Annotated in this window: 72 protein-coding genes and 3 pseudogenes (1 of these 75 only partly in view); 8 read left to right on the top strand and 67 right to left on the bottom strand. The window is 26.9% G+C overall.

What is annotated here, in order from left to right; all coding sequences use genetic code 11:
- Positions 1-33: 33 nt before the first annotated feature.
- Genes ACQPUY_RS07755 through ACQPUY_RS07735 form a run of 5 tightly spaced genes read right to left on the bottom strand, consistent with a single transcriptional unit; the run spans position 34 to position 2,616 of the window.
- Positions 34-480: a hypothetical protein gene (locus ACQPUY_RS07755; RefSeq protein WP_430840570.1), complete on the bottom strand. Its 447-nt coding sequence runs from the start codon at positions 478-480 to the stop codon at positions 34-36.
- A gap of 17 nt (positions 481-497) precedes the next feature.
- Positions 498-1,316, bottom strand: coding sequence for an ORF6N domain-containing protein (locus ACQPUY_RS07750; protein WP_430840569.1), 819 nt, complete (start codon positions 1,314-1,316; stop codon positions 498-500).
- A gap of 30 nt (positions 1,317-1,346) precedes the next feature.
- A complete protein-coding gene (locus tag ACQPUY_RS07745) occupies positions 1,347-1,634 on the bottom strand; it encodes a transcription factor (protein ID WP_430840568.1) in 288 nt (95 codons plus the stop codon).
- 15 nt (positions 1,635-1,649) lie between these two features.
- Positions 1,650-2,381 carry a Rha family transcriptional regulator gene (locus ACQPUY_RS07740; protein WP_430840567.1) on the bottom strand — a complete coding sequence of 244 codons (732 nt, stop codon included), beginning with the start codon at positions 2,379-2,381 and terminating at the stop codon, positions 1,650-1,652.
- Between the two features lie 19 nt (positions 2,382-2,400).
- Positions 2,401-2,616, bottom strand: coding sequence for a helix-turn-helix domain-containing protein (locus ACQPUY_RS07735; protein WP_430840566.1), 216 nt, complete (start codon positions 2,614-2,616; stop codon positions 2,401-2,403).
- Positions 2,617-2,779: 163 nt separating this feature from the next.
- On the opposite strand from ACQPUY_RS07735, the gene ACQPUY_RS07730 reads away from it, so the two are divergent.
- The 3 genes from ACQPUY_RS07730 to ACQPUY_RS07720 all read left to right on the top strand — a co-directional run bounded on the left by ACQPUY_RS07730 (position 2,780) and on the right by ACQPUY_RS07720 (position 5,040).
- Positions 2,780-3,373: a helix-turn-helix domain-containing protein gene (locus ACQPUY_RS07730; protein WP_430840565.1), complete on the top strand. Its 594-nt coding sequence runs from the start codon at positions 2,780-2,782 to the stop codon at positions 3,371-3,373.
- 25 nt (positions 3,374-3,398) lie between these two features.
- Entirely contained in the window at positions 3,399-3,884 is a 486-nt protein-coding gene (locus tag ACQPUY_RS07725) for an ImmA/IrrE family metallo-endopeptidase (RefSeq protein WP_430840564.1), read from the top strand.
- Positions 3,885-3,960: 76 nt separating this feature from the next.
- A complete protein-coding gene (locus ACQPUY_RS07720; RefSeq protein ID WP_430840563.1) occupies positions 3,961-5,040 on the top strand; it encodes a tyrosine-type recombinase/integrase in 1,080 nt (359 codons plus the stop codon).
- 44 nt (positions 5,041-5,084) lie between these two features.
- Here ACQPUY_RS07720 and ACQPUY_RS07715 read toward each other — a convergent pair whose 3' ends face one another.
- The 4 genes from ACQPUY_RS07715 to ACQPUY_RS07700 form a co-directional block, all read right to left on the bottom strand.
- On the bottom strand, positions 5,085-5,738 hold the full coding sequence (locus ACQPUY_RS07715; RefSeq protein ID WP_430840562.1) for a TIGR00266 family protein: 654 nt from the start codon (positions 5,736-5,738) through the stop codon (positions 5,085-5,087).
- A 69-nt stretch (positions 5,739-5,807) separates the two neighbouring features.
- Entirely contained in the window at positions 5,808-6,371 is a 564-nt protein-coding gene (locus ACQPUY_RS07710) for a histidine phosphatase family protein (RefSeq protein WP_430840561.1), read from the bottom strand.
- A gap of 29 nt (positions 6,372-6,400) precedes the next feature.
- Positions 6,401-6,754 carry a DUF4440 domain-containing protein gene (locus tag ACQPUY_RS07705; protein ID WP_430840560.1) on the bottom strand — a complete coding sequence of 118 codons (354 nt, stop codon included), beginning with the start codon at positions 6,752-6,754 and terminating at the stop codon, positions 6,401-6,403.
- 87 nt (positions 6,755-6,841) lie between these two features.
- The gene (locus ACQPUY_RS07700; protein WP_430840559.1) at positions 6,842-7,261 is read right to left on the bottom strand and encodes a MerR family transcriptional regulator; all 420 of its coding nucleotides are present in this window, start codon (positions 7,259-7,261) and stop codon (positions 6,842-6,844) included.
- 122 nt (positions 7,262-7,383) lie between these two features.
- Between ACQPUY_RS07700 and ACQPUY_RS07695 the strand changes: the two genes are divergently transcribed.
- A complete protein-coding gene (locus ACQPUY_RS07695; RefSeq protein WP_430840558.1) occupies positions 7,384-8,235 on the top strand; it encodes an aldo/keto reductase in 852 nt (283 codons plus the stop codon).
- A 138-nt stretch (positions 8,236-8,373) separates the two neighbouring features.
- Here the strand turns inward: ACQPUY_RS07695 and ACQPUY_RS07690 are convergent, their stop codons facing one another.
- Positions 8,374-8,805: a hypothetical protein gene (locus ACQPUY_RS07690; RefSeq protein WP_430840557.1), complete on the bottom strand. Its 432-nt coding sequence runs from the start codon at positions 8,803-8,805 to the stop codon at positions 8,374-8,376.
- A gap of 329 nt (positions 8,806-9,134) precedes the next feature.
- On the opposite strand from ACQPUY_RS07690, the gene ACQPUY_RS07685 reads away from it, so the two are divergent.
- Both ACQPUY_RS07685 and ACQPUY_RS07680 read left to right on the top strand, forming a co-directional pair.
- A complete protein-coding gene (locus ACQPUY_RS07685) occupies positions 9,135-9,311 on the top strand; it encodes a hypothetical protein (protein ID WP_430840556.1) in 177 nt (58 codons plus the stop codon).
- 231 nt (positions 9,312-9,542) lie between these two features.
- Positions 9,543-10,268, top strand: a complete 726-nt coding sequence (locus ACQPUY_RS07680) for a GNAT family N-acetyltransferase (protein ID WP_430840555.1) — start codon at positions 9,543-9,545, stop codon at positions 10,266-10,268.
- Positions 10,269-10,425: 157 nt separating this feature from the next.
- On the opposite strand, the gene ACQPUY_RS07675 is transcribed toward ACQPUY_RS07680, so the two are convergent.
- The 56 genes and pseudogenes from ACQPUY_RS07675 to ACQPUY_RS07400 all read right to left on the bottom strand — a co-directional run bounded on the left by ACQPUY_RS07675 (position 10,426) and on the right by ACQPUY_RS07400 (position 50,151).
- Positions 10,426-10,929, bottom strand: coding sequence for an HIT family protein (locus ACQPUY_RS07675; protein WP_430840554.1), 504 nt, complete (start codon positions 10,927-10,929; stop codon positions 10,426-10,428).
- A gap of 217 nt (positions 10,930-11,146) precedes the next feature.
- Entirely contained in the window at positions 11,147-12,004 is an 858-nt protein-coding gene (locus ACQPUY_RS07670) for a hypothetical protein (RefSeq protein WP_430840553.1), read from the bottom strand.
- A gap of 28 nt (positions 12,005-12,032) precedes the next feature.
- Complete coding sequence (locus tag ACQPUY_RS07665) at positions 12,033-12,290, bottom strand: hypothetical protein (protein ID WP_430840552.1); 258 nt, start codon at positions 12,288-12,290, stop codon at positions 12,033-12,035.
- Between the two features lie 53 nt (positions 12,291-12,343).
- The gene (locus ACQPUY_RS07660) at positions 12,344-12,868 is read right to left on the bottom strand and encodes a GNAT family N-acetyltransferase (RefSeq protein ID WP_430840551.1); all 525 of its coding nucleotides are present in this window, start codon (positions 12,866-12,868) and stop codon (positions 12,344-12,346) included.
- A 138-nt stretch (positions 12,869-13,006) separates the two neighbouring features.
- The gene (locus ACQPUY_RS07655) at positions 13,007-13,177 is read right to left on the bottom strand and encodes a hypothetical protein (protein ID WP_430840550.1); all 171 of its coding nucleotides are present in this window, start codon (positions 13,175-13,177) and stop codon (positions 13,007-13,009) included.
- Positions 13,178-13,313: 136 nt separating this feature from the next.
- A complete protein-coding gene (locus ACQPUY_RS07650; RefSeq protein ID WP_430840549.1) occupies positions 13,314-13,988 on the bottom strand; it encodes an HD domain-containing protein in 675 nt (224 codons plus the stop codon).
- Positions 13,989-14,238: 250 nt separating this feature from the next.
- Positions 14,239-14,700 (bottom strand): hypothetical protein, encoded by a 462-nt coding sequence (locus tag ACQPUY_RS07645; RefSeq protein ID WP_430840576.1) that lies wholly within the window; start codon positions 14,698-14,700, stop codon positions 14,239-14,241.
- Between the two features lie 128 nt (positions 14,701-14,828).
- Positions 14,829-15,431, bottom strand: a complete 603-nt coding sequence (locus tag ACQPUY_RS07640) for a DJ-1/PfpI family protein (protein WP_430840548.1) — start codon at positions 15,429-15,431, stop codon at positions 14,829-14,831.
- Positions 15,432-15,690: 259 nt separating this feature from the next.
- Complete coding sequence (locus ACQPUY_RS07635; protein ID WP_430840547.1) at positions 15,691-16,482, bottom strand: CPBP family intramembrane glutamic endopeptidase; 792 nt, start codon at positions 16,480-16,482, stop codon at positions 15,691-15,693.
- Between the two features lie 16 nt (positions 16,483-16,498).
- On the bottom strand, positions 16,499-17,173 hold the full coding sequence (locus ACQPUY_RS07630) for a Type 1 glutamine amidotransferase-like domain-containing protein (protein ID WP_430840546.1): 675 nt from the start codon (positions 17,171-17,173) through the stop codon (positions 16,499-16,501).
- Positions 17,174-17,251: 78 nt separating this feature from the next.
- Positions 17,252-17,977, bottom strand: coding sequence for a 5'-methylthioadenosine/adenosylhomocysteine nucleosidase (locus tag ACQPUY_RS07625; RefSeq protein ID WP_430840545.1), 726 nt, complete (start codon positions 17,975-17,977; stop codon positions 17,252-17,254).
- Between the two features lie 209 nt (positions 17,978-18,186).
- Positions 18,187-18,582, bottom strand: coding sequence for a GNAT family N-acetyltransferase (locus ACQPUY_RS07620; RefSeq protein ID WP_430840544.1), 396 nt, complete (start codon positions 18,580-18,582; stop codon positions 18,187-18,189).
- 96 nt (positions 18,583-18,678) lie between these two features.
- Positions 18,679-19,239, bottom strand: coding sequence for a GNAT family N-acetyltransferase (locus tag ACQPUY_RS07615; protein ID WP_430840543.1), 561 nt, complete (start codon positions 19,237-19,239; stop codon positions 18,679-18,681).
- A 34-nt stretch (positions 19,240-19,273) separates the two neighbouring features.
- Positions 19,274-19,816 carry a class I SAM-dependent methyltransferase gene (locus ACQPUY_RS07610; protein ID WP_430840542.1) on the bottom strand — a complete coding sequence of 181 codons (543 nt, stop codon included), beginning with the start codon at positions 19,814-19,816 and terminating at the stop codon, positions 19,274-19,276.
- 109 nt (positions 19,817-19,925) lie between these two features.
- Entirely contained in the window at positions 19,926-20,441 is a 516-nt protein-coding gene (locus tag ACQPUY_RS07605) for a 2'-5' RNA ligase family protein (protein ID WP_430840541.1), read from the bottom strand.
- Between the two features lie 105 nt (positions 20,442-20,546).
- Complete coding sequence (locus ACQPUY_RS07600; RefSeq protein WP_430840540.1) at positions 20,547-20,807, bottom strand: hypothetical protein; 261 nt, start codon at positions 20,805-20,807, stop codon at positions 20,547-20,549.
- Between the two features lie 190 nt (positions 20,808-20,997).
- A complete protein-coding gene (locus tag ACQPUY_RS07595) occupies positions 20,998-21,516 on the bottom strand; it encodes a ClbS/DfsB family four-helix bundle protein (protein ID WP_430840539.1) in 519 nt (172 codons plus the stop codon).
- A 78-nt stretch (positions 21,517-21,594) separates the two neighbouring features.
- A complete protein-coding gene (locus ACQPUY_RS07590) occupies positions 21,595-22,137 on the bottom strand; it encodes a GNAT family N-acetyltransferase (protein WP_430840538.1) in 543 nt (180 codons plus the stop codon).
- A 48-nt stretch (positions 22,138-22,185) separates the two neighbouring features.
- On the bottom strand, positions 22,186-23,136 hold the full coding sequence (locus ACQPUY_RS07585) for a phosphotransferase (RefSeq protein ID WP_430840537.1): 951 nt from the start codon (positions 23,134-23,136) through the stop codon (positions 22,186-22,188).
- 32 nt (positions 23,137-23,168) lie between these two features.
- Positions 23,169-23,684 (bottom strand): GNAT family N-acetyltransferase, encoded by a 516-nt coding sequence (locus ACQPUY_RS07580; protein ID WP_430840536.1) that lies wholly within the window; start codon positions 23,682-23,684, stop codon positions 23,169-23,171.
- A 104-nt stretch (positions 23,685-23,788) separates the two neighbouring features.
- On the bottom strand, positions 23,789-24,394 hold the full coding sequence (locus ACQPUY_RS07575) for a hypothetical protein (RefSeq protein WP_430840535.1): 606 nt from the start codon (positions 24,392-24,394) through the stop codon (positions 23,789-23,791).
- 35 nt (positions 24,395-24,429) lie between these two features.
- Positions 24,430-24,936 carry a GNAT family N-acetyltransferase gene (locus ACQPUY_RS07570; RefSeq protein WP_430840534.1) on the bottom strand — a complete coding sequence of 169 codons (507 nt, stop codon included), beginning with the start codon at positions 24,934-24,936 and terminating at the stop codon, positions 24,430-24,432.
- A 352-nt stretch (positions 24,937-25,288) separates the two neighbouring features.
- Positions 25,289-26,056 carry an ABC transporter ATP-binding protein gene (locus ACQPUY_RS07565; RefSeq protein ID WP_430840533.1) on the bottom strand — a complete coding sequence of 256 codons (768 nt, stop codon included), beginning with the start codon at positions 26,054-26,056 and terminating at the stop codon, positions 25,289-25,291.
- Positions 26,053-27,015, bottom strand: a complete 963-nt coding sequence (locus tag ACQPUY_RS07560; RefSeq protein ID WP_430840532.1) for an ABC transporter ATP-binding protein — start codon at positions 27,013-27,015, stop codon at positions 26,053-26,055. Before ACQPUY_RS07560 ends, ACQPUY_RS07565 begins: the two co-directional genes overlap by 4 nt.
- An 8-nt stretch (positions 27,016-27,023) precedes the next feature.
- Positions 27,024-28,565 (bottom strand): ABC transporter substrate-binding protein, encoded by a 1,542-nt coding sequence (locus tag ACQPUY_RS07555; RefSeq protein WP_430840531.1) that lies wholly within the window; start codon positions 28,563-28,565, stop codon positions 27,024-27,026.
- A gap of 14 nt (positions 28,566-28,579) precedes the next feature.
- Positions 28,580-29,431 (bottom strand): nickel transporter permease, encoded by an 852-nt coding sequence (gene nikC / locus ACQPUY_RS07550; RefSeq protein ID WP_430840530.1) that lies wholly within the window; start codon positions 29,429-29,431, stop codon positions 28,580-28,582.
- A gap of 11 nt (positions 29,432-29,442) precedes the next feature.
- A complete protein-coding gene (nikB, locus tag ACQPUY_RS07545; RefSeq protein WP_430840529.1) occupies positions 29,443-30,381 on the bottom strand; it encodes a nickel ABC transporter permease in 939 nt (312 codons plus the stop codon).
- A 47-nt stretch (positions 30,382-30,428) separates the two neighbouring features.
- Positions 30,429-31,388, bottom strand: coding sequence for a M14 family metallopeptidase (locus tag ACQPUY_RS07540; protein ID WP_430840528.1), 960 nt, complete (start codon positions 31,386-31,388; stop codon positions 30,429-30,431).
- Positions 31,389-31,612: 224 nt separating this feature from the next.
- A complete protein-coding gene (locus ACQPUY_RS07535) occupies positions 31,613-32,179 on the bottom strand; it encodes a GNAT family N-acetyltransferase (protein WP_430840527.1) in 567 nt (188 codons plus the stop codon).
- A gap of 607 nt (positions 32,180-32,786) precedes the next feature.
- Positions 32,787-33,464: pseudogene (locus ACQPUY_RS07530) on the bottom strand (DUF4179 domain-containing protein); the annotation flags it as partial.
- A gap of 91 nt (positions 33,465-33,555) precedes the next feature.
- Complete coding sequence (locus ACQPUY_RS07525) at positions 33,556-33,837, bottom strand: sigma-70 family RNA polymerase sigma factor (protein ID WP_430840526.1); 282 nt, start codon at positions 33,835-33,837, stop codon at positions 33,556-33,558.
- A gap of 29 nt (positions 33,838-33,866) precedes the next feature.
- Positions 33,867-34,121, bottom strand: a complete 255-nt coding sequence (locus ACQPUY_RS07520; protein WP_430840525.1) for a hypothetical protein — start codon at positions 34,119-34,121, stop codon at positions 33,867-33,869.
- A gap of 308 nt (positions 34,122-34,429) precedes the next feature.
- Positions 34,430-34,612, bottom strand: coding sequence for a hypothetical protein (locus ACQPUY_RS07515; RefSeq protein ID WP_430840524.1), 183 nt, complete (start codon positions 34,610-34,612; stop codon positions 34,430-34,432).
- A gap of 349 nt (positions 34,613-34,961) precedes the next feature.
- Complete coding sequence (locus tag ACQPUY_RS07510) at positions 34,962-35,141, bottom strand: hypothetical protein (protein ID WP_430840523.1); 180 nt, start codon at positions 35,139-35,141, stop codon at positions 34,962-34,964.
- Positions 35,142-35,158: 17 nt separating this feature from the next.
- Positions 35,159-35,410 (bottom strand): hypothetical protein, encoded by a 252-nt coding sequence (locus tag ACQPUY_RS07505; protein WP_430840522.1) that lies wholly within the window; start codon positions 35,408-35,410, stop codon positions 35,159-35,161.
- A 15-nt stretch (positions 35,411-35,425) separates the two neighbouring features.
- Positions 35,426-35,738: pseudogene (locus tag ACQPUY_RS07500) on the bottom strand (PadR family transcriptional regulator).
- 203 nt (positions 35,739-35,941) lie between these two features.
- Positions 35,942-36,103, bottom strand: coding sequence for a hypothetical protein (locus ACQPUY_RS07495; RefSeq protein WP_430840521.1), 162 nt, complete (start codon positions 36,101-36,103; stop codon positions 35,942-35,944).
- 8 nt (positions 36,104-36,111) lie between these two features.
- Positions 36,112-37,173, bottom strand: a pseudogene (locus tag ACQPUY_RS07490) (iron-containing alcohol dehydrogenase).
- A 377-nt stretch (positions 37,174-37,550) separates the two neighbouring features.
- Positions 37,551-38,381: an SDR family oxidoreductase gene (locus ACQPUY_RS07485; protein ID WP_430840520.1), complete on the bottom strand. Its 831-nt coding sequence runs from the start codon at positions 38,379-38,381 to the stop codon at positions 37,551-37,553.
- Between the two features lie 128 nt (positions 38,382-38,509).
- Complete coding sequence (locus tag ACQPUY_RS07480; RefSeq protein ID WP_430840519.1) at positions 38,510-39,271, bottom strand: carboxymuconolactone decarboxylase family protein; 762 nt, start codon at positions 39,269-39,271, stop codon at positions 38,510-38,512.
- Positions 39,272-39,921: 650 nt separating this feature from the next.
- The gene (locus tag ACQPUY_RS07475) at positions 39,922-40,602 is read right to left on the bottom strand and encodes a nucleotidyltransferase domain-containing protein (protein WP_430840518.1); all 681 of its coding nucleotides are present in this window, start codon (positions 40,600-40,602) and stop codon (positions 39,922-39,924) included.
- A gap of 33 nt (positions 40,603-40,635) precedes the next feature.
- Positions 40,636-40,962 carry a hypothetical protein gene (locus ACQPUY_RS07470; protein WP_430840517.1) on the bottom strand — a complete coding sequence of 109 codons (327 nt, stop codon included), beginning with the start codon at positions 40,960-40,962 and terminating at the stop codon, positions 40,636-40,638.
- A 28-nt stretch (positions 40,963-40,990) separates the two neighbouring features.
- Positions 40,991-41,554: an N-acetyltransferase gene (locus ACQPUY_RS07465; RefSeq protein ID WP_430840516.1), complete on the bottom strand. Its 564-nt coding sequence runs from the start codon at positions 41,552-41,554 to the stop codon at positions 40,991-40,993.
- 244 nt (positions 41,555-41,798) lie between these two features.
- Positions 41,799-42,269, bottom strand: a complete 471-nt coding sequence (locus tag ACQPUY_RS07460; protein ID WP_430840515.1) for a pyridoxamine 5'-phosphate oxidase family protein — start codon at positions 42,267-42,269, stop codon at positions 41,799-41,801.
- A 57-nt stretch (positions 42,270-42,326) separates the two neighbouring features.
- Entirely contained in the window at positions 42,327-42,821 is a 495-nt protein-coding gene (locus tag ACQPUY_RS07455) for a GNAT family N-acetyltransferase (protein WP_430840514.1), read from the bottom strand.
- A gap of 63 nt (positions 42,822-42,884) precedes the next feature.
- Positions 42,885-43,367, bottom strand: a complete 483-nt coding sequence (locus tag ACQPUY_RS07450; RefSeq protein WP_430840513.1) for a GNAT family N-acetyltransferase — start codon at positions 43,365-43,367, stop codon at positions 42,885-42,887.
- A gap of 35 nt (positions 43,368-43,402) precedes the next feature.
- A complete protein-coding gene (locus tag ACQPUY_RS07445; RefSeq protein ID WP_430840512.1) occupies positions 43,403-43,645 on the bottom strand; it encodes a GNAT family N-acetyltransferase in 243 nt (80 codons plus the stop codon).
- A gap of 324 nt (positions 43,646-43,969) precedes the next feature.
- Entirely contained in the window at positions 43,970-44,254 is a 285-nt protein-coding gene (locus tag ACQPUY_RS07440; protein ID WP_430840511.1) for an HAD-IA family hydrolase, read from the bottom strand.
- Between the two features lie 24 nt (positions 44,255-44,278).
- Positions 44,279-45,193: a hypothetical protein gene (locus ACQPUY_RS07435; protein WP_430840510.1), complete on the bottom strand. Its 915-nt coding sequence runs from the start codon at positions 45,191-45,193 to the stop codon at positions 44,279-44,281.
- A 26-nt stretch (positions 45,194-45,219) separates the two neighbouring features.
- On the bottom strand, positions 45,220-45,660 hold the full coding sequence (locus tag ACQPUY_RS07430) for an ASCH domain-containing protein (RefSeq protein ID WP_430840509.1): 441 nt from the start codon (positions 45,658-45,660) through the stop codon (positions 45,220-45,222).
- Positions 45,661-46,159: 499 nt separating this feature from the next.
- Positions 46,160-46,639 carry a tetratricopeptide repeat protein gene (locus tag ACQPUY_RS07425; protein ID WP_430840508.1) on the bottom strand — a complete coding sequence of 160 codons (480 nt, stop codon included), beginning with the start codon at positions 46,637-46,639 and terminating at the stop codon, positions 46,160-46,162.
- A gap of 189 nt (positions 46,640-46,828) precedes the next feature.
- Positions 46,829-48,085 carry a sensor histidine kinase gene (locus tag ACQPUY_RS07420; protein WP_430840507.1) on the bottom strand — a complete coding sequence of 419 codons (1,257 nt, stop codon included), beginning with the start codon at positions 48,083-48,085 and terminating at the stop codon, positions 46,829-46,831.
- A gap of 15 nt (positions 48,086-48,100) precedes the next feature.
- A complete protein-coding gene (locus tag ACQPUY_RS07415) occupies positions 48,101-48,229 on the bottom strand; it encodes a hypothetical protein (RefSeq protein ID WP_430840506.1) in 129 nt (42 codons plus the stop codon).
- Positions 48,230-48,793, bottom strand: a complete 564-nt coding sequence (locus tag ACQPUY_RS07410) for an accessory gene regulator B family protein (RefSeq protein WP_430840505.1) — start codon at positions 48,791-48,793, stop codon at positions 48,230-48,232.
- Between the two features lie 292 nt (positions 48,794-49,085).
- Entirely contained in the window at positions 49,086-49,469 is a 384-nt protein-coding gene (locus ACQPUY_RS07405; RefSeq protein WP_430840504.1) for a hypothetical protein, read from the bottom strand.
- Positions 49,470-49,899: 430 nt separating this feature from the next.
- On the bottom strand, positions 49,900-50,151 hold the full coding sequence (locus ACQPUY_RS07400; protein ID WP_430840503.1) for a kinase to dihydroxyacetone kinase: 252 nt from the start codon (positions 50,149-50,151) through the stop codon (positions 49,900-49,902).
- 230 nt (positions 50,152-50,381) lie between these two features.
- Between ACQPUY_RS07400 and ACQPUY_RS07395 the strand changes: the two genes are divergently transcribed.
- Entirely contained in the window at positions 50,382-51,236 is an 855-nt protein-coding gene (locus ACQPUY_RS07395) for a Cof-type HAD-IIB family hydrolase (RefSeq protein WP_430840575.1), read from the top strand.
- Between the two features lie 37 nt (positions 51,237-51,273).
- On the opposite strand, the gene ACQPUY_RS07390 is transcribed toward ACQPUY_RS07395, so the two are convergent.
- Positions 51,274-52,122, bottom strand: coding sequence for a MurR/RpiR family transcriptional regulator (locus tag ACQPUY_RS07390; protein ID WP_430840502.1), 849 nt, complete (start codon positions 52,120-52,122; stop codon positions 51,274-51,276).
- A gap of 179 nt (positions 52,123-52,301) precedes the next feature.
- On the opposite strand from ACQPUY_RS07390, the gene ACQPUY_RS07385 reads away from it, so the two are divergent.
- Positions 52,302-53,243 carry the 5' portion of an MFS transporter gene (locus tag ACQPUY_RS07385; protein ID WP_430840501.1) on the top strand. 234 nt of this gene lie beyond the right edge of the window, so 942 of the gene's 1,176 nt are visible here — the first part of the coding sequence; the start codon lies at positions 52,302-52,304; its stop codon lies off the right edge, out of view.

Raw genomic sequence — 53,243 nt, 5'->3', positions numbered from 1 at the left:
ATATTAGATGCAGGTATCAACCTTGCAATTAAATTAAATAACTGATAGTGTTTTTAATAATTTCAATATCTCGTAAGCTGTGTATTTTGGTGTGCAAAAATCAAGTATTGCTATTTCTTCATATTGCTTTTGAGATAAATTGATATTTAATTCATTATTAAGAACTTCTAATGTTACTAACTGCTCTTGAACTGGTACTTCTTGAGCAGTTCTTTCTAATTCCTCACTAGCTATTATCTCTACATTGTTAAAATACCAATTTAAGCAATATCTTATTAACTCTTCATGCTCTACAATTACGGGCATATTTTCTTCATCTATCTGTGTTACGAACTCTTTAGATTCACCACCTACTAAATAAACATCTATCCAAGGGAATCTTTCGTCTAACTCAAAACTTAATGTTCCTATTTCTACTACTAATATTTTTGTAGTATCTACCTTTACATCTGTATCTGTTGTTTTTATCATCTTTGACATATTAAATTACCTCCTAATTATTTAATTCCATACTTAACTGCTAATCTACCAACTATATTTATATAGCCATTTATTAACTTCTTATCTTCTGCTATAACATCTAAGTAATTAACTTTATCTATTTTAGATTTACTACAACCTTCAAGAGCCATATTCTTCTTCTTATTAAGTAACCTTCTGTTTATATCTACTCCATAAGTATTATTTAATAATGAATAAGCTTCATCTCTAATAGGTTTTATATGCTCAAATCCACCTAGCTTATTTGCTATCTTATTAATTAATGTTGCAGTATCTTTTCTCCATTGGTTAGGCTCTAATGTTACTGCTTCTCTAATTCCTTGTATCTCTTCTTTTAATTCTCCCGTTTCTTCTTCTACCTCTTTTAACTTTTTATTTAATCTCTTTTGCTCTAACTCATTATTAGCTAATGCTTGAAACATCTTATTAAACATTTGAAGTTCTGGAGATAATTCAGAAGTATTAAGTGCTTGTCCTTTATTAGGATTAAAATAACTTTCTTCTAATTCTTCATAAACTTCCCACGCTTCATCTGTATCTAAAATCTTAGCGTGTCTTGCTGCTCCTCTGTCTGTCCATAAGATAAGTTTTGGTGCAAATTTTAAAGGTTCCCCAATTTCATTGGGTAAGCTATTTTTAAAATCTTTTAATGCTTGTCCTTTTAATTCTATAAAGTGTTTTCCTTCTTTAAATCTACTTTGATTATTGCTAAAGTTCATTTGTATATTCTTTTCCTCTGTTCCAAATTCTTCTGCTAAAACCTTAGTTGTCATTATTCTTTGATTTTTAAATTCCATTGGTATTAATTTACTCATGCTTATCCTCCTTAATTTTTATTCTTTTTTTTAGAATCCTAATGCTATCCTTCCATTATTTAATCTTTCTTTCATAGCTTGATTTTCCATCTCTAATTCAGCTATTCTTTTCTCTAGTCTTTTACGCTCTAATGGAGATAAAGGATTAACTTTCCCTAAACTTTCTATTCTTAATATTTCTTCCATATAATACTTAGGAGCTTTAAAATTAGGATTTCTAGTTATTATCCCTTCATTTTCATACTTTATTAAAGAATTGGGATTATCAAAATCCCATCTTTCAGCTAATTTTTGTCTACTTATTAATGTTTGCTCCATTGCAATTTCTCCTTTTTAACTTGCTTTTTCGCTTGATAATATTTCAGCTAATATTGGAATTACATTGTCATAATATCTAAATGTTTCTACTTCTTTGTTTGAATACTTTGACTTATCGTGAAATAACTTTCCATATTCATCTGTTTTAAGATTATGTTTATTAGCAAGACTTCCAACCTTATTAGCACTTATCCCTAATTCTTCTCCTATTTCTGTAGCTGAATAAGTTTTTCTTTCAACTACTGGTAAAGGTAATATTGCTTGACCTGTTATTATCTCTGTAGCTTTAGATTGTAGGACTTGTACATATTCTTTAGGTAAATTAGGATTATTACATATCTTTAAAAGAATGTTAGCTTCTCTTGCTCTAGCATTTTTCAATCTTGCTTCAATTTCTTTTTCTTTAAGTGAATTATCTACTTTTACTGTTTTTACTTTTCCAGTTGAAATAACTTCTTTCATTTGTTCGAATCTATCCATATATCTATCTGTAAATAAATTTCCTTTAGTTCCAGTAGTCTTATGAGCTAAGAATTCACAACCTCTTTTAGTGATTAGGAATTCCCTATTTGATTTACCATTTGATTGTTTATAGCTACTTTCTACCCAATATTTTGAACAAGGGATTTTTTCCTTCTTCAAATCTTCATTGATTTTATCAACTTTCTTTAATAAATCTCCATGTGCAACTTCCATCATTATTGCAACTTCCCTACTTGATAATTTTTGTTCAATTTGTTTATTCATTTCACCCTCCGTTTTTGCTCTACGCAATTTTTGAACTAAAAAAATATTCTCCCAATTGCATTGTATTTATTTTTAATAAATCTGCTAATAAATCTGCTTCTTTCAAATACATAGGTCGTATATTATTTATTTTCTGACTTACTGTTGATGGAGCAATATTTAAAGCTTTTGCAACATCTTTCTGGTTTAGTCCTAATTCAATCATTCTAGCTTTTAATTTTAAAGTATTAACCATTTAAAAACACCTCCTTTTGCATTACGCAATTTTATACTAGCACCATATTTTTTAATGTCAATAGCATTATGCAATTTTTTTTATTATTTTTTTGATAAGTTATTGCAGAGTGCAAACTTTTGTTATATAATGTATTTATAATATAGAAACAAGGAGATTTATTATGGATAATAAACAAATTGGAGATAGGATTAAAAATAGAAGAAAGGAACTAAAATTCACTTTACAAGAAATAGCTGATAGGGTTGGTGTTGCTAGTTCTACTATCCAAAGATATGAAAGTGGAAGAATATCTCAACTTAAATTGCCTGTACTTGAATCGATAGCAAAAGCTATAAATGTTAATCCTGTATGGCTAATGAAAGAAGATGCTCCAATGGGAACTGGAATTAGTGATTCTGATTTTCTAAAAAATTATCATTTAGAAATTGAAAAGCGTACTATTCATACTACAATTAATTTAAAAGACTTTAAAATAACTCCAACTAAAGAAAATGAATTATTAGATAATTTCAATAAATTAAACAATGTTGGAAAAGACGAGGCTATTAAAAGAATTAAAGAACTTACTTTTATTAATGACTATACAATAGATGATAATAAAGTTATCGAACTTCCTAAGAAAGAAAAACAAATATGGGAAGAAGAAGGAAAAGAGCATTTAATGCCTATAGCTTGTCATGATGATAATCTTACTGATGAAGAAAAAAATAGAATGAATGACATAATTAATAATTATATAAAGAATAAACAATAGCATATACTTAAGGGTGATTCTAATAATGAGAGATTATAATAATTTACTAAGAAAAACTAGTGAAGAAGGAGTTTCAGTTGTAGAAATAAATTTAGGTACTGATACTCCTTGTGGTAAATGTATTGGAGATACAATTTTTATTAATGATAGAGCCACTACAAATGAAAAAAGATGTGTCCTAGCTGAAGAGTTAGGACACTACCATCTTACAATTGGTGATATTACAGATTTAAAAGATATTAATAACAGAAAACAAGAATTAAAAGCTAGAAGATATGGTTACAAATTATTAATAGAACCTGATGATATAGTCCATGCAATGAAGCAAGGTTGTAATAATAGATATGACCTAGCCGATTTCCTTAATATAAGTGAAGAGTTCTTTGAAGAACTTATTGAAGATTTCAAAAGACAATATGGCGTGGGTATCTTTGTTGGTAACTATTATCTGCAATTTGAACCTTGCTTAGGCTTAATAAGAGATTTAGGTGGACTATTTAAATATAAATAATAAATACTTAGCTACTTTTGTAGCTATTTATTTTATAAATTGTTAATAATATATATTCTAAAAGGAGATGATATTTATGGAATATAACATTACTTACAGACAGAAAGATAAAGGCTGGCAATATATAATTAGCTATAAAGTGAATGGTAAATGGAAACAAAAATCTAAACAAGGTTTTTCTACTAAAAAAGAAGCTAAACCATTTGCTGAAAAAGCCTTAAAGGAATTAAAAACCTCTCGTGAAAATGAGAAAAATATAATAAATGAAAACTATGATTCAATAACATTTAAAGAGTTAACTTCTCAGTATATCGAACATTCTAAATTATATAAAGAATATAATACTATTCGTTCTTATAGCAACTATGCTAAAGCTTTTGAATCTTTAAATGATATTAAGGTTATTAATATAAATAAAGTTTCAATCCAAAAAGTTGTAGATTCTTTAGTAACTACTAAATTAAGTAGTTCAACAATTAAAGAATACCTTAAACGTTCAACTTTATTTTTTAAATACTATATAGAAAATTATAACCCTAATTATACTAATCCGATTAACAACATTACCCTACCTAAAATAGAGAAAAAAATAAATAAAAAAGCTCTAACTAAAAAAGAGTTAGATTTACTACTAAAAAACTTAAAGAATATAGATTCTGATTATTATATTATTTCTTTACTAGCTGGAAGTTGTGGTTTAAGAGCTGGTGAAATATTAGGATTAACATGGAATGATATTGATGAAATAAATTCTACTCTTAATATTAACAAACAATGGAAGCGCCTTGATAAAAAAGTTTATGGCTTTGGTAGTCTTAAATCTAATAACTCTGTTAGAGTTGTTCCTATTCCTAAAAATACTTTAAAAGAATTAAAAGAGTACCATTTAATCTCAATTACAGATATACACAATAGAATATTACCATTCAATGAAACTAAAATTTATAATCTTAATCACAAATTAAGAAAAATTTCAAATATTTCTATTCATGAATTGAGACACACTTATGCTACTCTTTTAATAAGTAATGGTGTTGATTTTAAAACTGCTGCCGAAATATTAGGTCATGAAGTTAATCAACTAATTAAAACTTATAGTCATGTTACTAATGATATGATGAATAAAGCTACTAATACTATAGCTAAAATTTTTTAAATAATATTTTTGACGAATTTTTGACGAATTACTTCAAAACCCCTTTATTTCGAGGTTTGAAGTAGCATTGCAGGATTTCTAGTTTGAATCCATAATTCTCCTGGTCCTTGGAATTTACATACTAAACCTTCACCACCAGCAATTGAACTAAATACTCCAGACATAAATTCTGTGCTATACTTCATTCTACTATCCCAAAGTACCATATGATTACTATCTACTATATATGTTTCACCTGGCTGAAGTTCCTTTTTAATAATTGCACCATAAGAGCTAATAACTAAAGTTCCTACTCCAGAAGCTTGCATTTGAATTAATCCCTCGCCTGAAAACATACCACTTATCCCACCAGATTTAGTAGTTACATCTATTCCTGAAGTAGATGCTAAAAAGGTTGAACGACCAAGTCTATAAGAAATGCTACCATCCATTTCTACTAATTTAATATCTCCTAAAAATTGAGGAGCTAATATTAATTCTCCATCTTCTTTAGCTCTAAATCTTTGAATAAAGAATCCTTCACCAGAAAACATTCTCCCTAATGTTTTACCTAAACCTCCAGTTTTAGCTTTAACCTCAAATACCGGACTCATAGAAACCATAGCCCCTGATTCAATTACATATTCTTCTCCTCTAGTTGCATTGATTTTTAATGCCTTATTACTATCACTACATAAAAGTTCAAATTTATTTTCCATTATTATCCCTCCCATATTAAATATATTTATATATTTTGCTTGTCCTCTTTCTTTAATAAATTTTTTAAATTAAATTTCTAAAATGTAATTTATATTTCTCAATTTAATATCTTCAAATTCAAATACTACAATTAAAGGCATTACATCTTTAATTTTATTAAAGGAAGAGTGATTAAAATTACTATCATAATAATTAATTATTGTACTTAATGCAGTTCCATGTGTACCTATCACAATATTTTCTTCCTCATTTTCATTAAGAATTTTTTGTAATTCTTTTATGTTTCTATCTTGTACTTCTTTTAAAGATTCCCCATCATTAAGGTTGTAATTAAAGTCCCTCCATTGTTTTTCACAAAATCCATTAAATTCTTCTATCCATTCACTACTTATTTTTCTTTCCCTAAAATCTTCAACTACTTTAATATCCATATTTAAATTAGCCGCAAAATCCCCTATAGTATCAATTGCTCTTTTATAGGGACTTGAATATATTTTAGTTATATTCTTATCTTTTAAATATTCAGTTACTTTTTTACTATCATTAATTCCTTCTTCGCTTAAAGGTCTTAATAGATCATCTTTTACTGAAAAATCAGGTTTAGCATGTCTCACAAAATAAATTCTATTCATATATACCCTCCATTATTCTAACTAAAAATCTATTTAACCATTGTTCCTTGATGGAATATCATTTTCCATTTGTTATCATACAACTTCCAAATAGAACTTCTAAGTGAACTTTTTACAGTATTGTCATTATGATAGATTTTATTTATCTTATATGTTGCTAAAATACAATCATTTGATAATTTTCTTGAATTAAAATCTATTATTTTAAATTCTACATTCTCCTCATAAAAAGTGTCGTCAATATTATAATTATAAATAACTCCTGAACTACAATATTCTATAAAATCCTCTGATAGCAATTCTCTTAATTTTTCAGTTGATTTTCTAATCTCTGGTTTTAATAATTCATTTTCTAGATTTAATATTAGTTCTTCGTATTTCAATAAATTCTATCCCCAATCTATATTATTAATATTTACTACATTCTAAATAAATCTTACACTTCTTATCTTTATTAACTTATTATAAATTTATGATATTTTAGATGTAAAATTTTTATCCCATTGACCTGGATTAGTATCGTCAGGAATTTTATTATTCACAATGTCAGAATAATGTTTAATTTTTTGTTTCATATACTTAACACGCTTTTCTGCTTCCTCTAATTGAGTCTCTGCTATTTCTTTTTGCTTTAAAATAATTTCATACCGCTCTGGAACAGTAGAATCCCCCTTAAGACATAAATCAACATACTCTTTTATAGATTCAATAGACATTCCAGTTGCTTTTAAATATTTTACACCCGTTAACCAATTAAGCGACTCTTCATCAAATAATCGATTATTATTTTTATCACGTTTAACCGATGGTATAAGACCTTTATCAGTGTAATAGCGAATAGTATGTTCTGTTAAATCCATTAATTTAGCTACTTCTTTTACTGTATACATAAAATCTCTCACTTTCTAAAAAAAACTCTTGACTTCGAGTTACTCTAATCTATTAAAGTAATTATATCACGAGATATTTATCCTCGTAAATCCAATACTAGAAAAAACTAGGAGTGATTATAATGAAAAATGTAACTTTAAATAATGGTATTGAAATGCCTATTTTAGGATTTGGTGTTTATCAAATTGAAGATCCTGTACAATGCGAACAAGCAGTTTACGATGCATTAATGACTGGTTATCGTTTAATTGATACTGCTGCAGCATATATGAATGAAGAAGCAGTTGGACGTGCCATAAAAAAAAGTGGTATTCCACGTGAAGAATTATTTATTACTACTAAACTTTGGATTCAAGATGCAAACTATGAAAGTACAAAGAAAGCATTTCAAAAATCTCTTAATCGTTTAGGATTAGATTATTTAGATTTATACCTAATTCATCAACCTTTTAATGATTATTATGGAGCATGGCGTGCTATGGAGGAACTTTATAAAGAAGGAAAGATTCGTGCAATTGGTGTATGTAACTTCTATCCAGATAGACTAATAGATTTAATTGATCATAATGACGTTGTTCCTGCTGTAAATCAAATAGAAACTCATGCCTTCTTCCAAAGAATAGAGGATCAGAAGATTATGGAAGAAAGAGGTGTGCAAATAGAATCTTGGGGACCTTTTGCTGAAGGTAAAAATAACATATTTCAAAATGAAATACTTAAGAGTATTGGTGAAAAATATAATAAATCAGTAGCTCAAGTTATTTTACGCTGGCTTGTTCAACGTAATGTTGTATGTATTCCAAAGTCAGTTCATAAAGAACGTATAGAAGAAAACTTTAATGTTTTTGATTTTGAGTTAAGTCTTGAGGATATGGAGAATATCTATCAACTAGACACAAAGGAAAGTCTATTCCTCTCTCATACTGATCCACAAACTGTAAGTTGGCTTGGTAATGCAAAATTTGATATATAAATTATATATCAAAAGAGTGTATCTATAAAATGATACACTCTTTTTTATAAATATTTTTGAATTAATCTTTCATATTTCTATCAACTTTTCTTCTAGCTTAAGAATATTAATTTTAAATCCTACTAGCTATTATATTATTTACTGTATTATTTCAAGTATTCTTTCTATAGAATTTGTATCTTCAATATTATTTGCTATATTTAACATTAATTCTCTCATATCTCTATCATCAGTTATCTTTGCAATCTTTTCTCCATTATTTATCATAATACCTTTAATTTCTATAAATAATCTAGATAAACTAATATCATAACCTTTTGATGGTACATCCCTACCTTCTTTTAAAGCAATATATGCACTTTGTGCCGCAACAATATTCCCATATTTTTGAGAATAAGCAAGCTCATCATTTAAATTTACTGGACTTGATGCAAACATTTCAATATGATATTTAATTGTATTTTTCAAAATACTTCTAAGAGTATTAATTTTATTATACTGATAAACACTAAATGAAATTAAGCAAATTGCTATAATTGATATTCCAAAACATATAGCTCTTTTCTTCAAAACTCTTACCCTCCTTACCACACTTTTAAATTATTATGGTAAAAGTGAACCCTTAACTCTATGTTTAATCTTCCATTTTATTTAGTTATTTTAATTATAACATAAATCAAGTAATATTATGTTATTTAAAGATAATTTTTCCATAATTTAATGATTTATATCAATACAAATTCCACTTTTCAGCATATATTAAAAATTTTATGGGTATAATCACTATAATTATATACTATAGTGTGGTTTTTAAGAAAATTGAATAGCACTATTTGGTAAAATATGTTATATTTAGTGTGTTATGTTTTTATTTTTAAAATTAAAGTTAGGGGGATTTTATGAGAAAATTATTTAACAAACCTAAAAAATATAAGTTCATAATATTAGAATCATTCATTTGTTTTATTCTACTTTATATAATTAATTTTTACATGAATCATAGTCCATTAAAACTAACATTATGGATATTAGTTATAGTAGCTGAATACTTGTTAATACAATATCATAAAAATTAAATAGAAAAATCATGGGAATACTATTAAAGAAAAATAATATATAATTGAGTCATAGTTGAAATTAGTAGTATTTTAAGTAATTGAATTTTAGGGGGCTTGGATATGAAAATAAAGATATACGATACAGTACAAGGTTTTTTAAAAGAAAATGAAGAATCACTTTTAGAAAAATAGTCTGTAACTCAATTAATTCTTCATAATGCTTTTGTAAGCAAAGAAAAAGATACTAATATGGATTTGATATTTGGAAGAATAGATGATGAACAAGAGAATACAAAGCTTATATTTGCTAATGTCAAACCTTATAATCTTTTAATTTATAATTTAGATAATGATACGTTGGATGCTATTAAATCCTTAGCTGATTACATTATAAAAGATGGAATAGATTTAAAAGGCATTAATGCCAATAAAAAAATCTGTGACGAGTTTATAGATTATTATGGATATAAAACAAAATGTGCTTTTAAAGAATATTTAGCTATGGATGTTATGGCGATAACTGAACTTAATAATGATGTTATTTTACCTAAAGGAAATTTTAGAGTAGCTACCTGGGAAGATAAGAAATTATTAATAGATTGGCACATAAAATTTGCAAAGGAAGCCTTAAAGAAAGAAATATCCTATGAGGAGTTTAAAGACAAATTAAATGCACGAATTGAAAATAATAGTATTTATATTTTCGAGGATGAGAAACATAGACCAATGGCGATGATAGCATCTACAAGACAGCTTGTTAATGGTGTATCAGTAAGCTTAGTTTATTCAAGTAAAGAAGCTAGAGGAAAAGGTTATGGATTAGCTATAGTATATAACTTAAGCAAGGAATATCTAGGTAGAGGTAATAAATTCTGCAGTCTTTTCGTGGACAAGAAAAATCCAATATCTAATGGAGTTTATAAGAAAATAGGATATAATATTTTAGAGGATAACTATGACTATCGAATTATTTAAATTAGGATAATATTTCTAGAATTACCTCTAAAATTATTATAAATCTATGGTTTAATAACAATTATAATATTATCATATATCTTCTTAACTCTTTCTCATTTGTAAGATTTAGTGGAGCAAAATATTTATATAAGTTTAGTATCTATATTTTATATAATTATAATAACTTCTTTATTTTTTCTTTATATATTTCAACAATTTCATGATAATCCATTAAAATACCATCTTCTTTGACAAAGTTTTTGAAACCAATTGTCTCACCTTTTAATCGTGGAAATAAAGAAAAATGTAAGTGATTTCTTTTACCATCACACAATGTACACATGTATACTTTTTCTGCCCCTATAATTTCTTTATGCAACTTTATAATTGCATTTGATATTTTTAATATATGAGTCCCTAATTCTAGTGGCATTTCAGAAATATCCTCATAATGATCTTTTGCTACTATAGTTGTCTGACCAGTTGCCCGTGGAAATTTTTCAAATTGACACCTTACTTTATCATCTTCATAAATGATTAATCCTTCTCCTGGAAATATATCTTGTGTTTCAAAATTATAACACCCAAAGCATATCCCTTGCTCTTGTAACTCTTTTATTTTATTAGATCTTTGTTTTAACTGTATTTTTTCACTTTCTGATAATGCTTTAATATACAAACTCTCTCCCCCATTACTCTTCATTAATTTTTTTATCCAATTTATCTTCAAAATCTAAATAAGATACTTCTTATTTTAAAGTTTCTTTTAAAAATAATATCATAAGTCCTAATAAATACTTGATGTCAACTTTCTTATAAAGGAAACTCACTACTCACATTCCTTCGTAGGAGTAACTTCGACTGACTAAATCAAAGATTTAGAGTCTCAGTTAAATTTATAATCTTACCTGATAGCAACGATAACTACTAAAATAGTTAAATCCAATTTTTCCCACCATATCTAATTCTTCATCTTCAATATCATCAATAAAGAAAATAGTTTGTTTTATAGAAGGATTCTCGCTAAATAATTTATATACCCCTTGTGATAATAATGCCTCTTCAATCCTCTTTCCTTTATACTTATCTGAAACTGCAAGTCCAAAAACCTCTATTGTGTTTTCATCACATTCTGTAATAAAAACACTACCTTCTATAATACCTTTCTTCCTATAAACAAAAATATGCCAATCATCTAATGCTTCTCTTAACCGGTTGCTTGTCCAGTAAATCCCTTGAAAATGCTTATCATGAAAAGGCTTATAAGAATCAAAGTCAGATTTACAGATTTTAAAAATATTATCATTGCATTTTCTTCCTTTAAAGTCAGCTGTGCTCAATCTCATATCTAAACAAGAATCTATACATTCATAGCTATTTTCAATAAAATAATTATTAGCTTTTATATTTTCTTTGGGAAAACCAAACAAAGCTCTATAATTAGGATACTTACTTTTTAACATAACCATTAAATCATCTATAACTTCATTATATTTTGAAGAAATATAAACCCCAGTAGTCTGAAGATATTTTTCAGTCTCAATAAAAAAGAAGTTAATTACTGCAATAAGTTCATTATTTTCATAGTATCCAAGCAATATATTATTATCTTTTAACAAGCTCCTTTGGAAATTTTCTTCAAGCTTTCTTTTCTCCTTATACAAAGGATAACTTGATGTTTCTGGCATTTTACTTAACTCCCAAGCAAAATCGACTGCACTAGATATGTCATTTTTACTAATTTCCTTTAACATATAGCTTCCCCCTTAAAGCATCCTAAAGTTATTTTTTTAATAACTCATAGACATTATCATAATCATTCTTATGAACATATATATAATATGTTTTTGAATAATTAATATTTTCACCAAAGGTACCAGTTCTTGCTCGTCTAGATGATCCAAAAAAGCTTGGACTAGTATTGTCAACTACTCTATATTTATAATTAATTCCATTTGCAGAAAGTATATCACGTACTTCATTAAACCTTTGTAAATCAGAACTAACCAAAACCTCTTTTTGATTCCAAAACATTATCATATATCTTTCTCCCTTTTAAATTATTTTCTTCCATCTTCCCAAATAATATAAATTTATATTTTTAGTAATAAGTCTATTCGTACTTCCCTATTTTCAATATCATTATTTGTATACTCATTAATATCTATCCTTGAAAGTTTAAACCCATGTTTCTTATATAGTTGTATAGCTGGATAATTACAAGTTTGAGTTTCAAGAATAATGCCTCGACAGTTATTTAATATTTTGGCATATTCAATCATTTTTTCTATTAATCTATCTGCCATTCCTCTTCTTCTAAAATTCTCACTGACAAAAATATTACTGATTCTAAAAAGTTTGTGCCATTCTTCTGTACTACCTTCAATAAAAGCAACAAGAATATCATTTTCAATAATTCCAAATACAATTGGATCCTCTAACCACTCAGAAAACAATTCATCTTTAAACTGCTTTTTAGTTTTACTATTTTCAAACATTTTTAATTCAAGGTTAAAGCCACTCTCAGAACATATAACATCATAATATTTATCAGTTACATATTTAGCTGTAAATTTATATCCCTTATATTTATTTTTATCAATCGAAATTATTTCCATAAAATCACCCCACTAAACGCCTCTTTATATAGCTAATGATATTTTAATTAATCTAGATGAATTTTATAAATTGAAATTCTTAACTTTCCTTATGTTTATGCTATGCATTAGCATCTATAATTTATTTATAAATCATTTTTATTTAATTGTATTTACAGCATTATTTTTCTTTTTAATTGATACATATAAACAACCTAAGTAAATCAAAGCTATATTGCCAAAATATATAATTCCAGATTCCATTTCACCAGTTAAAAGTGCAACTATTCCACTAAATGTAACTATTGATAATGTCAATTTTTTATTCATTATATATAAACCTCCTTTCAAAATAAATATATCTATATTAATTATAGCCCAAAAATTAACAAATAAATTACTTTTCCTTATAATCGATTAATAAATCTAAATATCGATTATATATTTTAAATCAGCATTTAAACTTCTATCTTTCCAACATCTCTCTAAATAATTCCCATTCACTATTGTTAAATAGTACTTTGGCATTTAATTTCATTTTTTTCGAAAAAGTTATTATCGCATTAAAAACCTTTGTTATGAAATAAAATTCCTCTAATTCATTTTTATTAATTTTATCATCACAAATGAATTTAATTTCAAAATCATTATTATTAATATCAACTAAAATATCTTTAATATATTGTAACTCCTTCATTCCCTTTACATGATATCCTTCTTTTGCTACCCTAGTGTATTTTATATCCAATTTATCACTTAAAATTAGAGTTAATGCAATGATATTATCACTATCAAATCCATCACTATGAATCTTTATTGCCTCTAAAACTAACTCCTTATTTTCTAATATAATATTATTACCTTCAAAGTACTGTTTTGCAAAATTATAGCTTCTTATGGCATGATTCTTTTTTCCTTCTATTGCACCAGTATCATGTAAAATAGCTGCTATTTTTGCTTCCTCTATAAAATTATCATCATAATCTAATTTCTTTAATAAAGATTCAACTAAATGAGCAACATTTTTAACATGTTCTAAGTTATGATGAGCCCATCCTTTATCTAAATCTTCAAATTCAGATATTTTATTATAAACTTCAATTATTGTTTTATCATTTTCTATTTTTTCAAATCTGTTCACTTTCTTCACCTATTTAAACTAATATATTATTCTTTTATACCCTAGTATAGTAATGAACTAACTCACTTTTATATTAATTATAATGAATCTACTACAATATTATCATTTAATATTAGTTTTCCATCACTATTATATATGGCACATTATTGCTATTTCTCATTAATAAAAATATTTAATATTTTATTAGCTACCTTCTTCATATTATATACATATTTTAACAAAATTAAAAGGAAACCTAAAAAGGTTTCCTTTATAGTTTAATCTTTAAAATCTCTTCTTTACTAAGTTTTGAATATTTAATTATTTTTTCAATTGGCTCATTATCTTTAAGCATTTCTTTTGCTATCTCAAATCTTTCCTCTATTTTTCCTTCTTCTCTTCCTTCTTCTCTTCCTTCTTCAATCTTCTCTCTATCACGTTCTAAAAGTGTCATAAATTCCACCTCCACATTCTGACTATTCTTAACTTTAAGTACTTTTTTATGTACATTTTTAACAAGAGTCCCTTTAGATTCTTCTGCTGTTTTATCATTTGACTGTTCTACATATCTTAAGAATTCAATAAGTTCATCACTTATATCCTTCATTACACCCCTTGTATTTAATATTATCTTATTAGTATCATCTTTTAATTTTATATTATTATCTTCTTTACATACTGTTTCAAATGTATATTTATGTCTTCCTTTTTCAAATAAATCAAAAGTACATATAAAAATAATATAACTTTTTGCAAGTTTATTGTAATCTTCTCCCTTGCTTATTAAATCTAAATCAATATTCCCCTCCTATTAATCTATCTGATTACTTACCATATATTAATAGCTTATATTTTTTCTTATTAATTAATAACTTCATGTGGCATATGAAATATAAGTTCTTCTTCACTATATTCACGAGCCACTGGTGCAAAAATATTTTCATCACAGTCTATACCAACTTTTCTAGCCACCATAACTGCAAACTCACGAAATGCAAATCCTATTGCAGTAATTAAATTTTTATCTTCACATACTGGCTTTCTAATAATATTTTCTCTTGGTATAAAAGAATATTTATCTATATCTTCTTCAAATAATCCACAACAAAATTTATGATTTTTTAATAAACCTGCTTTTCCAAGTAAAATTGGTGAGCTTGATATACTAGCAATAACTATTTTTTTATCATCAGAAAACTGTTTCAAAAACTCAATATTTTTATCATCATTTAATGCCTCTCTAAAGTCCCATATCCCAGGAGTAATTATACAATCATATTCATCACGATTAAAATCTGAAAATGTCTTATGTGGTAATATTTTAAATCCATCTTCGCTATTAACTGGACTCAAAGAGGATGCAAATACCGTAATTTCTTTATCATACCACTTAAATATTTCTGTAAGACAACTTATTTCTTGCATACAGAATTGTGGAAATATCATAATAGCCGCTTTTTTCATATACCTATCCCCTAACCTAATATAAATTATCTGTAAATTCATTATTTTACAGATTTAACAACAACAACCCCAAACCATTCTCCCTCAAAAGGAATTAAATCAGAATCAGACTTTTCTCCTATTGATTCTCCAATAGTTATTACATCTGTACTATTAAAATTTGCTTCAATATGAGCTCTTTTTATTTCTGATTACATTTTGGACATTTTAATAATTTAAGAACTTCTTTATACATAATTTTTCAACTCCTTTTAATTTTCTATACCCAGTTAATTAGTAAATGCAATATTATACCTGGAGTAAGTGATTTAGAATTTAAATATACTTTTCCTAAAATATATCCAATTAATATGTGCCAACAGATCCCTAGAGGAGAAGAAACTAGATATAGGTGTGGTATTCCAAAAAGTATTGATTGTATAATATTTACTTTCGTATCACTTAATTGAAATGATTTTAAGGCCGAAATTAAAAATCCCCTAAAAATAATCTCTTCAAAACCTGCATTAAAGATTAACGCCATAACTATATTAAAAATATAATCAAATAAAGATGAAAAATTCCTATACATAAATAATGAAGTTCCATACTTGTACAATTCAGGCATCAATAAAGCAAAAAAAATCACAATAATAATAGCTAACCACTTAAATGAAAGTTTCCAGTTGAAATCTCTGAGCTTAATTTTCCAAAAATAACATGAGAAAATGGGTAATATAATAATAATAATTCTTACAAAAGTTAATGTGAAAATACTTCCTATAAAGGGTAATAAATAAATAAATATTTTGTTTGGGTATAATGTTATAATGTAAGCTAAAATAAAAGTAAATATAGATTTTCTATTTCCAAAAATACTCTCATCATCTTTATCACAAAACTTTAGAATATTTAATAATATAACTACACTAATTCCGGTTACAGATGAATATTTTATATAAAATTTCTCATAGTAGATAACTATCCCCATACATAATATTATTATAAAAATCCACTCTAAAATTAATTCTTTAGTTTGAACCTTGCTTTTGATATCACTTAGTATGTTCATAATCCCCCCAATAAACTTATATTTTTAAATTATTAAAAGCAATAACATCTCCAATTATTAAAAAATAATTACCATCAATAATTATTCCTCCATTATCTTTTATTGCATAAACTGTATCATCTTTTTCTTTTAAAATTCTTTTTATACAATCATTTTGTATTTCAGTACCTTCATAATGAACTTCAATATATAAATCTTTATCTATCATCCCAAGACCATTCAAATGTAAAAATTCCGAATAATCTTTATCTGGTGATATATAATAATTTTTAAGTTGCATTAATGCTCCAGCACTTGCACCAATAATTATTTTGCTATCATCTATATAATTTAGTAACTTTTTCTCCATAACTCGGTTAACAGCCCTATCAGGTAGCCCCCCTGTTAAGAATACAATTTTACTATTTTCTATAATCTTTTTTATTTCTTCATTAGAATCCTCAAAGTAATTAATCCATTTAATATTATTTTCCTTAATACCAAAATCCATAAATGGAGTTACTATTTCTCTGTAATACTTCCCGTAGTCACTATTGTATGCATTCTGCCATTCTATATTGTTACTTATAAATTTTTCATTAAATGCAAATGGAATAATAACTACTTTATCATCACTATTTATATATCTTTTGAGTTCATTTTTAGCCCAATCTTCATTAAAGCTATATTTACTTAATAATATATTTACCATAGATACCTCCATAAAAATTCTCACTTCTACACAATTATAATAATGAACTACCGCACATTTATATTAATTAAAGTAATATTACTTTTCTTTAATAGCCATTAATAATTTCTCCAAAATTTTAATAGAATTATATGATGCTGATACACAATTAACTTCAAATGTTTCTACACCAAATTCCTCTTCTGTATCACTTATAGATCTTATAGCAATAAACGGAATCTCATTTACATAACATACATGAGCAACACTTGCTGTTTCCATATCTACACATAAAGGACTATACTTCTCAATTATTTCTTTTCTTCCATTTTCACTTATAAAGGCTTCACCAGTTACTATTTTTCCGAAATACACTTTTTGAGAAAATATATTTTCTTCTACTACTTGTCTACTTAATTCAATAAGGTTACTATCACATTTGAAGTATATACTTTCCATCCACGGGTGATATTCTGTTAATATTCCATCTGCAACATCATGATATGATACTTCTGTTGAAATAACTGTATCACCAATTCTTAATGTATTATCAATTGCCCCTGCTACTCCAGTTACGATAATATGAGTTACATTAAATTTATCTATTAATATCTGAGTTGCAATTGCAGCATTAACTTTACAAACTCCACAATATAATGCTACAACATCTATATTATTAAATTTTCCAATATAGAATTTTAACATTGCAATAGAATATATCTTTTTATTTTGTATTTGCTCAATAAAAGGCATAATTTCATCTTCAGATGGTCCTATAATTCCAAATTTCATAATATCACCACTTATATATATTTTTTTCTTCATTTCTAAGTCAATGAATACTTAACAAATTCATATTTATCTATATTTTAAATAATAATTATTCATTTTATTATACCATATAATTAAATTACTGTTATATTTTCACTTGTAGTTCAATAGAGATTATTTTTAACAAATCATAGTACATATTTAATAAAAAATAAAAGGAAACCAATTTTTAGGTCTCCTTTATAGTTTAATATTAAAAATCTCTATTCACTTTTATATGTTTCAATTTGACCGCATAGCATTGTATAAAAACCAAACTTTTCATAAAAGCTTCTTAGTTCTTCTCCTCCATAAATTACAGAAATCATATAAATTTCTTTCTTTTTTATATAGCTAATAGTTTTGTTCATTAGTTCTGTTCCTATACCTTTATTTTGATAGTCAGGTCTAACCATTAGATCTTGTATATATGCATCTAACACACCATTACTTACCACTGATACATATCCAATTAACTTCAAGTTTTCATAACAAGCAATTGTAATAAAATCTTGTAATTTTGGATTTTTCAATTCATTCTCCATTCTATTCCAACCAACTGATTGACGTAAATCTGATAAAGAACAAACATCTACTTTCTCATTTATAATATAATACATCTTATACCCCTACTATATTTTCACTTACAATATTATTTATAAATTTACTTCATGAATACCTTCTCCATAGAATATCTACAAAAAAACATAATATACTTAAATAGTATTCAGCCACTCACTTCTTAAAATTGAGTAAACTGCTAAACTGCTAAATCTATCATTTCTAAATTGGACCTCTCTCAATGTCCCCTCATAGATCATTTTGCACTTTTTCATTACTTCTCCAGAGGCTATATTATCTATATTGTGTTTTGCACAAATTCTATTTATTCCAACTCCTTTAAACAGAAAATTTATTACATTTTGAAATGCCTCAGTTGTAATGCCTCTATTCCAATATTTGCTTCCAATAGAATAACCTATTTCACAAGATTTATTAACATTATCTAATTTAACAAGTGATATACTTCCAATTACTTCATTAATCTCTTTTAACTCAATTACCCAGTTATAAACACTACTGTCTTTATAATCTGATATCCATAAATTAATAATATCTTCTGAATCCTTAATGTCTTTATGTGTTTGCCAAGATAAATATTTAGTTACCTTAGAGTCGCTTCCCCAATTTTTAAACATATTTTCAGAGTCAGTTATTTCAAATTTCCTTAAAATTAATCTATTTGTTTCAATAAGTTTTGTTCCTATATGATTCATACTATTCCCCCAATATTTTTAACAATATAATCATCTATTCCTTATAAGCATCGATAATAATTGATACCATGCCTAATTTACCATCATTATTTCTAGTATCAAATCTTAGTGACCTCCCAATTATACCTTCTTCGGTATTCCAATAATTAAAATGAAATCTTCCATTTTCGTCACAATATTCAAGTAAATCTACTTTAAAACCTGCTTTTTCAAAAACTTCTATTAAGGTTTTATAGTCGTAGAAAACTTTATGAGTATATGCTGGATGATCTATACTCCCTGGTCCCCCTGGTTTGCACATATTATAGTACCATTCATTTTTATAATTAACATCTGGAACAGCTACTCTAATATATCCACCAGGTTTTAAAAATTTATATAAATTTTTTCCTGCTTCTATTCCTTCTTCATAATTTAAATGCTCAAATACATGTTCAGCTAAAAATGCATCAACAGATTCTTCTTTTTCAAATAACTTATAATAATCATTAATATTTAATAGATTTAATTCATTTTCTTGCGTTGCAATCCATCCTTCATAAGAAGTATTCCCTGCCCCAATAATAACTCTCTTCATCTAACTGATCTCCCCCTTCAAAGCTTATTTATATACTTAATATTACATTGCATAATAACTAAAAATTTTCTTTACAAACTATGAATAATTCTCATATATTTGAAATTTGTTAATTAAGTTCGTACTCTATTACAATAATTGATTCTTCATGTTCACTAATCATTTCAACAGATATCTTTCTAACAATAGTACTAAATTTATCATTACATCTATTTACATCATCAAAAGCTTTATTAAGCAACTCAATGGAAGATAATTTTCCAACTGTCATATGTGGAATATAATCATATCCTAAATCAAATTCCCTCAGTTTATCTTTATATAAAGTATCATGAATTTCCTTAATTATATTCATGCCTTGTACTACATTTAAAAATAAGTAATTTCCATATCTATCTTTCTGTTTACTGAAGCCTTCTAACTCAATTTTAAAAGGGTGTATATCACTTAAGCACTCTTTTATATATAAATTAAGTTCTTCATTACTCAAATCACTCTCAAAAGGAAACACTAAAGTAATATGTGGCGATACTAAATCTACTAAAGGATCATATTTCCTACGTATATCATTTATAATATTTATATTTTCAAACTCTGGAAAAATCATAATAGTTCTTCTATTCATTATTCTCCTCTTCTATAATAGCCTTCTTTATTATTTAGATATGTTTATATAACTTTTAATATTTTTTCGTAAATATACTCTTCTATTATATGTTTATTTTCTTGATTAATCTAAATTATAATTACAATATGAACATTGCTTTATATTATCAGTAGATTTTCCTTTAGGTAATTTTGATTTACATTTAGGACATCTCCAAATAATATTTTCTAAAATTTTAAAACAACCATATATTATAAGTCCAACTATCCCCTTATCTATATTTTTAGTTACACCCCATATAATTGTTGAAATTAAGAATATACTTTCAATAAAAGATATTATAGATATCAATTTCACTCTTGTTTTAAAGTTAATATTGTTCATGATTATTTAAATTAAATCCCCTCTTCTAAACTAATAATTTTTTCATTATATTTTGCAAAGTTTTCTTCTTTATTATCCTGAATACTACCTTCACCAAACCAATATCTATCTTTATGTTTTGAAATAACAATTTCTTTAATGCTTGGTTATATAATTATATTGTGAAAAAGCTTTATCTAAATAAGAAATTTTATAATTCTAATTTCTTCCATTTTCTTATCTTAGTTCTAAAAGTCCCAAAGGGTGCAACTGTATTTACATGAATAAATTTATATACTTCCCATACAGCTGTTTTGGTAGCTTCATCAGCCCACTTTCTTTTATGAGGTTTAAATAATTCCTCCTCAGTCATGCTGTCTATCATTTTATAAATATCATCAATATTTTCATCTAGCATATTTTTTAATTCCCTTAAAGATAAGTGAGCATATGTATCTGTAAACCATTGATACAATTCGCCTAACTGGTTCCATTTAAACTTTTCAGTTGGCGTTTTTACTTCTAATCCTGCTCTTTCATCATTTTCCCACTTTAAAACTAAAGTCGTCCACCCCACTTGATAGGCAAGATTTTCAGCAGGAGTTCTGTCAACTTCTTCACATCGTTTATCCTTAAACTCTTCCGGAATACTATCAAATTCTAAAATATATTTTTCATACGTTTTCTTAATTTCATTTTTTAATTCTTCTTTATTTTCGTATACTCTCACTTAATATCTCCTTTTCAAATTCTAATTATAGTTTATTTGTACCATAATTTCTTATATAATAGATTTCTCATTAGTTACTTAGTTATTCTCATATTCAGATCTCAGAATATTGTAATATAATGCATTAACATCAATATTATCTAATCGTTCTAGACTTTCTTTTCTTGTAAACTTATATTTAAAACCACATTTTTCATTAACTCTTTTAGAGTTATTATTAAAATCATAATGCCCACACCATATTAAATCTAAGTTCATTTTTTCAAATCCATACTTAACCAATGCTCTTACTGCTTCTGGAACATATCCATTTCCCCAATACTTTGGATTTAAAACATATCCAATTTCTCTTTGTTCTAAATACTCTAAAGAAACATCTGGTTTTCTATTATGTAATCCTATCCCGCCAATTACTTTATTTTTTTCCTTTAAAACTATTGCATATGAATCATCATTACTTATGAACATATTTATTATTTCTTTACTTTCCTCTTCTGATTTATGTGGTTTCCATCCAGCATTTGGACCAACTAATTCACTTTGAGCATATTCATATAAATCACTACTATCACTTATACTCCAAGGCCTTAAAATTAATCTATCAGTAAATATTGTCTCCATTTTCCTGCCCCCTTTTAATTCTTCATATAATTTCTTCCTTATTATTTACTAAACATTCAACTGCTCTTTTCCCTTCAAAATAATATCTGATAAAATATGTGCATTTTTATAGTAGTAATTAAAGACTTCATCTCTATCTATAGTACTATCATTCAATTCACTTTCTATAAATTCAATACATTCATTTAGACATGAAAGTATTACATCCCATATAAACTGTTTATAATCAGGTTTGTATAACAACTTATTATATAATTCCCTCAAGAAAATCTTTCTATATTCATCTGTCATATAAAAAGGAAATGGAAAAAAGTCTTCTGAACCATGCGCTATCAAGCGTGAAATATCTAATGAATAGGGCATAACACCTGAAAACCCCCAATCTATTAAAGTAATTCCACTATCATTTTTTATTGCATTGCACTGAAGAAAGTCTCCATTACATAAAGTACGTGGACATGTTAATTGTCTCTCTAAAAAAACACTATATGCAAAATATAATTTTGATTCATTTTTAAGACAATTTGCCCTTTTATTTATTCTTCTCAAATATCTATCAAAACGGTTATCCAACTTATTTTCTTCAAAATGATTTTCTTGCCAATACATATTAAAAATATGTGAAAGACTATCAGCACATTCATAAGACATATTTTTATTAAATCTTCTTAAATCCATTCCAGGGATATATTCAATTAAAATCCAACTTGTTTTATTAATGCAAGTCCCTCCCTCAAATTTAGGAACAGGTAGATTCTTACCATCAAGAAAATTCTCATAAACCCCTATCTCATTTTCATCTGTCTTCTTTAAAATATATTCTAACTTACCTATTTTAACTTTATAAACATTATAGGTTCTATCAACACCTTCTCCATTATCATGGAATCTCTCTATATCTAAATCTCCCTTAAGTTGTGGTTTTATTTCATTAATAACTTCTTTCAATTTATTAATATGATTAATATTCTTAATTTTTTCTATATACAACCCTTTCAATTAATATCACCTCTCTTAATAAAAATCTTGAATTAATCTATATGTAGCTTATAAACATGTGATTCATAAATAATATTTATCTTAGGTTGCTTAAAGCTACTTTTATGATCTATATGCATTCCGCATTTTTCTAAAACTCTCCCAGATGCAGCATTTTCTATAGCACAATCTGAAATAAAATCCTTAATTCCTAAACTATATCCAAATTTAATTACTGATTTTACAATTTCAGTAGCGTAACCTTTTCCCCAGAATCCTTGTTTAATTGAATATCCAAATCCCCATTCATCTTTTCTATTTGTAGGACCAAAACAACAAGTTCCAATAACTTCACCAGTATCTTTTAATGTTGCAACTGTTAAGAACCCAGTACCACTATCTTTTTCTCTTTTTTTACATATAGCTATAACCTCTTCTATTGATTCAACAGGATCTCCCATATATTTTTCATTTTCAGAATTACTCCATATTTCCCAAATATCTTTAGAATCATCTTTTGTTACATTACGAAGAATTAATCTTTCACTAACAATATTATCTGACAACATATTAACTTCTCCCCTTTTAAAGCCTTATTTAATATAGAATAGAATTATCTTTATATAAATTTCTTTCTATCTCTAGATAGTTTTTATATTTATTAGTTCAAGTTCTAAAAAAAGTCATTACAAAACTTATTCCACTTTTTTTTATATTCATCATGGGTTAATATTGTTAAATCATATGGAGTTAAAACATTTCTTCTTTTTGCTTCTAAAACAAAATCTGCAATATAATCTTCTGCTTGAGTATAAAATCCATATACTTGTTTATAATCTCTTTTAGTAGCTAAATATAATCTTGTATGACCATCTAATGAAACTAATTCATCATTAATTTTAGTTAATGGAATAAAAATATTATCTCCACTTTTAATAAATGATGATACTGATTCAACTTTACTTTCATCTACATAAAACTGTGATGGTTGAATATCTTTAATACTTACCTTAAAGATATCAATATCGGGAAATGATTTTATAAGTTTATTATTTATATCATAGAATTTAGTTATATGCTCAGCATAAAATCTAAATTCATCAATTACTTCCTCAATGTTTATTTCCTTATCAAACTCGACCATTGCTGTATTCTTACTAGTAATTTTAAATGAACATTTATATTTATCATCTATAAGGAATGCTCCATGCTCTAATAATACTTCTCTTGGAAATCTTATATCGTCATATTCATTTATTCTTTGTATTTTGTGAGACATAGCATCACTTCCTTTTATTTTTTTCTTTACTCCTATTATCCAATTATTTTAGCCATATAGTATTCGTCTATATATTCTCCATCAATATACAGTGATTTTCTTTTTATGCCTTCTATTTCAAAGCCATTTTTCTTATATAAATTTAAAGCTATTTTATTATTACAAATTACTGTTAACTCAAGTCTTACAATTTTTTTCTCCACTGCCCACTCATTTAACTTTTTGAAAAATTCTGTCCCAATTCCTCTATTACGATACTTTTCTCTTATACCAACAACTATATATGCACTGTGATTTTCTCTTCTTACCCTACCAACCTGTGCTGTAATATATCCAACTATTTCATTTCCGTCTAATGCTAAAAAGCATAAGTCATTACCATCAACAGCACTATCAATAGCACCTTGAAGTCTATCTAAATTTTTACCTCTTTCGCCTGGCTCATATAACATAAACTTTGTTTCATAATCTAATTGATTCATCATATTCCATAAAGATTCTGTATCTGATCTTTCAATATTTCTAAATATAATATTTTCCATAAACTACCACCTCATTATATAAATAACTCATTTGTTTTTTTTAGTTATCGTAAGTAATAATATGTTCTATTTCATTCTTAAGATTATCTAATTTATCCTTCTCACAATTTTCCATTTTTAATCTTAAGTATATCAAAGTCTCTTTCCATTTACAATATATGGTTTGAATTCTTTCTAAATTTGATTAAAGAATTTTTAATTTTCTCATTAAGAAGATATTCTAATCATTTTTTTAATGTACATCTATCAAATTTACCAAGAAATAATAATCTCTTAGCGTATCTTTAATCATAAAAAATAAAAAACTCCAACAAATTGAATCGTTGAAGTTTTCCATGTCATACTATATTCTCTATTTTAATAATATTGATTTTAATAACAATTTTGTATATTCACATTTAGGTTTATTAATAACATTATATACAGAACCTTCTTCTACTATATTTCCATCCTTTAAAACAATTACTCTATCACAAAAACTACTTACTAAAGCTAAATCATGAGTTATGAATATATAAGAAATATTAAATTCCTCTTTCATCTTTATTAAAAGCTCTAAAACCTGAGCCTGAACAGATGCATCTAAAGCACTTGTTACTTCATCACAAATTAGTACTTTAGGATGTGATGATAAAGCTCTTGCTATAGCTACCCTTTGACACTGTCCTCCACTTATCTCATGTGGGTATCTATCTTTAAATTCTATTGGCAGTCCTACTAGCTCTAATAATTTATCTACCTTTTCTTCCTTATCCTCTTTAGTTAATGAACATAAACTACAAACATATTCCTTAATGGATTCACCAATAGTCATTTTAGGGTTAAGTGATCCTATTGCATCTTGAAAAACCATTTGCATTTCTTTATAAACCAAATTTAACTTTTTCCCCTTTATATTGCTAATATTTTTACCATTAAAAATAACTTCTCCTGAATCTACTTTCTCTAAATTCATAATAATTCTTGCTAATGTACTTTTACCACAACCACTTTCTCCAACAATTCCTAAGCATTCACCTTTCCTAAGTTCAAAACTTATGTCATTTGCTGCTATATGATAATGGTTCTTTTTCTTATATTTCTTTTTTATATTTTTACATTGCAAGATTATTTCATTCATTTTTTCAGCTCCATTTCCTCTATGTAACTACATGCTATCCATCTATTATTACCAATATCTTTTAACTTTTGCGTTTTATATCTACAATTACTATTGGCTTTATTACAACGTGGTGCAAAGCTACATCCTTTTTCCTTTTCATTAAAATTTGGTTGGCTTCCCTTAATACCTATTGGTAATTTTCCATCTAACTTAGGAATTGCATTAATCAAAGCTTGTGTATAGGGATGCTTTGGATCTTTCAAAATACTTTCTTTATCTCCATATTCTACAATTCCACCTGAATACATAACTGCAACTTTATCTACCATATGAGATATTACTCCCATACTATGAGTTACAATTATTATACTTGTATTAAAATTATCTCTTAAATTCATCATTTCCTTTACTACCTGTGCTTGTACTGTAACATCTAAAGCACTTGTTGGTTCATCTGTAACTAAAAGCTCTGGTTCCATTATCATTGCTAAAGCAATTGCAACTCTTTGGTTCATACCACCACTTAATTCAAAAGGATAACTATTTAGAATACATTTTACATCATTTAAATTTACTTTTTCTAACATTAATTCTGCACGTTTTAAAGCTTCCTTTTTACTTATCTTAATATGACTTTTTAATACTTCTACAAATTGCTTTCCAATCTTTTTTATGGGATTTAATGTTGAACCTGGATTTTGAAAAACTATTCCTATTTTATTTCCCTTTACTTTTCTCAATTCCTTTGAAGTCATATCCAAAAGGCTTTTCTCCTTAAAAAATATATCTCCCTCTACTATTTCTTCATCATTTTCCATATCTCTGATTAAACTTCTAATTAAAGTGCTTTTTCCAGACCCACTTTCCCCTACAATCCCTAATATTTCACCTGCTTTTATATCAAATGAAATATCTTTTATTATTTCTGTTCCTTTATTATTTATATGTAGATTTTTAATTTTTAATATACTACTCATTATTTCACCTATATAATATCTGTATTTGCATTAAATTGATAGTAATCTGTAGGATGTGGGTTTATACCAGTAACATTATTTTTCATTACAAAGCTCATCTTCATATGTGCAATAAAATTATATGCATTATCATTTATTGCTATATTTTGAATTTCTATTGCAAGCTTATCACGCTCTTCTTTATCAAATTCAATCTTTAATTTATCAATTAAGTAATCAACCTCTGAATTGCTATAATCTCCATAATTAGATGCCCCATTAGTTCTTATTGTATTATTTAAATATGCTAAAGCATCTCCAGTTGCAGTTGTTATATTGGAATATAAAGCTAAATCAAATCTTCCCGAATCTAATATATCTGTAATATTATCACTTATTTCTATATTAACCTCTATTCCTATATTCTTTAAATCATTTTGAATTGCTTGAGCAATACTTGGAAGTTCAGCTCTTGCTGAATATGTTACTAAATTTAAAGATAAGTTTTCTCCATCCTTATCTAATATTCCATCATTATTTGTATCACTATAACCTTCATTTCTTAGTATTTCTATTGCTTCCTCTTTATTAAATATTATATCTGAACTTTCTAAACTATAGTTAGTGTTACTAGGAAATATTCCTAAGCTTTCAGATGCTTGCCCTTTTAATATTGACTTACAATAAAGCTCTTTATCTATAAGCATATTAATAGCTTTTCTTACGTTAGAATTTACTAAGTGTTTGTTATTTTGATTAAAGTACATAGCTATAACTCTTGATGTATCTATGCTACTTACCTTATAGTTGCTATCACTTTCAAATAAATTAACCATATAATATGATAATCCTTGGGCTACATCTATCTCACCTGATTGCAATGCCATAGCTAAAGTATCAGCATCAGCTATTGGAATAACCTTAATACTATCTAGTTTAACTTCCCCATCCCAATAATTATCATTTTTCTTAAAATAACTTGAGCCACTGTGATTAAACTCTTCTACCATAAAGGGTCCTGTACCTATTGGATTTGTATCTATATCTTCATTTGAATATACATCAATTATAGATACAAATGGATCACACAAATCATTTATTAAAGTAGGATTTTCTTCAGTTGTAGTTATTATTATATTATTTTCTTCCGTACTTATATTTTCAATTTTTAATGTTGCTTTTGCTCTAGAATTTAATTCTAATGTTCTTTCTATTGAAGCTTTTACAGCTTCTGAATTTAACTCCTTACCATTTTGAAAAGTTATATTATCCTTAATCTCTATTTTCCATGTTTTATTATCAATTTTCTCATAATTCTCTGCAAGCCATGGTATAACTTCCATATTCTCATCTAATTTAAATAAAGTTTCAGCAACACCATATCTTACAAGAAACCAACCACAATATCCATTGGCAGGATCCAATACCTTTGTACTTAATGTTGTTCCAAATACCAATTGTTCTTTACTATCCCATTGTACTTCTTCACTTAAACTACTACATCCAATTAATTGTGTTGCAAGTAAAAGTATATATATTAAAACTATCTTTATCTTCTTAATTCTTTCCACCTACTTATAATATTTTACTTTGAATCTAATAAATCTCTTGTTACATCTCCTAATAGATTAAACAAAATAACTACTATTAATATTGCCATTCCAGGAGCTAACATAGTCCACGGTGCAAATTGAATAAAACTTTTTCCTTCACTTATCATAGCTCCCCATTCTGGAGTTGGTAATGGTGAACTTAAACCTAAAAATGAAAGAGAGGACATTTCCATAACAACAGTTCCAATATCTAAAGATGCTGTAACTATGAGATATGATAATATATTGGGAATAATATGTTTAAACATTATATAAATCGAACCATGCCCACTGATTCTACTTGCCTTAATAAAAGTTTCTTCCTTCAATTCTAATACCTTACTTCTAGTTATTCTTGCATACTTTGTCCAGCCAATAGCTCCAATTGCTATCATTGCATTTAACATTCCCCCTCCAAGTATACCTGCTACTGCAATAGCTAATACTAATCCAGGAAAGGCTAAAAATACATCTACTATTCTCATAATAAATCTATCAACTTTTCCCCCAATATATCCGCTTTTAACCCCAACAATTGTTCCAAATAAAAAAGTAATAATAACTACAATTAAAGCCGAAAATATTGTTCTACTTCCTCCATATATTATTCTAGATAGTATGCATCTTCCTAAAGAATCTGTTCCTAATGGAAATTCTCTACTTGGAGATTGTAATGTATTTAATAAATTTATAGCATATGGATCATTCGGTGCTATTTGGGAAGCAAATAAACTGATAACACATATTATTACCAAAATTACTAATATTATGTAAAGTTTAATCTTATTCTTATCTATATTTTTTATTTCAAAACTTCCTTTACTTCTTTGCTTATATGATATCATTTGAACTCTCCTTATACATCCCTAACTCTTGGATCAAACACTCTATACAATAAATCAGTTATTAGGTTTATTATTATAAAGATAACTGCTATCCAAAGAACATATCCTTGAATAATTGGATAATCACGATTTGCTATAGCATTTAAAAGTACACTTCCAATCCCAGGCCAAAGGAATATTGATTCTACAACCGCTGTTCCCCCCATAAGTGAACCTATAGATAGCCCTGTCAATGTTATAACTGTAATCATAATATTATTTAAAACATTGCCATAAATAATAATACTCTCTTTAACTCCTCTTGCTCTTGCACCCTTAACATATCCCTTTTCTAATTCTTCTATTACAACTGATCTTATTTGACGTATATATTTACTTATCATTGATACTGATAATGTTACTGTTGGTAATACTAAACTCCTTATACCACTTTCACTTAATATTGGTAACCATTTAAGCCTTAAAGAAAATATAAGTAATAATATTAATGCAAGAAAAAATCCCGGTATCGAATTTCCTATAAATGTGAAGACCCTTATTATACTATCTATAAATTTATCTTTTCTAATTGCTGATATTATCCCTAAGGGTATTGAAACAATCAACGTTAATATCATTGAGCTACTTGCCAAGATTATAGTATAAGGAAGATGCTCTTTAAGCTCTTCTGTCACTTCTATTCCTGTTGCATATGAATTACCTAAATCACCATGAATGACACCTTTTAACCAACTAAAATACTGATTTATAAATGGTTTATCTAACCCCATCTCTCCCCTTACACTCTCTAACAACTCTGGCGTTACTACTGTCCCCTGGGAAGTTAATATAATTTCTGCTGGGTCTCCTGATGCCAAATTCATTAATGCAAAAGATATGAATGATACAACTATTAAAATTGGTATAGTGCCTATAATTCTTTTTATTATGTATTTAACTATATTTCTCACCTATCTCTGTTCAACTAAGTTTTTCTAATGTAAATTACATTTTAATATTAATTAATTCTACCGTATGCAATAAGGGAGCTATCTTTTGTAACAGAATAAGCAACTGTATTATATAAAACTACTGCATCAAACTTTGCATAATATGTATCTATAATATTGCCAAAATAATCCGTTACCTCCCCTAACTTTTCACCTTCTTTTATTTCTTCTCCAGCCTTTACAAAGCAGGTCCAACACCCGTCATTTAAAGCCTCTAAATATACCGCTTCTTTTATTTCCCTTGGAGAAAACTTATTTTCTTTTATTTCACAATCTAAAATATTTAAACCTGCTAAAACATTTAATATATCTCTTTTATATTCTTTTACATCCTCTTCTTTACATAATCCACAGCCACCACGTTCTATCAATAAACTTGGAATATTCTTTCTTATTGCAGCTGAAGTATAAGTTCCATTTGTAGTATTTGATTTAACATAATAAGGTACATTAAAAGATTTAGCCATATTAATGGAAGCCTCAATTATACTCTTATCTGCTAATCCAGGATAATATATATGTGGCAATAAATCTTCATGTATATCACCTCCATGAATATCTAAATAAAAGTCAGCTTTTTCTTGTAAATCATTAGATATTACATAGGCTATTTTTTCTGAAATAGTCCCATTCTTATCTCCCGGAAATACTCTAAGTATATTTTTATTATCCTCTGGCACAACTGCTGCATTCCTTCCAACAAAGCCTTGCGTATTAACAGGATGAACTATTATTATTTGCCCACTAACTTTTTTAGGATCAATTTCCTTCGCTAGTTCTATTGCCGTTTTTATACAAGGGTACTCTCCACCATGAACACCAGCAGTAATAAGCACTGTACTTCCTTCATTAGCTCCATTTATTATTGTTACTGGCATTTTTGTTTCTGTATTTAATATATTAATAAATCCTTGTTTTTTCTCCCCAACCTTCGCAATTAATTCGCATATAATAAATTCTTTTTTCAATATATAATCTCCTTTTCTATTTTTTAATAATTATTATAAAATACATATATTGTATCAGCAAGTCTAATCTAAGCTTATCATTTAATTGAACTTATATAATAAAAGTGCCTAGTACATAGACACTTCTTAAATATATTATAATTTTTATTTTAATAATATTTTAAAATTATTTTCACAAGGTTAAATAATCTATTTACCTCATTGTAATCAATAAATTTAAACTTTTAATACTTATTTATAATTTCTTGAATCTTTTCTTGATTTATTTTACTGACTGATAGAAATGGCTCTGGTTCTATATTATATGGCATGATTTGCTTTTCAAACCATTCTACATCATGCCATTTATTATTTTTGTATCCCGTATTGTGATAAATACCAAGACTTGTAAATCCTAATCCCAAGTGAAGTCCTTCACTTCTTTTATTAGGAACAGTGACCCCACCATATACAGTTTTTATTCCCTGTAATTTCAATATATCTATCAATATGTAATACAGTTTTTTTCCTATCCCTTTAGAGGTAGAATATTTATCTAAATATATTGATAGCTCTGCATTCCACTGATATGCTTCTCGTTCCATTTGTCTATGTGCATAAGCATATCCTAAAATCTCTCCATTTTCCTCACACACTAAATAAGGATAATCTTTAATAATTCCAGCAACACGCTCTTCAAAATCTTCTTCTGTTGGAAGTACACATTCAAATGTAATTGAAGTATCTATATATTGAGAGTATACCTTTAGTAATGAATTACTATCCTTTATAGTAGCTAACCTAATTATCATTTTATTTCTCCTTTCAAGTTACTATCTATATAATAATAAAATATTATTTATTTAGTATTATAATATAATTTATAATTTTTGTAACATATTTTACCAATATTATTGCTATTCAATTTTTATTAATTACTTCACAATGATTTCAAAATACTAAACAATATTAAATCACGAACAAAAAATACCGCATATTCATTTTTATATATTCCCTTTAAGATAGACAGATTAAAAATAAAAATCTGTTAATTGAAAGGGAGTATATAATTTTTTAATAATACGGTATTTTAACTTATTTCTATTTAATTATTTTTATTTTACGTTTCTTTCTTTAAAATAATTACTTTTATCTATACTTTTTATATTTATATAACTTGTAGTATTATTCATTTAAATATATTTCTTTATCATAAAAAATATCATCAACTATAGCTTCGCTTTTTCCATTAGATTTATTTAAATACTTTATTTTTTCTATAGATACTCTAATTTTCTTACTTACTATTTTAGGCGGAATAAATCGGTATCTTCGACTATAGTTTCCACCGCCCTCATATAATTTATATAATATCTCTCCATTTTCATCATATACAGATAAATTGAAATGAGGGATTTTTTAATAATCATAATCCAAGTCAATTTCCATATTAAATGGTGTCTGAGATATTTTCACATACTCTATACCACTGTCCCCAAAATCATTTATTTCTACTATACTAGTAATATACTCAGTAACCCTTATAGGTACTTCAAACTTCCAGCTCCCATTTATAATATAATTTTCTACATTTTTATTAATAGAATAATTCTCGCCATCTTTTATTACATCATAATTTTTGATAGAAGTTATTTCTGTTTTAAATTTAAAATCTTCTGAAGTTTCGTAAAAATTATAGGTTAGAACCCCAATAAAAGTATTTTCATCAATAAACTTTCCTTCATTTGTGTTAAAACTTGGCTTTAACTCCATAGATAATTCTTGGATTAAGAACTCTTCCTCTTTATTTGGAATATATTTAAATGGCTCTTCACTTTTTATAATATAACTAATATATAAATTTTTCCCATCAGCCACAGCTTCTGAAAGAGTAATACTAACACCATTAGAATAAGCTGTCTCATTTATAGAATTTGCATATTTTGAATAGTCAGCTGGTGCGGTAATCTTATTCTCAAGTAGTTTAAAAATATTTCCTATAATAGGAATATCAGCAGCAATAGAAGGTTTTGAAATTCCAAATACTATCATAATTGATATACTTGCTACTATAATCATAGAAACTTTCTTAAGATTATGACTCTTTTTCTTTTTATATGCATTATCAAATGCTTATTCTATAAACTCATCTATATTTTCAGGAATTTTTATATCATTATACTCTTTTTTACTCATCTAAATAATCCTCCTTTAATATCTGCTTTAATGATTCTTTTGCTCTATTAAGATATGTCTTAACAGCATTCTCAGGAATATTTGTTATTTCAGAAATTTCCTTAATTTTCATATCATTAAAGTACTTCATTATTATCACAGTTTTATATTTTTCTTTAAGTAAATCAACTGCACTATATAAATCAAGCCTTTCTTCTACTGAAACTCCGTAAATAGGATGAATAATATTAGAGTCTTCCTTTAATTCTTCTGTCTTATAGCTTCTTTTATTCATATCAATAGCTACATTTATCAATATCCTAGTTATCCATGTTTTAAAATAATTTGCCTTTTTAGCTTATAAATATTAAAGACACCTTTTATTATTGTTTCTTGTAATATTTCTAGATCTTTATCTTCATCTTTCACATACATAAATGCAATTTTATATAGATAAACCTCATATTTTTTAAAAAGACAAATAAAAGCATCTTTATCTCCACATATAGCTTTTTTTATAAGCTTATTTTCATTTGTATTATTAATTAAGTTATCACTTATAGCTGAAATATTATACACTTTATCCCCCCTCACATCTACTCTTCATTTATTAGACATTTTAAATCTAACTAATGTTTCAAAAATATTATTTTTTATATATTAAATACTAATTGTAATTATAAAATTGGGGTAATTTAAAAAAATATCTTAATGCTATATTTTCACAACTTAAAATAGTTAATAATCATATAGTCAAAAAAATACCGCATATTCATTTTAAATAATACGGTATTTTCATTAATTCTTATTTGATTTTTCTTTATATAATTTGAAAATTTATTCTTTAAAATCTACTAGCCAAATGGAATTTATTTAACTATATAAAATTACTTTATATCTCTTAATCTTTTAAGTAACTTATCTAAAGAATATAGTCCTGGACTAAAAAATCCTATCATCCATAAAATCATAATAAAATTCTCACTTACTCTACTACCGGTAAGACTAAAAGGTAATATTATTAAAATTCCTATAATTCCTCCTAGTATTGATAATCCAATTAACTTCATTATTCGTCCCCCTAATATATTAAATTCAATACAACATTTATTTCTTTTAAAAATATGAACTAATATCTAAATTCTAACTTTATTAAGCATAATTTAATACAATTACAAATTAATTATAGCATATTTTACCATCACTGTACTATTCAGCTTTCAAAGAACGAATTTATTATTTATTTCGCAATAATTTCATAATTAATCACTTAACACATCTCACATGAATAGCCTGTAATTTCTAAACTTCTACCAATTACATCTTTTATTATTTCTTACTTATACTTTGATAATATAAAACTTGCTCCATTTTCATCATATATCTATATCGCTACTTTCGTTAGTAATATTAATTCCCTTAGAAGTGATATCGCTTGATTGAGTTTAATATTTTAGGAGTAATAGATTTAACTAATAGCCCCATCAGTAAGCCTAAACCTATTAGAATTAAACTAATACCTACAGTTAGAATAGTAGTCCATAAACCTTGAGAAGCTACTGATAATCCAGTGATTAGTATAAATATACCAGTTCCCATAAAACTTACTGTTACTACTAAAAAACAAATACTAAAGACACTATCACTACTAGTAAAGAAAAAATAATAGCAGTAGCTGCAATTGCTAATGGTAAAGCAATTGGTGCTGTAAATATAGCAAGTATTATAAACCAAACTGTTCTGATATCTTTTTTAGCCGTGGTCTCATTACTTTCCATTTCCTTAAAGGCATATTCAGATAATATATGTGAAGCAATATTTGAAGGTGAATCTAAACGAGTTAATACATCTTCATTGTCATTTATCATTGCATCTTCAAAATATTATCTATAATAATTTAAAACTTTATCAACACTAATCTTATACTCATCCCACTCTTTAAGATATTCTTCTAACTTTATTCTTCCTGCTTCAGTAATCTGATAATATCTTCTGTTTCTCCCTTAGTAAGATTGATCATAAGTCACTAAGCAATTATCTTTTTTGTAATCTTCTAAGCACAGGATATAACATAGATTCTGAAATATTCATAACCTCTCTTACCCGTTGTGTAAGTACATAACCGTAAGTATCCTCTCTAGATAATACAGCTAATACATATGCATCTAATAAAGTGGCACTTAATTGAAAAGCCATTATATTCTCTTCTGTCTATAATACTATAATATTAGATGTCAGTAATTAATTAAAAAAAGAGTATACCAACATAAAAGTGATATACTCTCTTTGAATTAAAATTCATACTAAACTACTAAATAAATTTAACTTCATCTTATTTCTAACCCTTTAATAAGTACAGGTAATCCATTTGATGCAACTTGTCTACTATTTATATATTTTCATTTTTTCCAAAAACCTAAAGCTGGTCCATATGCAGTAACATAAACTCCCCTTATATCTAATTTCAGAAGTTCTTCTTCAGCATAATCAACCAAAACACATCCTAATCTTTTTTTCTCATAGAAGTTATTATGCCAATCTCTTTTATCAGCTATAATCACTCATCACCCTATTTGTAAGATTCTTGATAGATTCTGATTACATCTTCTTTTGTTAGTTTAACTCTATCACATGCAAATAATCCACCCATTGGTCCCATTGCATTATCTGCCATTTTACCAAACTCTTCCGGACTAATACCATAATCGCTCATTTTTAAATCAGCAACTCCACATTCTTCTAATAATTGATTTAGCACTTCAATAAAATCATATGGATCATTTGCTTCTTCTTTTCCCATAGCTTTAGCCATCTTGATAAACCTATCATCACAGACATGATGATCAATCACATTTTTAAAATATGCTCTTGATAACATAATTAATCCTGCTCCATGTGGTAAATTGGGATGATATGCACTTAATGCATGTTCTAATGAATGCTGAGAAGATGTTGTTCCAACACACATAACTGTTCCTGATAAAATATTTCCAAAAGCAATATGCTCTCTTGCTTCCATATCATTGCCATCTTTAACAGCTCTGGCTAAATATCTACTAACATTTTCAATTGCAGTAATAGCATACATATCACTCATAAGATTTGCAAATTTTTAAATATATCCTTCTAAACTATGACTCAATGCATCAAATCCTTGATAAGCAGTATATGTTGCTGGAACACTTTTCATAAACTCTGGATCTTCAATACATAAAACAGGAAATAAATCTGGTGTCTTTAATCCTACTTTCTCATTGGTTTGTGGATTTGTAATCACTGCACCTGCATCAGCTTCACTCCCTGTTCCAGCAGTTGTAGAAATAGCTACAATTGGTAAAGGTTTATTTTTGATTGGTGCTCCTTTTCCAGTACCACTTGTTGTATAATCCCATAAATCGCCATCATTAGTTGCCATGACTGCCATCACCTTAGCAGAATCAATAACACTACCACCACCTAATGCAACAATGAAATCACATTTATGTTTTCTCGCAAACTTTCCACCTTCTTCATCAGTTTCCTTTAATGGATTTGGTTGAACTTTATCAAAGATAACAGTTTCAACATTCGCTAATGATAACTGTTCAACTTCATCTATTTCATTATGTGTAATGTCAAAACTTTCTTTCATATGCGCATTTGGACATAATAATTCAATTGTTTCTAATGAACTTCCATACCCATAACCAGCATGAGTACAAACTGGAATCAAATCTTTTCCCTCCATTGAATATTGTGCTAAAAAATTTGAACTTTGCATAGTCTTTTAATGCTCTTCCTAAGATTTCTTCACACTCTCCTAAGGAATAGTAATTAGCTGTATCAAAAAATTAATTCCAATATCTAAAGCATGTTTAATAATCTCTCTGGCTTATTTTTCTCGAACCTTGCCTTTAATTTCTCCTCGATCACTACCAAAACCCATGCTGCCTAAACATATTTTGGAAACCTTTAATCCAGTTTTCCCCAAATTAACATATTCCATTTTCAGTTTCTCCCTTTCCACAATTATTCAGTAGGTTTTAATGGCCCATAGAAATATGATGCTGTTGCTCCTCCATCAATCAAGAAATCAGCTCCAGTAATAAATGCTCCTTTATCACTCATTAATAATTCTGCCACGTTTGCTATTTCATCTGCTGTTCCTGGTCGCCCCGCTGGACATTTTGCAAACATATTTTTATAAAAGTCTCCTCTAGGTCCATTAAATTCATCAATTGCTAATGGTGTTACGACAATACCTGGAGAAATAGAATTTATTCTTGCTCCTTTTTGTCCCCACTTTACAGCCTCAGACATTACTCGTTTTTCATTACAACGTTTTGCCATTTGATAAGCATGTAATGTATCTTTAATATTTTCAGTTTGTAGTACTTCTAAATTCAATAATTCTTCTGTTGGTGTAGTAGCTAATTGCTCATCAACTTCAGGAGTTAAAGCTGGCATACGATGTCCTGATTGACTTGAAATAGTTACTCCAACTCCCCCATCTTTAATGACTTTTCCAACCTCTTCTAATAATACAGCTGTTCCATATAAATCTACTTTTAAAATAGCTTCAATAGGTGCTTGACTTGGTGATACACCTGCTCCATTAACTAGCATTGAAATTTCACCATATTCTTGCGCTTCTTTAATAAGCGATAAAATAGATTCTCTAGATGATAAATCCATCTCAAAAGGAATTGTATCAAACCCAGCATCATTCATAATTTTTGAAATAGTATTAGCACTATCAATATTTTTATCTCCAATCACAATTTTCATTCCATAACCAATTCTTCTTGCGATAGCCATACTAATTTGACCAGCACCTATTACAATCATAACTTCTTTCATTCTTTTTCCCACCTTATAAATTTAAGCTTTCAATCCAACTCAATATTCTTTTTCACTTGCTCTCCCATTCAACAATTGACATAGACGCCAATTAACTGAATTATCACAGAGTCTATGAAGTATCTCATCTATTTTTCCAAACTCTTTTGTGCATCATTGACACAACGTAATGCATTTAAACTTCTCGGATAACCAATATATGGTAAGCATTGAGAAATAATCTTTATTAAAAATTGTTTATCATTTCCAATTCCTATATTTGCTGCTGCATGTGATGTTAATTGTGGCTCACATCCTCCTTGAGAAGCCAAGAAACAAAATGTAATCATTTCTCTTTGTTTATAATCAAGTCCACCTCTTGTATAATAGTCACCAAAACAATTATCTGCTAACCATTTATTAATATGTCTTGATTCTTCTGGTCCTGATTGATAAAATTCTCGCATGTGTTCTCCAAAGATATCAACCTGTGCTTGAATTCCTTTTTCTAAACGATTGTTTAGATTTGTTGTAGATTGTCCTTCTAAAGGTAAAGCAATATCATTCTTTTCACAAAATTCATTAACAGCATTAAAAAAAGGAAAAACTCTTCCAATTCCTAAATATGCAACACCTTGATAAACAATTTCTTTCATTTCAATTAGTGTAACACCAAAATGATAAGCAGCTGTTAACATTGCTTTAAATTCATCAATTCCTTGACAACCTAATAAAGTTGCAAGAATTGCAATAAATCTTGTTTTATCTTCTAAATCATCTTGATTAACAACTTCATCAAATGCAAAGTTATCAAATAACTCAATAAATTCTGGATCAGTTTCTAAAAACTTTGAAACATAACCTGGAAACATCTTTTCATGATATTCTTTTGCTTGTTTTGAAATAGCCATTTTTATTACCTCTTTTCTTTATACTTATATCATATTTTTAAATATAAAAATAAACAATTCCAATAACTAATGTTATCCATAAGTTCTACTTATGGAATCTTATTTAATACAAAAAACTATTAACATTAATAAAAAAATTAGCTATTATATATAAACATAGCTATAAATTCATTTTTTCTATATATTTATCAACTAGCTATAAAGAAACTCTTATCTGATTTTCGTCAAATGATAATTCTAACCATTCTTGAATATCAGTATTCTTACATAATCTTTTTGACATCTACATATTAACGTTCTTTTTTATTCATGTCTAATGCTTATATTTGATGATTTATCATTCATTAAAAGCATGATAAACATTTTAGAATATTTCATCTTTTATTCCACATGAATATGGTATAATTTAAAGGTAATATTTTAAATATCGTAGTAGAATGGCTACGGATGTTTTAAACATTTTATCCTCCTGGGTTATTGGTGATTATTTCACGATAACTAGGAGGTGATATTGGATATGCTTGAATTAACACTAAAAAGCTTTGTGATAATTTATATTATTAGACTAGTTTTAAAACATAATCTTTTTATTTATTATTTAAAGATTTTATATTATATACCATAAATTGGAGTTTAATGCTCTATTATACCTATAATTGTTCTAACCACTCGTGTCCATTAGGAAATGAAATATTTAATGCATTCCTTAACCAATCACGTTGTTTTTCACTTAAATTTTTAATAGCAACATCAAAGTCATGCCTATAATTAACTATCATTTCAATATCATTCTTTTGTGTACTTTTAGTAAATTTTACAAAAATAGATTTATATAATAAAACCATCTCTGGTGCAAGATATGGTATATTTTCTTTGGTATAATGAATAGCATTAGAAAGATTAATGCTTGGATTTCTTTTATATAGGAATAAGTCGTCTTCTTTTCTATTTAAAAGAAGTTCAATAAAATCCATAATATCTTGATGTTTACGCTCTGTCGTTATTTCATAAAAGTTGTCATAAATATTTCTAATTTCATAGCTGTTTGAATTAGCCTTAATACACCATAAATTATCTTCTGTACATAAGTCATCTTGAATACTTAATATTTCTCTTAATAACCCATTATCAGGCTCAAATATCCGCCACCCAGTATTAAGAAAGCTATCAATAATTTGTTCCCTATCATTCCAAAATACTGCAATATCCATATCTTTATGTAATCTTGTAGTTTTTCCTACGAACAAATCAATTGCATCTCCTCCACAAACAGCCCATTCATCGACCATATTTCCCATTAACTTTGTAACTTCTTCTATCATAAAGTTCATAAATCGCCCTCTCTATATATTGGAATTTGTTTTTTAATTTTCTACTCTTTCATAAATTGTGCCATCCCACGCAGAATAAACTGCTATATATTCATAATTGGGATATTCCTTTATCTCATATATTTTTTTACCATTATCCGTCTTACAAATCAAAATATTTGAAATAGTATACTTCTCAATAGGACTACCATAACAATACTCCTTTCCATTTAAATAAATTGATTCCCCTCGTTCTACAGCCTCATTTTTATAACTTTTGTTATGTAAAACTCTATACCCAAATAAAGTTATAATGAAAACTATAACGATTCCTCCCAAAAGTAACATCCTTATTGTCTGTCTTTTCTCTTCTCTATCCAAAATAATACTCCTACAAATTCTAATTTATCTAATTCTTAAGTACAAAATACGAATTATACTCTGTGCCATCATGACCGATTAGCTTTTTATCTGTATACTGAAATCCTAACCTTTTTAGAGCTATAATTCTTTCAGATGCCTCTGATATAGACTTAGTAGCCACTTTATTACATTTAAATAAATCAAATGTATGTGGAATTATTAACGATAAAATGTTTTCAATTTCTTGTGTCTGCTCATAATCACTTCTCAAATCTAATCTCAATAATCCACAGTCAGTAAAATAATCCTTGCTATTTCTATGAAACAGTTCTATTGTTCCAATAGCAGAACTTCTATGTTTATCTATAATTGACCATCTAACAAACCCTTGTCTATCATATTCAAAATGCCAATAATCAATAGCATCTTTCATGCGTTGCTCTGTAGTATAATGAAAATCGTCTCCACCACAATTATCACTATTAAATAGGGAAACTGCTTTTTTATCAGAATATACTTTCAATAAATCAATATAGTCTTCATTCGCTACAAATTTAAGTTGATATTTTTCATTTTCATATCTAGGGCATGTTTCATATACATTTAGCATTTTATATTCTCCTATCTAATTCCTATTTATTTGCCTACTATTTAAATTCCTTACTTCACAATATCTATAGCTGCCTTACCTGTCATGTGATCTATTTTAACTTGAATTACACATACTCTATTCAACCCATTTTCAATTACTTTCTGTCCTTCTTCAATATAGTTAGGTGAATGCTTTTCAACTAAACATTCAAGGGCATATCGTTTATCCGAATCATCTGTAAGTATCCTTGCTCACTACGCATTTACGATCCCCCTACAAATTTATATTTAACTGTTCTAAATTTTCCTTCAATCCAAAAACTTGCTTCTATTGTATGAAATTTAATAAGTCTGAATTTTGGATCATCAATTCCTTTTTTAAAGAATCTTCTATCTGTTTCATTCCATACCTCTAACTGAATCTCTTTATCATCAATAAATTCTACATTTCCAATAAGCGTAACACTATCTCCACCCAATGTATAACATACACTTGCCTTTGTATTATTTTCAAAATGTGTAGCTTTTCCATTTATTGCAGAGCGTTTGGATGTAACAAAGTATATATCATGAAAATCACTAGCTTTTACCTTTGATAATGCACATATTCTTGGATATCCTTTTTCATTTATAGATGCAAGTGTTAAAATACTACATAATTCAAGCAACTTATTTGCTTTTTCTTCTATTTCTCTAATACGTTCCTTTTGTATTTCACTTGCTTTTCTTTCCATAATATCTCCCCTTCCCATTTATATTAAATATCCTAATAATCCTATTACTTTAAAATCTTAGATAAATTGAAGTTTATTTTTTTCTAAGTTCTTAACAAGTATAGTTAATCCATTTGATGCAACTTGTCCATTTTCTATATACCCTAGTTTTTGCCAAAAATTCAAAGCTGCTCCATAAGCAATAACGTAAATTCCCTTTATATCTAGTCTAAGAAGCTCTTTTTCAGCATACTCAACTAAAACACATCCTAATCCTTTTTTTCTCATAGAAGGTATTATACCAATTTCTGCAATTGTTCCATATCCAGGTATTACACTAAAATCATGATCTATAGTATCTTTCATCCAAATTGCTATACCAATGAAAATATCGTCAGAATATGCTAAAACACCAAACATTGACTTCTCTTGAATTAAATCAAATAACTTTTTTATAAATCCATCAATTTTATCTTGTGCTGTATCCGAATCTTCTCCATCTCTATAATAATCATTCATAAAATCATGAAATAATTTAAAATTTTCTTGGTTTATCTGCTTAAATTCATACATAATAAACTCCTCTTATAAATTCCTATATCTTACTCTCTAAATATTCTAGCTATGTTGCATTTATTACGTTGCATATAAACTAAAAATATAAGATTCTATCTTTTCTTCATACCCTTCATTTGAAAAACCTAATTTTTTCAATAAATTAATACTTGCTTCATTCCCTTTTTCTGTCATAGCTACAATTTCATAATTCTTATATTTATCATGAATTTCTTTAATTAAATTCGATAAAATTTCATAAGCATATCCATTTCTCTGATACTTATATGAAATTGTATATCCAATAGTTATTGTCCTATTTTTAAAGAAAATAGACAAATCCCCTATTAATTCACCTGTTTTTAATGTAATTGCCAAATGTTGTTCTGCTTCTGAAAGAAATACTATATTTTTATTTACATTAATCAAATTTATAAGGTAATTTTTAGACGTATCATCATATCTTTGATACTTTTTACATTCATAGTTATTTCTATAATCGAACAATTCATCAATATCAGTATCTCGAAAACTCCTTAGTATTAATCTTTTAGTTTCAAACATTATATCCTCAACTCCTAATTTAATACTATTTTAAATTAACAGTAATATTTTTCCATAATTGTGAACTTAAAATCATTATCTTCAATGACCTCTCCACATTTATTAAAACCAAGTTTATCAAATAAATTTAATGCAGGTTTATTAGTTTCGCCAGTTTCAATATATATTCTATCGATAGCCATATTATCAAAGATATATTTTGTTACTACATTTATTGCTGTGTAGGCAATACCTTTTCTCCAATATCTTTTATCAGCTATAATTACTCCAAAATTCATGACATCTCTCTTTAGTATATAGCTCTAAAGAAATATTTTTTCCTTGCATTTTTACCATTCCTCTTCTAACCCCCTATTTTTCTCATATAAATATCCTATATACATTAGAATTATTATGTTTTGGATAAACTAAAAATATAGAATTCTATCTTTTATTCATACCCTTCATTTATAAAATCTAATTTTCCTAAATAATATTTTTATTAATTCTTCAAGGTCATTAATTACTTCATAATCCTTTCCTATGCTAACCAATTTGTATATGAAATATTGCAATTTATTTCTGCATAGTAATACTCCATTAATTCCTAGTTTCATACCCCCTTAGCAGTTAATAATATTATCATCTATAAATACTGCTTCTTCTGGTAAAATATTAAGCTCCTCTAAAGCCTTTAGATACATTTTTTCATTTGGCTTTGTGATTCCTAAAACTGATGAAATTATAAAGGAATCAAAATAATTATATAGATCTTTATTCTCATAAACATCTCTTAAAGATGGCCATTCATCAGAAACTATTGCAAGCTTATATTTTGCTTTTAATTTTGGGATTATCTTTAATGCATCAACATTGTTATGTATATCTGTTATTATTCCTATTTTCATTTTATCTCCTCTATAAATTGGAATTTAATAATCAAGTTTCTTAATGTACTTAATATTTTTTATAATAATATCTGACTTCCACCAATTTTTACTTATAGCCCATTCTTCAAGATAATTATTCCAATCCCATGTAACTTTCCAAGTACCATCATTATTTTGAGTATTTAAAATAAATTGGTATTCAAAGTCACATATATCCTTATTTTCCAAATAGAAATCACTTGATTTACTGTTTATGAACAATGATGGTTTGCATATATAATCAGTGCTCCATCTTTTAGTGTCATATGTTATAACTTGTTTAATTTGCTTTTGTAATAATTTTTTAAATTCTTCCATATTCAATAAATTGCAAATAGAGCATTCTTTCATGTACTCGTATAATTCTATAAAACAAGCACTTTCATGCATAGATTCTAAAGGAAAATTCTTTTTAAAATAATTATAAGCTTCTTTTGATAACTCACATGCTGACTTATATATAACAGTATCTTTTTCTGCATATTTCAATATAAAACCTATTAGACTTGCCGTAGGATTATATGTTAATTCTTGATTTTGACTATAAGACCACCAAGGTGCATGAGGATAATTATCATTTGCTGCTACTGTATTTAAACCATTCCATCTATGTCCATCAAATTCATTATTAGAGGATAAATAATCTAAAATTCCTTTTATTATTGTATGTGTTTTATCATCTAAATTAATTTCTTTAATGATTTGAGTTGCTACCCATGTTTGCAAAGGTGTTGAATTAATATTCCAGCAATCAGGCTCAAGTGCATTGGCAAATCCACCATCAATATTTTGGTATGTCTTTAAAATACTAATAACATCTTCCTTACTTCCATTTTCAAATAAGTAGTTCCATCTTGCCATATCAAGGGGTCTTGCATTCTTTAATATAAATTTTTTTGCACGTGTATAATAATCCATCACTTTCCTCCCTTTAAATTTCTAATTTAAATTGTGAATACGACTTTAAATTCTTCACACACAACTTTCATATCTTCATTAAATTCTTTGCCAACTTCAGTCATACACATTGTAAAAAAATCTTTATGACATTTTCTCCAATAAGATAGTGACTTATCCCCTTCGCCTTCCTTAAAAGCATGTTCCTCACTTATTTCTTTGAATTCTTCTACGTAAACTTTTGTTGTTTTAATAATACACATAGCATTATTTTTAGAATCTAAGATAATACTATATTCACCAACCTTAGGCAAAGGTTCATTTTCTATTGCATATAATGGATATGCAGAAGCTGTTGCTCTTTTTTCACCTCTTAAAACTAAATCCGCAAGTAAATCAGCATCAACTCCAAAGGCCCAGGCTTCATATTCGTCTTTAATACTATCATTTGTCTTTTTATATTCAATCCACATTTCTTCCGCATTCATAATAACTCTCCAAACCTTTCCTATTTATCTAACTCTCATAATTTTATTGATAAGGTTCATCAATTCAATCGTAAGTTATTTAAATTTTATTTCTACTTTTTAAATCATCAAAAATATTTTCTTTATCTTATACTTTCCAAGTCCCCTTCTATCCTTCCATTCTTATATATAAAAAGAAATACCGTACTATTAATCTCTAAATAATACGGTACTAAAATTATATTTATATGAAATTGGTATTAGTTCTTATTATTAGAACCAAAAACCTCTGCAGCATCTGTTAAAGCCGCAGCATCTATTAAATCTACGGCATCTATTAAATCCAAAACCGCAACATCCATTTCCAAATCCACAGCAGCCATTAAAGCCAAAAAACATATAAATCCCTCCTCTTTTGTATACTCTAATATATTCACTACATTACATAATTGTTCTATTATGTGGAGTTTTTTTATATTTCTGCTTTATTTCTACAACTATAATTATTTTTATACCATATTTATTTTGAAATTTCCTTTTTGTAAGACTCGATTGCTTTTCTGTAGTTTAAAATCCCTTCATCTTTTGTAGTTTCTAGTAATACTCCTATTAATTCATTAAATGATACTTCATATTCCTTCATTTCAAAAAGAGTTAATGCATGAAATACTAGTAGTTCTTTCTTTTCTGGAAATTGTCTCATTGCTTCTAAAAAAACAGAATTACTTTCTTCTAATCTTCCTAAAACTTTTAAGGAAGACCCAAGACCAAGTAAAGCTCCCAGTAAATCTTCTGTACCTAACGAATTAGAAATGGCATTTTCATAATACTGAACAGCCTCATCTTCTTTACCATGATTATCTAGTGTACATGCCATGTGGTAATTTAACTTTGAATTTTTAGGATCTTTCTTTATAAAAAATCTTAATAACTCTTCAGCTTCTTCATCTCTTCCGCTTTTTCTATACTCTTCTATTTTTTTAATTTCTTCTTCATACATTAAATTTACACCCCATCAAGATTTTATTACTAAAAACACTTCCTACAATGTAATTATATACTATAAATACATATTTTGGAATTAATTCTTGTATAAAAAATTGAGGCATAGATATACTTCAAAATATCTATCCTCAATTTTATAATTTATATTAACTTTATCTTTTAAAATCTTCTATTCTGTACATTATTATTCAATATTTAATGGTAACTTTATATTAAAGCTAGTTAATTCTTCACTACTATTTACACTTATAGTACCGTTATACTTTTCAATCATTTCTTTTACTATGTATAAACCAAATCCATTATCCCCATTTTTATTATCTTTAGTTGAAAATCCTTCTTCAAAAATTCTCTCAATTATATGTTTTTCTATTTCCGGTCCATTATTTTGAATGCTTATTATTACATGATTAAAGCTATAATAACTTTTAATCATTAATAATCCTCTTCCATTTAGAGCTTCAATAGAATTTCTGACTATATTAGAAATAATTCTTTGAAGATCTAGTTCACTTATATTGGTATCTTCTAGTTTTGCCTTTTCATCAATTAAAATATCTATATTTTTTAAATCAGTTGTATTCACTACTTGAGCTATAAGGGAATCTTCAGAGCTTAATACTTTAACCTGAGATGAAATATCATGTCCCTCAATTATTCCCCTTAATAGCTCTCCTAATTTTTCATTATTTCCCATTAGATATGCACCATACAAATATGAAATTTGTGATCCATAATCATGCTTTATCTTCTTAAGTTCATTAATCTTTTTTTCCAATTCTCTATTTAAACTAAGTATTTCATTAGATTTTTTATCTACATTTGCAAAATACAGTGTAATAAAAATAATAAATGCACCTAGCAAAGTAAACACTATTTCTTTAAATATTGGATTATCTTGATCATTATAAATACGGAAAAATGAAATTATGAAATCTACTGATACTGTAATAATTAGCAAAGTAAATATAGATGAAACTCTTGATTTTACAGTCATATATATTCTATAAATAAACTTCATATTTATTAATACTAACACAGAAACTATATATTGAGGAAATATCATAAATATTATTGTTATCAAATTAATATATTTACTACTTACATTGTTTAAAAATAACAAAAATAAACTAATACTTATTATTGCAGTAATACCCATTATTAAGTATGTTATGCTAAATGCAATAATTCCTCCTAATTTATCTCCTTTATATGAAATAATAATTAATGAAATCATAATAATATGAAGTATTATTGCTGACAAACTATAATTACCCATTAAATTCGTTACTACTATAATAATTAAAGTTATTAATGTTATTAATATGGATAATTGATACTTACTCTTTTTATACTCTTTATCAAGGCAATAATTTACTACACTAAAAGTCATAATGGTTTGAATAAAACTACTTATAATATCAAAAAATCCTACATTCATTCTTTTAAGGTTCCTTTATCTTAGTTTTTTTATTGATTCTGGCATTTCTTCTATTCCTACAGTAAGTAGAGATGCAGTTCCTGTAGTAGTTATTATTGCTGTTAAAAATAATGCAAATGATCCTAAATACTTCTTAATTTTCATTTATTTCACCTCCTTATATTTATTAAACATCAACATAGCTTGTACTAATATTGTCCAGACTATTATTTGAGATGCCCATGTAATTTTATATAAAACAATTGATACTATAGCTAATATTAAAGTACTGCTAATTCCAATTATTCTATTTCTTTTAATAAGATCTTCTCTAGTAATAGGCATTCTATCATCTATAACTGGAGCTTTATTATAAACAGAAAATACACTTAATAAGTTTAATATAATGCAACTCATTAAATTTAATCTTCTATATCCAGATAAAAATATTATAAAAAATACTAATATTAAAGTTGCTATAAAACATTTTACTTGTGTATCCTCATGATACCCACCAATAAAAGGCTTTGTAATACACATTACTAAAATGGTAACTAAACTTTCTTTAAAATATCCTAAAATTGAAAAAACAATAATAGTAAGTGAAAGTTTAATTACTTCAAATATTATAGATTTTAAAGTATATTTAACTTGCTCTATTTGTTCATTACTGTAATTATTATATTCACCTAAATCCTCTACAAATTTATATATAAATCTTTCAATCATCCTAAAATAATCCCTCAATCTTTATTTTTCTATTATATCCATATTATACAGTAATTATATAAATTATTCCATATGATTAATTACGTAAATTAAATATAAATAAAATAAAAAATATTTTTAAATTCTAACTAATTTTCTAAGAAAAAAGAGTGTATCAACATAAACGGATACACTCTAAAATAATTTTTAAAATTTATCATATATGATATGCTTATCTATCATAATAAATCAAAATAGTTACATTAAAAAGTTCCGTATATTTTTTTGAATAATACGGTATAAAATAACATTACTATTTGATGAATTGATTGATACTAGGATCTACAACATCTACAACATCTTCGACATCTACAGCATCTATCTTCCCTGTGGCATCTGTCTTTTCTATCATCTTTGTCGCATCTATCTTTTCTGTCATGTCTGTCATGTCTGTCATCTCTATCACATCTATCTCTTCTGTCATCTCTATCGCACCTGTCATGTCTGTCATGCCTGTCACATCTATCTCTTCTATCATCTCTATCGCATCTATCTTTTCTGTCATGCCTATCACATCTATCATGTCTATCATCTTTGTCGCATCTATCTTTTCTGTCATGTCTATCATCTTTGTCACATCTATCTCTTCTGTCATCTCTATCCCGTCTCTCCCATCTCTCCCAGTTATTATATCCATTAGACATATTCATCACCTTCTTTTTCATTTATATATTTAATATATTCAGAAGGTTACATAATAGTTCCTAATTTATGATTATGTAAAATGCTTATTTCTCTATTTTATACTAATATATTATTTAATATAAAACTTACTTTAAAGCTGAATGATTAAATTTATAAGAAGTTATTCACAGGATAATCTTTTTATAAATTTCTCGTATAAAAAAGTAATTCTATATAATTTTGCTTATTCCGCCGCATTCGCTCCAAGTCATCGCAAAATTAATAGAATCACTTCAGAGCTAAAGGATGGAAATTATAAAACCTTATTCACAGGGTAACACTTTTATAATTTCCTAAAGAGTAAAAAAATAAGATGCCAAACTAGACATCTTATTAAAATAATATAAAAATTACAACTAGTTAAATATACCTCTCTATATTATCTAACCTTGCAACCCATTTTCTTGGCGTTCCATATTCTCTATAACAACGTCAAAAATATCTCCTAATGAAGCAGCATACTCAATTAATTTCCATGGTTCATTAGTATGATAGTGAATCTTTATTAAATCCTCATCACCAACTGCAAGTAAACAATCCCCTTCAAAGTTCTTAGTTATATATTCATTAATTTCATCTTCTGAAAGATCATGTCCTTCAATTAATAACTGAGTATCAAATTTATATTCAAGCATAATTCATTTTCCTTTCAATTTCATTTTTAATAACATTATACATCCTTTAGCTTTATTAACAAAATATTTCGGATATGCCTACTAATAAATTGAAAAGAATTTTTCATAAATATTAATTATAAAATCTATAAAATGAAAAAATAATTCTTTACCACTCTCCTATATTTAATTAACTAAATTTAAAGTCTATACTTTATTTATCGAAGAAAAATATGAAAGGATGAAATAGCATTATGAGTATAAAAGTAATAATAATGGATGTTGATGGGACTTTAACTAACAGTAAAAAATTAATACCTGAAGAAACTAAAGAAACATTAATTAAAGCACAAGAAAATGGAGCTATATTAATTTTAGCATCTGGAAGACCTACTTCTGGATTAATAGATTTTGCTAAAGAACTAGAGATGGAACATCATCATGGACTTTTAGTTTCATATAATGGTTCTATGGTTATTGATTGTGAAACTAACAATATTTTATTTAACGAAACTATGACAGTTAAAGATGGACAAGCAGTTTTAGAACATATGAAAAATTTCCATGTTAAGCCTATGATTATTAAGGATACCTACATGTATGTAAATGATGTTTTTGATAATGAAATAGAAGTTAATGGTGCTCCCTTTAATATAATTCAATATGAAGCCAGAGGAGGAAAGTTTAAGCTATGCGAAAAAGATGACTTAGCTTCCTTTGCTGATTATCCACTAAACAAGATTTTAATTGCTGGAGATCCAGAGTATTTAAAAGAAAACTATAAATCTATTATGGAACCATTTAAAGATAAATTAAGCTGTATGTTTACAGCACCTTTCTACTTTGAGTTTACTGCTAATGGGATAGATAAAGCTAAGGCACTAGACACAGTATTGATTCCTATGGGCTATACTAAAGAAGAAATGATTGCTTTTGGGGACGGTCATAATGATGCTTCAATTATTAAATATGCTGGTATAGGAGTAGCAATGGATAACGCTGTAGAAGAATTAAAAGCTATAGCAGATGAAGTTACCTTATCTAATGAAGAGAATGGTATTGCAGTATCATTACGTAAACATATGCCAGAGGTATTTTGTAAGTGAACTAAAGGCTGTACAAAGACAGCCTATTATATATAAATTAAAATTCACTTAGTTTTTTATAATATCGTAATTTATTTTTTAGATTATTATCATAATCAGTTTCAAAGTAGCAAGCAAATAAAATATCTAAAATATATAGCAAAGATAATCTAGTAGAGAAAGATGATATTTTATTATAATGATTTTCATTAGAGCATAAATATAATTGATAATCTGAAAGAGCCATCATTGGATTCTCTTCAGTTGATGATATTAATAATATTGGTGTTTCATTATTCTTTAGAGTTTTTGCAAGTTTATTAACTAAAATTCCTCTACCACCAAAGGATATTAATATAGCCATATGTGTTTCATCACTACATGAAGCTACTAATCTTTGATTATATTCTTCTATAGGCACATTAATGTTAATCCCGATTTCTTGCATTTGAAACTTAAAATTTTCAGCAAAAAATATATTTCCTGCTGAAGTATAAACATCAATTTGCTTTGCTTTTTTCATAGCTTTAACAGCCAATTTCAACTGATCAAGATTAAAAAGATTGAATGTTGAAAGTATGGTTTGATCATAGTCTTCTCTGATTTTTGTAAGTATTTCATAATGAGTTTGATTTTGTTTAACGGGGAAGTCAAAATCAAATTCCTTATTTTCTTTTAGATAACTATTTATTGCACCAGATATTTTAACTTTAAGCTCAGATAATCCTGAGATATCTAATTTTTGACAAAGACGATATAATGTAGTTGTTGAAACAAAACATTCTTTACAAATTGCATCAGAACTCATATTTAAAAACTTATTTGGATTTTCTAAAATAAAATCTACTATCTGTTTTTCATTATTAGTTAGATTTTTAGTATTACTTAATTTGTTAAAAATGTTCATTATAATCTCCTTATATTTCTCCAATTTTCTATACTAATATATGGAATATAATTATAATATAAAATCTATTGCTATTCAATCTTACTAAATATCACTTTATTACTGTATTTATTTAATATATTCACTATTATTAAGTTTTAAAAATTATATCTATTTCTACTTATGAAGGAGGACAAGAAATGTTAACATTACTACTACTAATAATCTATATATCTTTTATTAGTTTAGGACTACCTGATGCAATATTAGGATCATCTTGGCCAATGATTCACCAAGACTTAAATGTTCCTATATCATATGCAGGACTAGTTACAATGATAATTTCAGGTGGCACAATTATATCAAGTTTCTTTAGCGAAAAATTTATAAGAAAGTTTGGAACGGGTAAAGTTACAACCTTTAGTGTATTTTTAACAGCTATAGGCTTGTTAGGAGTTTATTTTTCCCCTAGCTTTATATGGATATGCTTACTTGGAATACCATTAGGATTAGGTGCTGGAGCTGTAGACTCTGCCTTGAATAATTTTGTAGCATTACATTATAAAGCTAAACATATGAACTGGCTTCATTGTTTTTGGGGAGTAGGTGCTACAACAGGACCATTTATAATGTCTGTTTATTTGTTAAAAGAAAATGGCTGGAGACTTGGATACGCTACTATAGGTAGTATTCAAGCTGTGTTAGTTATATGTCTATTTATCTCTCTGCCATTATGGAAAAAGGTTGATAGTAATAGCAATGAAGAAATTAGTAATACTAAAGAAGTAAAAATCTCTACTTTAATTAACTTACCTGGCGCCAAGCCTGCACTTATATCATTTTTTTGCTATTGTGCAGTAGAACTTACTACAGGTTTATGGGTTAGCTCTTATTTAGTTATAAGCAATGGTTTATCTGCCAAAATAGCAGCCAAATGGGTATCATTATATTATTTAGGTATTACTATAGGTAGATTCTTAGCTGGTTTTATATCTATTAAATTAAATAATAAGCAAATGCTAAGAATAGGACAAGTTATTTGTATTATTGGAGGAATTTTATTAAGTATAACTTACTCAAGCAATATTCAGTTAATAGGATTAATATCAATAGGTCTTGGCTGTGCTCCTATTTATCCAGCT

Source organism: Clostridium nigeriense (assembly GCF_050585245.1).
Taxonomy (GTDB): Bacteria; Bacillota; Clostridia; order Clostridiales; family Clostridiaceae; genus Clostridium; species Clostridium nigeriense_A.
This window is presented reverse-complemented; position numbering and strand designations above follow the sequence as displayed.

What these genes read in the sequence shown, in the direction of transcription:
- ACQPUY_RS07660 (WP_430840551.1), bottom strand. Translation starts at nt 12,868, where the DNA reads ATGGAAATAATTTCGATTGATAAAAATAAATATAAGGGATATAAATTT.
- ACQPUY_RS07485 (WP_430840520.1), bottom strand. Translation starts at nt 38,381, where the DNA reads ATGAAAGAAGTTATGATTGTAATAGGTGCTGGTCAAATTAGTATGGCT.
- ACQPUY_RS07685 (WP_430840556.1), top strand. Translation starts at nt 9,135, where the DNA reads ATGAGAAAATTATTTAACAAACCTAAAAAATATAAGTTCATAATATTA.
- ACQPUY_RS07560 (WP_430840532.1), bottom strand. Translation starts at nt 27,015, where the DNA reads ATGAGTAGTATATTAAAAATTAAAAATCTACATATAAATAATAAAGGA.
- ACQPUY_RS07695 (WP_430840558.1), top strand. Translation starts at nt 7,384, where the DNA reads ATGAAAAATGTAACTTTAAATAATGGTATTGAAATGCCTATTTTAGGA.
- ACQPUY_RS07415 (WP_430840506.1), bottom strand. Translation starts at nt 48,229, where the DNA reads ATGAAAATTAAGAAGTATTTAGGATCATTTGCATTATTTTTAACAGCA.
- ACQPUY_RS07680 (WP_430840555.1), top strand. Translation starts at nt 9,543, where the DNA reads ATGGATTTGATATTTGGAAGAATAGATGATGAACAAGAGAATACAAAG.
- ACQPUY_RS07480 (WP_430840519.1), bottom strand. Translation starts at nt 39,271, where the DNA reads ATGGCTATTTCAAAACAAGCAAAAGAATATCATGAAAAGATGTTTCCA.
- ACQPUY_RS07615 (WP_430840543.1), bottom strand. Translation starts at nt 19,239, where the DNA reads ATGAATCATATAGGAACAAAACTTATTGAAACAAATAGATTAATTTTA.
- ACQPUY_RS07755 (WP_430840570.1), bottom strand. Translation starts at nt 480, where the DNA reads ATGTCAAAGATGATAAAAACAACAGATACAGATGTAAAGGTAGATACT.
- ACQPUY_RS07510 (WP_430840523.1), bottom strand. Translation starts at nt 35,141, where the DNA reads ATGGGAACTGGTATATTTATACTAATCACTGGATTATCAGTAGCTTCT.
- ACQPUY_RS07460 (WP_430840515.1), bottom strand. Translation starts at nt 42,269, where the DNA reads ATGGAAAGAAAAGCAAGTGAAATACAAAAGGAACGTATTAGAGAAATA.
- ACQPUY_RS07580 (WP_430840536.1), bottom strand. Translation starts at nt 23,684, where the DNA reads ATGTTGTCAGATAATATTGTTAGTGAAAGATTAATTCTTCGTAATGTA.
- ACQPUY_RS07455 (WP_430840514.1), bottom strand. Translation starts at nt 42,821, where the DNA reads ATGTATGAATTTAAGCAGATAAACCAAGAAAATTTTAAATTATTTCAT.
- ACQPUY_RS07745 (WP_430840568.1), bottom strand. Translation starts at nt 1,634, where the DNA reads ATGGAGCAAACATTAATAAGTAGACAAAAATTAGCTGAAAGATGGGAT.
- ACQPUY_RS07635 (WP_430840547.1), bottom strand. Translation starts at nt 16,482, where the DNA reads ATGAACATACTAAGTGATATCAAAAGCAAGGTTCAAACTAAAGAATTA.
- ACQPUY_RS07710 (WP_430840561.1), bottom strand. Translation starts at nt 6,371, where the DNA reads ATGAATAGAATTTATTTTGTGAGACATGCTAAACCTGATTTTTCAGTA.
- ACQPUY_RS07625 (WP_430840545.1), bottom strand. Translation starts at nt 17,977, where the DNA reads ATGAAGAAAAAAATATATATAAGTGGTGATATTATGAAATTTGGAATT.
- ACQPUY_RS07605 (WP_430840541.1), bottom strand. Translation starts at nt 20,441, where the DNA reads ATGAATAGAAGAACTATTATGATTTTTCCAGAGTTTGAAAATATAAAT.
- ACQPUY_RS07435 (WP_430840510.1), bottom strand. Translation starts at nt 45,193, where the DNA reads ATGGATTATTATACACGTGCAAAAAAATTTATATTAAAGAATGCAAGA.
- ACQPUY_RS07655 (WP_430840550.1), bottom strand. Translation starts at nt 13,177, where the DNA reads ATGAATAAAAAATTGACATTATCAATAGTTACATTTAGTGGAATAGTT.
- ACQPUY_RS07720 (WP_430840563.1), top strand. Translation starts at nt 3,961, where the DNA reads ATGGAATATAACATTACTTACAGACAGAAAGATAAAGGCTGGCAATAT.
- ACQPUY_RS07515 (WP_430840524.1), bottom strand. Translation starts at nt 34,612, where the DNA reads ATGAAGTTAATTGGATTATCAATACTAGGAGGAATTATAGGAATTTTA.
- ACQPUY_RS07430 (WP_430840509.1), bottom strand. Translation starts at nt 45,660, where the DNA reads ATGAATGCGGAAGAAATGTGGATTGAATATAAAAAGACAAATGATAGT.
- ACQPUY_RS07620 (WP_430840544.1), bottom strand. Translation starts at nt 18,582, where the DNA reads ATGTATTATATTATAAATGAGAAAGTAGATGTTTGTTCTTTATCAGAT.
- ACQPUY_RS07665 (WP_430840552.1), bottom strand. Translation starts at nt 12,290, where the DNA reads ATGATAATGTTTTGGAATCAAAAAGAGGTTTTGGTTAGTTCTGATTTA.
- ACQPUY_RS07420 (WP_430840507.1), bottom strand. Translation starts at nt 48,085, where the DNA reads ATGAATGTAGGATTTTTTGATATTATAAGTAGTTTTATTCAAACCATT.
- ACQPUY_RS07715 (WP_430840562.1), bottom strand. Translation starts at nt 5,738, where the DNA reads ATGGAAAATAAATTTGAACTTTTATGTAGTGATAGTAATAAGGCATTA.
- ACQPUY_RS07750 (WP_430840569.1), bottom strand. Translation starts at nt 1,316, where the DNA reads ATGAGTAAATTAATACCAATGGAATTTAAAAATCAAAGAATAATGACA.
- ACQPUY_RS07400 (WP_430840503.1), bottom strand. Translation starts at nt 50,151, where the DNA reads ATGCTTGAATATAAATTTGATACTCAGTTATTAATTGAAGGACATGAT.
- ACQPUY_RS07590 (WP_430840538.1), bottom strand. Translation starts at nt 22,137, where the DNA reads ATGGAGACAATATTTACTGATAGATTAATTTTAAGGCCTTGGAGTATA.
- nikC (WP_430840530.1), bottom strand. Translation starts at nt 29,431, where the DNA reads ATGATATCATATAAGCAAAGAAGTAAAGGAAGTTTTGAAATAAAAAAT.
- ACQPUY_RS07475 (WP_430840518.1), bottom strand. Translation starts at nt 40,602, where the DNA reads ATGAACTTTATGATAGAAGAAGTTACAAAGTTAATGGGAAATATGGTC.
- ACQPUY_RS07450 (WP_430840513.1), bottom strand. Translation starts at nt 43,367, where the DNA reads ATGTTTGAAACTAAAAGATTAATACTAAGGAGTTTTCGAGATACTGAT.
- ACQPUY_RS07670 (WP_430840553.1), bottom strand. Translation starts at nt 12,004, where the DNA reads ATGTTAAAGGAAATTAGTAAAAATGACATATCTAGTGCAGTCGATTTT.
- ACQPUY_RS07410 (WP_430840505.1), bottom strand. Translation starts at nt 48,793, where the DNA reads ATGATTGAAAGATTTATATATAAATTTGTAGAGGATTTAGGTGAATAT.
- ACQPUY_RS07730 (WP_430840565.1), top strand. Translation starts at nt 2,780, where the DNA reads ATGGATAATAAACAAATTGGAGATAGGATTAAAAATAGAAGAAAGGAA.
- ACQPUY_RS07425 (WP_430840508.1), bottom strand. Translation starts at nt 46,639, where the DNA reads ATGTATGAAGAAGAAATTAAAAAAATAGAAGAGTATAGAAAAAGCGGA.
- ACQPUY_RS07525 (WP_430840526.1), bottom strand. Translation starts at nt 33,837, where the DNA reads ATGAATAAAAGAAGCTATAAGACAGAAGAATTAAAGGAAGACTCTAAT.
- ACQPUY_RS07735 (WP_430840566.1), bottom strand. Translation starts at nt 2,616, where the DNA reads ATGGTTAATACTTTAAAATTAAAAGCTAGAATGATTGAATTAGGACTA.
- ACQPUY_RS07740 (WP_430840567.1), bottom strand. Translation starts at nt 2,381, where the DNA reads ATGAATAAACAAATTGAACAAAAATTATCAAGTAGGGAAGTTGCAATA.
- ACQPUY_RS07725 (WP_430840564.1), top strand. Translation starts at nt 3,399, where the DNA reads ATGAGAGATTATAATAATTTACTAAGAAAAACTAGTGAAGAAGGAGTT.
- ACQPUY_RS07640 (WP_430840548.1), bottom strand. Translation starts at nt 15,431, where the DNA reads ATGAAAAAAGCGGCTATTATGATATTTCCACAATTCTGTATGCAAGAA.
- ACQPUY_RS07700 (WP_430840559.1), bottom strand. Translation starts at nt 7,261, where the DNA reads ATGTATACAGTAAAAGAAGTAGCTAAATTAATGGATTTAACAGAACAT.
- ACQPUY_RS07570 (WP_430840534.1), bottom strand. Translation starts at nt 24,936, where the DNA reads ATGGAAAATATTATATTTAGAAATATTGAAAGATCAGATACAGAATCT.
- ACQPUY_RS07405 (WP_430840504.1), bottom strand. Translation starts at nt 49,469, where the DNA reads ATGGATATAATAACTGGGAGAGATGGGAGAGACGGGATAGAGATGACA.
- ACQPUY_RS07535 (WP_430840527.1), bottom strand. Translation starts at nt 32,179, where the DNA reads ATGATAATTAGGTTAGCTACTATAAAGGATAGTAATTCATTACTAAAG.
- ACQPUY_RS07445 (WP_430840512.1), bottom strand. Translation starts at nt 43,645, where the DNA reads ATGAATTTTGGAGTAATTATAGCTGATAAAAGATATTGGAGAAAAGGT.
- ACQPUY_RS07575 (WP_430840535.1), bottom strand. Translation starts at nt 24,394, where the DNA reads ATGTCTCACAAAATACAAAGAATAAATGAATATGACGATATAAGATTT.
- ACQPUY_RS07610 (WP_430840542.1), bottom strand. Translation starts at nt 19,816, where the DNA reads ATGAAGAGAGTTATTATTGGGGCAGGGAATACTTCTTATGAAGGATGG.
- ACQPUY_RS07390 (WP_430840502.1), bottom strand. Translation starts at nt 52,122, where the DNA reads ATGAACATTTTTAACAAATTAAGTAATACTAAAAATCTAACTAATAAT.
- ACQPUY_RS07440 (WP_430840511.1), bottom strand. Translation starts at nt 44,254, where the DNA reads ATGAAAATAGGAATAATAACAGATATACATAACAATGTTGATGCATTA.
- ACQPUY_RS07565 (WP_430840533.1), bottom strand. Translation starts at nt 26,056, where the DNA reads ATGAATGAAATAATCTTGCAATGTAAAAATATAAAAAAGAAATATAAG.
- ACQPUY_RS07465 (WP_430840516.1), bottom strand. Translation starts at nt 41,554, where the DNA reads ATGCTAAATGTATATGAAACATGCCCTAGATATGAAAATGAAAAATAT.
- ACQPUY_RS07505 (WP_430840522.1), bottom strand. Translation starts at nt 35,410, where the DNA reads ATGATAAATGACAATGAAGATGTATTAACTCGTTTAGATTCACCTTCA.
- ACQPUY_RS07600 (WP_430840540.1), bottom strand. Translation starts at nt 20,807, where the DNA reads ATGAACAATATTAACTTTAAAACAAGAGTGAAATTGATATCTATAATA.
- ACQPUY_RS07630 (WP_430840546.1), bottom strand. Translation starts at nt 17,173, where the DNA reads ATGGTAAATATATTATTAAGTAAATATAGCTTTAATGAAGATTGGGCT.